The sequence below is a fragment of the Alteromonas sp. 5NW40-0090 genome (assembly GCF_057552975.1).
This window is the reverse complement of record NZ_BAAJLT010000010.1, coordinates 57,672-115,342: the sequence shown is the minus strand read 5'-3', so window position 1 is coordinate 115,342 and position 57,671 is coordinate 57,672. Positions and strand designations below refer to the sequence as shown.

The 57,671-nt window shown below is 44.3% G+C and carries 45 protein-coding genes (1 of these 45 only partly in view); 27 read left to right on the top strand and 18 right to left on the bottom strand.

Annotation, left to right across the window (positions count from 1 at the left end; translation table 11 throughout):
• Positions 1-144 carry the 5' end (the start) of a 2-isopropylmalate synthase gene (gene leuA / locus AC27KT_RS13755; RefSeq protein WP_487130836.1) on the bottom strand. The gene continues 1,416 nt to the left of window position 1, outside the view, so the window shows 144 of its 1,560 coding nt (coding positions 1-144); the start codon lies at positions 142-144; its stop codon lies off the left edge, out of view.
• A 451-nt stretch (positions 145-595) separates the two neighbouring features.
• Positions 596-1,318 (bottom strand): hypothetical protein, encoded by a 723-nt coding sequence (locus tag AC27KT_RS13750; RefSeq protein ID WP_487130834.1) that lies wholly within the window; start codon positions 1,316-1,318, stop codon positions 596-598.
• 492 nt (positions 1,319-1,810) lie between these two features.
• On the opposite strand from AC27KT_RS13750, the gene AC27KT_RS13745 reads away from it, so the two are divergent.
• From AC27KT_RS13745 to AC27KT_RS13705, 9 genes are all read left to right on the top strand, one after another.
• A complete protein-coding gene (locus AC27KT_RS13745) occupies positions 1,811-4,765 on the top strand; it encodes a TonB-dependent receptor (protein WP_487130832.1) in 2,955 nt (984 codons plus the stop codon).
• Positions 4,766-5,156: 391 nt separating this feature from the next.
• On the top strand, positions 5,157-6,035 hold the full coding sequence (locus AC27KT_RS13740; protein WP_039224712.1) for an NAD(P)-dependent oxidoreductase: 879 nt from the start codon (positions 5,157-5,159) through the stop codon (positions 6,033-6,035).
• A gap of 52 nt (positions 6,036-6,087) precedes the next feature.
• On the top strand, positions 6,088-8,376 hold the full coding sequence (locus AC27KT_RS13735) for a polysaccharide lyase 6 family protein (RefSeq protein ID WP_487130830.1): 2,289 nt from the start codon (positions 6,088-6,090) through the stop codon (positions 8,374-8,376).
• 6 nt (positions 8,377-8,382) lie between these two features.
• The gene (locus AC27KT_RS13730; protein WP_487130828.1) at positions 8,383-10,587 is read left to right on the top strand and encodes a heparinase II/III domain-containing protein; all 2,205 of its coding nucleotides are present in this window, start codon (positions 8,383-8,385) and stop codon (positions 10,585-10,587) included.
• 18 nt (positions 10,588-10,605) lie between these two features.
• Positions 10,606-10,950: a cupin domain-containing protein gene (locus tag AC27KT_RS13725; protein WP_014948493.1), complete on the top strand. Its 345-nt coding sequence runs from the start codon at positions 10,606-10,608 to the stop codon at positions 10,948-10,950.
• Positions 10,951-10,952: 2 nt separating this feature from the next.
• Positions 10,953-12,248, top strand: a complete 1,296-nt coding sequence (locus AC27KT_RS13720; RefSeq protein ID WP_487130825.1) for an MFS transporter — start codon at positions 10,953-10,955, stop codon at positions 12,246-12,248.
• 67 nt (positions 12,249-12,315) lie between these two features.
• Positions 12,316-13,251: a sugar kinase gene (locus AC27KT_RS13715; protein ID WP_487130823.1), complete on the top strand. Its 936-nt coding sequence runs from the start codon at positions 12,316-12,318 to the stop codon at positions 13,249-13,251.
• A 125-nt stretch (positions 13,252-13,376) separates the two neighbouring features.
• Complete coding sequence (gene eda, locus AC27KT_RS13710) at positions 13,377-13,994, top strand: bifunctional 4-hydroxy-2-oxoglutarate aldolase/2-dehydro-3-deoxy-phosphogluconate aldolase (RefSeq protein ID WP_487130821.1); 618 nt, start codon at positions 13,377-13,379, stop codon at positions 13,992-13,994.
• A 362-nt stretch (positions 13,995-14,356) separates the two neighbouring features.
• On the top strand, positions 14,357-15,097 hold the full coding sequence (locus AC27KT_RS13705) for a FadR/GntR family transcriptional regulator (protein WP_487130819.1): 741 nt from the start codon (positions 14,357-14,359) through the stop codon (positions 15,095-15,097).
• A gap of 66 nt (positions 15,098-15,163) precedes the next feature.
• Here the strand turns inward: AC27KT_RS13705 and AC27KT_RS13700 are convergent, their stop codons facing one another.
• Together AC27KT_RS13700 and AC27KT_RS13695 are read right to left on the bottom strand one after the other, a co-directional pair.
• Positions 15,164-16,597 (bottom strand): polysaccharide lyase family 7 protein, encoded by a 1,434-nt coding sequence (locus AC27KT_RS13700; protein ID WP_487130817.1) that lies wholly within the window; start codon positions 16,595-16,597, stop codon positions 15,164-15,166.
• A gap of 73 nt (positions 16,598-16,670) precedes the next feature.
• Entirely contained in the window at positions 16,671-19,775 is a 3,105-nt protein-coding gene (locus AC27KT_RS13695; protein WP_487130815.1) for a TonB-dependent receptor, read from the bottom strand.
• Between the two features lie 477 nt (positions 19,776-20,252).
• Between AC27KT_RS13695 and AC27KT_RS13690 the strand changes: the two genes are divergently transcribed.
• Positions 20,253-22,772 (top strand): poly(beta-D-mannuronate) lyase, encoded by a 2,520-nt coding sequence (locus tag AC27KT_RS13690; protein WP_487130813.1) that lies wholly within the window; start codon positions 20,253-20,255, stop codon positions 22,770-22,772.
• A gap of 175 nt (positions 22,773-22,947) precedes the next feature.
• Here AC27KT_RS13690 and AC27KT_RS13685 read toward each other — a convergent pair whose 3' ends face one another.
• The 4 genes from AC27KT_RS13685 to mutS form a co-directional block, all read right to left on the bottom strand.
• The gene (locus AC27KT_RS13685; RefSeq protein ID WP_487130811.1) at positions 22,948-24,039 is read right to left on the bottom strand and encodes a polysaccharide lyase family 7 protein; all 1,092 of its coding nucleotides are present in this window, start codon (positions 24,037-24,039) and stop codon (positions 22,948-22,950) included.
• A 304-nt stretch (positions 24,040-24,343) separates the two neighbouring features.
• Positions 24,344-25,636: a phosphopyruvate hydratase gene (eno, locus tag AC27KT_RS13680; protein ID WP_039230614.1), complete on the bottom strand. Its 1,293-nt coding sequence runs from the start codon at positions 25,634-25,636 to the stop codon at positions 24,344-24,346.
• Positions 25,637-25,694: 58 nt separating this feature from the next.
• On the bottom strand, positions 25,695-27,326 hold the full coding sequence (gene pyrG / locus AC27KT_RS13675; protein WP_014948503.1) for a CTP synthase: 1,632 nt from the start codon (positions 27,324-27,326) through the stop codon (positions 25,695-25,697).
• Between the two features lie 156 nt (positions 27,327-27,482).
• On the bottom strand, positions 27,483-30,104 hold the full coding sequence (mutS, locus tag AC27KT_RS13670) for a DNA mismatch repair protein MutS (RefSeq protein WP_487130996.1): 2,622 nt from the start codon (positions 30,102-30,104) through the stop codon (positions 27,483-27,485).
• A gap of 143 nt (positions 30,105-30,247) precedes the next feature.
• On the opposite strand from mutS, the gene AC27KT_RS13665 reads away from it, so the two are divergent.
• The 4 genes from AC27KT_RS13665 (at position 30,248) to AC27KT_RS13650 (ending at position 34,264) form a co-directional block, all read left to right on the top strand.
• Positions 30,248-30,787 carry a CinA family protein gene (locus AC27KT_RS13665; RefSeq protein ID WP_487130808.1) on the top strand — a complete coding sequence of 180 codons (540 nt, stop codon included), beginning with the start codon at positions 30,248-30,250 and terminating at the stop codon, positions 30,785-30,787.
• A 120-nt stretch (positions 30,788-30,907) separates the two neighbouring features.
• On the top strand, positions 30,908-31,954 hold the full coding sequence (gene recA, locus AC27KT_RS13660; RefSeq protein ID WP_014997517.1) for a recombinase RecA: 1,047 nt from the start codon (positions 30,908-30,910) through the stop codon (positions 31,952-31,954).
• A gap of 308 nt (positions 31,955-32,262) precedes the next feature.
• Positions 32,263-33,084 carry an ATP-binding cassette domain-containing protein gene (locus AC27KT_RS13655; protein WP_269349553.1) on the top strand — a complete coding sequence of 274 codons (822 nt, stop codon included), beginning with the start codon at positions 32,263-32,265 and terminating at the stop codon, positions 33,082-33,084.
• Entirely contained in the window at positions 33,068-34,264 is a 1,197-nt protein-coding gene (locus AC27KT_RS13650) for an ABC transporter permease (RefSeq protein WP_487130805.1), read from the top strand. The genes AC27KT_RS13655 and AC27KT_RS13650 overlap by 17 nt, the downstream gene beginning before the upstream one ends.
• 152 nt (positions 34,265-34,416) lie before the next feature.
• Here the strand turns inward: AC27KT_RS13650 and AC27KT_RS13645 are convergent, their stop codons facing one another.
• Both AC27KT_RS13645 and AC27KT_RS13640 read right to left on the bottom strand, forming a co-directional pair.
• Positions 34,417-34,734: an EscU/YscU/HrcU family type III secretion system export apparatus switch protein gene (locus AC27KT_RS13645; protein WP_014948509.1), complete on the bottom strand. Its 318-nt coding sequence runs from the start codon at positions 34,732-34,734 to the stop codon at positions 34,417-34,419.
• A gap of 11 nt (positions 34,735-34,745) precedes the next feature.
• Positions 34,746-37,322, bottom strand: coding sequence for a flagellar hook-length control protein FliK (locus AC27KT_RS13640; RefSeq protein WP_487130803.1), 2,577 nt, complete (start codon positions 37,320-37,322; stop codon positions 34,746-34,748).
• A gap of 323 nt (positions 37,323-37,645) precedes the next feature.
• Between AC27KT_RS13640 and ccmA the strand changes: the two genes are divergently transcribed.
• The 10 genes from ccmA to AC27KT_RS13590 all read left to right on the top strand — a co-directional run bounded on the left by ccmA (position 37,646) and on the right by AC27KT_RS13590 (position 46,020).
• A complete protein-coding gene (gene ccmA, locus AC27KT_RS13635) occupies positions 37,646-38,269 on the top strand; it encodes a cytochrome c biogenesis heme-transporting ATPase CcmA (protein ID WP_487130994.1) in 624 nt (207 codons plus the stop codon).
• Entirely contained in the window at positions 38,269-38,934 is a 666-nt protein-coding gene (ccmB, locus tag AC27KT_RS13630; protein ID WP_075176083.1) for a heme exporter protein CcmB, read from the top strand. The genes ccmA and ccmB overlap by 1 nt, the downstream gene beginning before the upstream one ends.
• The gene (locus AC27KT_RS13625; protein WP_487130801.1) at positions 38,934-39,725 is read left to right on the top strand and encodes a heme ABC transporter permease; all 792 of its coding nucleotides are present in this window, start codon (positions 38,934-38,936) and stop codon (positions 39,723-39,725) included. Before ccmB ends, AC27KT_RS13625 begins: the two co-directional genes overlap by 1 nt.
• A gap of 1 nt (position 39,726) precedes the next feature.
• Positions 39,727-39,936, top strand: coding sequence for a heme exporter protein CcmD (ccmD, locus tag AC27KT_RS13620; protein WP_487130799.1), 210 nt, complete (start codon positions 39,727-39,729; stop codon positions 39,934-39,936).
• Between the two features lie 73 nt (positions 39,937-40,009).
• Positions 40,010-40,504 (top strand): cytochrome c maturation protein CcmE, encoded by a 495-nt coding sequence (gene ccmE / locus AC27KT_RS13615; RefSeq protein ID WP_039223316.1) that lies wholly within the window; start codon positions 40,010-40,012, stop codon positions 40,502-40,504.
• Between the two features lie 3 nt (positions 40,505-40,507).
• Positions 40,508-42,565 carry a heme lyase CcmF/NrfE family subunit gene (locus AC27KT_RS13610; protein ID WP_487130797.1) on the top strand — a complete coding sequence of 686 codons (2,058 nt, stop codon included), beginning with the start codon at positions 40,508-40,510 and terminating at the stop codon, positions 42,563-42,565.
• On the top strand, positions 42,565-43,251 hold the full coding sequence (locus AC27KT_RS13605; protein WP_487130795.1) for a redoxin family protein: 687 nt from the start codon (positions 42,565-42,567) through the stop codon (positions 43,249-43,251). The genes AC27KT_RS13610 and AC27KT_RS13605 overlap by 1 nt, the downstream gene beginning before the upstream one ends.
• Before the next feature lie 2 nt (positions 43,252-43,253).
• Positions 43,254-43,745 (top strand): cytochrome c-type biogenesis protein, encoded by a 492-nt coding sequence (locus tag AC27KT_RS13600; protein ID WP_487130793.1) that lies wholly within the window; start codon positions 43,254-43,256, stop codon positions 43,743-43,745.
• Positions 43,742-45,073 carry a c-type cytochrome biogenesis protein CcmI gene (ccmI, locus tag AC27KT_RS13595; RefSeq protein WP_487130791.1) on the top strand — a complete coding sequence of 444 codons (1,332 nt, stop codon included), beginning with the start codon at positions 43,742-43,744 and terminating at the stop codon, positions 45,071-45,073. Before AC27KT_RS13600 ends, ccmI begins: the two co-directional genes overlap by 4 nt.
• Before the next feature lie 2 nt (positions 45,074-45,075).
• Positions 45,076-46,020, top strand: a complete 945-nt coding sequence (locus AC27KT_RS13590; protein ID WP_487130789.1) for an MlaA family lipoprotein — start codon at positions 45,076-45,078, stop codon at positions 46,018-46,020.
• A gap of 185 nt (positions 46,021-46,205) precedes the next feature.
• Here the strand turns inward: AC27KT_RS13590 and galE are convergent, their stop codons facing one another.
• The 8 genes from galE to AC27KT_RS13550 all read right to left on the bottom strand — a co-directional run bounded on the left by galE (position 46,206) and on the right by AC27KT_RS13550 (position 54,181).
• Positions 46,206-47,228 (bottom strand): UDP-glucose 4-epimerase GalE, encoded by a 1,023-nt coding sequence (galE, locus tag AC27KT_RS13585; protein ID WP_487130787.1) that lies wholly within the window; start codon positions 47,226-47,228, stop codon positions 46,206-46,208.
• Positions 47,225-47,527 (bottom strand): DUF6170 family protein, encoded by a 303-nt coding sequence (locus AC27KT_RS13580; RefSeq protein ID WP_014948522.1) that lies wholly within the window; start codon positions 47,525-47,527, stop codon positions 47,225-47,227. The genes galE and AC27KT_RS13580 overlap by 4 nt, the downstream gene beginning before the upstream one ends.
• Before the next feature lie 99 nt (positions 47,528-47,626).
• Positions 47,627-49,147: a peptide MFS transporter gene (locus AC27KT_RS13575; RefSeq protein ID WP_487130785.1), complete on the bottom strand. Its 1,521-nt coding sequence runs from the start codon at positions 49,145-49,147 to the stop codon at positions 47,627-47,629.
• Positions 49,148-49,364: 217 nt separating this feature from the next.
• Positions 49,365-50,483: a KpsE/RkpR family capsule polysaccharide export protein gene (locus AC27KT_RS13570; protein WP_487130783.1), complete on the bottom strand. Its 1,119-nt coding sequence runs from the start codon at positions 50,481-50,483 to the stop codon at positions 49,365-49,367.
• A 12-nt stretch (positions 50,484-50,495) separates the two neighbouring features.
• Positions 50,496-51,170: an ABC transporter ATP-binding protein gene (locus AC27KT_RS13565; protein WP_487130781.1), complete on the bottom strand. Its 675-nt coding sequence runs from the start codon at positions 51,168-51,170 to the stop codon at positions 50,496-50,498.
• A complete protein-coding gene (locus AC27KT_RS13560) occupies positions 51,167-51,946 on the bottom strand; it encodes an ABC transporter permease (protein ID WP_487130779.1) in 780 nt (259 codons plus the stop codon). The genes AC27KT_RS13565 and AC27KT_RS13560 overlap by 4 nt, the downstream gene beginning before the upstream one ends.
• Before the next feature lie 2 nt (positions 51,947-51,948).
• Positions 51,949-53,778 carry a polysaccharide biosynthesis/export family protein gene (locus AC27KT_RS13555; protein WP_487130777.1) on the bottom strand — a complete coding sequence of 610 codons (1,830 nt, stop codon included), beginning with the start codon at positions 53,776-53,778 and terminating at the stop codon, positions 51,949-51,951.
• Between the two features lie 4 nt (positions 53,779-53,782).
• Positions 53,783-54,181 (bottom strand): hypothetical protein, encoded by a 399-nt coding sequence (locus AC27KT_RS13550; RefSeq protein WP_487130775.1) that lies wholly within the window; start codon positions 54,179-54,181, stop codon positions 53,783-53,785.
• A 492-nt stretch (positions 54,182-54,673) separates the two neighbouring features.
• Between AC27KT_RS13550 and wecA the strand changes: the two genes are divergently transcribed.
• The 3 genes from wecA to AC27KT_RS13535 all read left to right on the top strand — a co-directional run bounded on the left by wecA (position 54,674) and on the right by AC27KT_RS13535 (position 57,606).
• On the top strand, positions 54,674-55,735 hold the full coding sequence (wecA, locus tag AC27KT_RS13545; RefSeq protein WP_487130773.1) for a UDP-N-acetylglucosamine--undecaprenyl-phosphate N-acetylglucosaminephosphotransferase: 1,062 nt from the start codon (positions 54,674-54,676) through the stop codon (positions 55,733-55,735).
• Positions 55,736-55,849: 114 nt separating this feature from the next.
• Positions 55,850-56,737, top strand: a complete 888-nt coding sequence (locus tag AC27KT_RS13540) for a glycosyltransferase (protein ID WP_487130771.1) — start codon at positions 55,850-55,852, stop codon at positions 56,735-56,737.
• Positions 56,734-57,606, top strand: a complete 873-nt coding sequence (locus tag AC27KT_RS13535; RefSeq protein WP_487130769.1) for a glycosyltransferase family 2 protein — start codon at positions 56,734-56,736, stop codon at positions 57,604-57,606. Before AC27KT_RS13540 ends, AC27KT_RS13535 begins: the two co-directional genes overlap by 4 nt.
• The last annotated feature ends 65 nt before the right edge of the window (positions 57,607-57,671 follow it).

Here is a 57,671-nt window from a genome sequence, read left to right as displayed (position 1 = left end):
GGGAAAGCCTGCCTCAATGATATCAACGCCTAACCGTTCGAGCGCCAGTGCAATCTGTAACTTCTCTTTGGCACTTAGGCTTGCAGGTAAGGCCTGCTCACCATCTCGCAATGTGGTATCAAAGATCTTCACTTGATTTGTCATGACGCTCTCTCAGTTGAATAGTTAAAAAAAAACCCGTGCTTGGCACGGGTTTTTGTGAAATTAAATCGCTGGTCGCAATCTACCCGTGCAGTCTGGCTGCCATAAGGAGTAGAGATAGAAGAATGAAACGAGTACGCATGTGCTATTGTTTCTTTGCTGACCAAGTTGATAGCGACAATGTACCCATGTGGCATGAAGAGGTCAACCATTGTTTACAATAATGAGTATATTTTTCGTGTATAAATGCTTCCTTTTAATTATTTAGGATATGTGTCCTAACCCTCTTGGCCTGAGAGCAACGTGATCAGTAACTACAGTCATTTATGAGGGGGTTAATTTACTATATATGATGTTGTTTAGGATGTTTGTACTAAATTTGGCGATGGGCGTGCAAAAGAGATTTTGGTTTTTTATGCGAATATGCTGGGTTTTTATTCTTTCTAAGGCTTTGTTACCTATTAAGCAGCGTAAAGTTCTTCCAGTTGATTTGAGTAGATAAGCGCATTTCGCGAAGGGATAAGGCACGTGGTGAACGCTTGGATTTAAAGCTCCATGCGTGACCACAGCATGCAGCAGTCATTATCGTTTTTGAAGGCCGCAGTAGTATTTTGTTTTGAACTGAGAGTGCCGTGGCCGCTTCCATTTCATCGCGTAGTGGAGTTGAAGAAATGCACTCCCCTGTATTAGCAAACCATCCATTTTTGTTCAGATGGAGCTGGGTATTGTCTTGATTTACCATATCAATGGAATCAAGCTCAATGTGAGAGCCTTCCATATTTAAAATTAAAACAGGTACAACAAGACCATACCTAGCGTTTTTTCTATACCACGCTTCTCGCTTTTCTACATCGTCTAAATGATTAATGCCGGGGCACTTTGCAGATTGCTTGGCATACCAACTTCCATTATGGGTATCTGTTTTTAGCGGGGATGGATTGTTTGCGATGCCATTACTAATCATATATCGAGCAATAGCTTTCACGTGATAAGGAAGCCCGCCCATTCGACGCTTTAGCAGCGATAGGTTTTTTATCTCGCTATGAGCTAGAGAGACGATTTCTCTTTCATACAGAGCAGTACATATTTCATTGAATTGAGGGTGGCTTCCGCCTAACTCTCCCGATTCGCTAAAAAAGCCTGCTTGAGATCGAGAAGAAGGTTTCTCTGCTGTCATCACTTATCTGCACAAATTTTTGATTATTGAATAACCGTATCAAGAAACGGTAATAAGTGCCATATAGGCGCTTTAAAAGCTGGTATTGCTTTTTGTTTAGCAAGTTTGAGGCTTTAGCGATTACTCATTTCATGATGATTTATATTACCAATTTTTTTATGCGCAAAGGTGAGGGTGAAAAATTTAAATTACCAATTTCCATATAAGTGATAAATAATTAAGTCATTGTTAAATAATGACTTACTTTATTTTTATGACCTTGACAATATCAAATTATTAAAAAATAATTTGATATTGGTAAGGTGTTGTTGTGATGATGTTAAGACCAATTGTTATTTTTGTTGTTGACCAATATGTGGAATTGATCTACTGTTTGTAACATCCTTGTAAAGTAGGTGTGAGGTAAATTTACAAGGCAGGTAAGTTGCAGATCAATTAAGCGGTAAGGAATGAGTGATTAGACATTCCTCAATCCTTAAGAGGAAAACACACATGGCACACAAATTATCTAAAATAACGCTTGCGGTACTTTCGGCTACGACACTAAGCCTTACCGCAACTACAAACGCGCAGGAATCTCAGCAAGAGTTAAATGAAGATGTAGAGGTAATTGAGGTATCTGGTATCCGAGCGTCACTCGCTAGCGCGATGAATGAAAAACGCTTCAAGAATAATCTTGTTGAAGTTATCGAAGCTGAAGATATTGGTAAGCTACCTGACCAAAACTTAGCGGAAGTATTGGAAAATATTACTGGTATCCAGATTACCCGTGAAGCTGGCGTGGGGACAGGCGTGCAGATTCGTGGTACTGATGCCAACCGCACCGAAATAAACGGGGTTTCAACTGTCGGTTCAGGCGCAGGTCGAAGCGGTATCGATTTTGAAGATGTTTCAGCGGCTATTATTGCTGGCTTAGAAGTGACTAAATCGCCAGACGCGAAAACGATTGAAGGCTCTGTAGGCGGTACGATTAACCTTAAAACTATTCGTCCTTTACAGCTTAATGAGCAGTTAGCAGCGTTTCGTGTGCAAGGCGAGAACAGTAGTTTAACCACTGATAGCAACTTTCAACCTCGTATCTCGGGTACGTTTGGTGATAACTGGGATACCGATCACGGCACCATTGGTATTGTTATAAGCGGAAGCTATGCTGAACAAGACGTAACCGCGTTTCGACCTCGTGCTGATAGAGATAATATCATTACGTCGGATAGTGGCGTAGCGAGCGCTCAGTCTTTTGACTTTTTGCCAATTCAGTTTTTTGTTCAAGACTACGACAACTTCGAGTACGAAACTAAAAATCTAGTGGGCACTATAGAGTGGGCCCCGAACGATAATACTAAGTTCTTTTTTGACGCAATCATTAACGACCAAGAGCGTTTACAAGAAAGTTCGCGGGTGCAAGCGTCTGGGGTGAGTGCGCTTAACGATGTGTCAGTGCCTGATGAATTTGAAACCATTAACTTTGGTTCATTGGGTGGTACAAACTTGGGCTCAATTCAAGCGGCGCTTCGCGGAGTTATTCCAGTTGATCTGGAAAATGACGATGACGATCCTAACTTACGCTTTTCTAGTGATACTAACTCTCGTGTAACGAAAAGCGAGATTTTCCGCTTAGGGGGAGAGTGGCAGGGCGAAAAGTGGAGCGTGTTTGCGGAGGTTGCCTCAACATCATCAGATACTACCACACCGAGTTTTAATACAACGCTTAACTTTATCAACCCAAATGCGCCTTTAGATGCTGGTGGCGCAAACGATAATGCAGTGCCTTTCGCATATGACTTATCTGGTGGTGCATTAACGTTCGGTATTGCTGATGGAGCAGAATACGCGCCAACGGCAGAGCAATTACTTGACCCAAACAACGTTGTGCTGCGTGATGTAAACATTGGTCGTGACACTACTGAAAACTTCGAAGATGCTTTCCGCGTCGATTTCACGTATTACGTCGACACTATGGTTACGTCCGTTGATTTTGGTTATCGCTACAACAAATCAGGTAGTAAGCGTGAAGAGATAGGAAATAATGTAAATCTTCGGTCTATGGAAGATAGCCCGAGAGGTAGTTTATTTAGCGAGCTTTTAGTCGCTGGTCCTGACAACTTTAACGATGCTGATGGGCGTGAGCTCTATGTGGCTGATTTTCTTCTTATAGATCCCGAACAAGTATCGTCTAATCCCGATGCTGTTTTAGCTGCACTTCAACAAGCGCTAGAAACTCATGGTTCTGGCGAAACATTAGATGAACCAACATCAAGTTCAACGGGCTTCTTTGATATTGAAGAGGAAACTCACGCTTTATACGCACAAGCAAATTTTGAATACGAAATGTTCCGCGGTAACTTCGGTGTTCGCTACTTACAAACAGACGTAACTTCTGTAGGCAACTCAGTAACGGTTGATGAAAATGGTGATGAGCTTGTTTCACGCGTTACTAACAACGGCGATTACGACTTTATCCTTCCTCGTTTCAATCTAGTTGCAGATGTTACGGATGACATTGTACTAAGGTTTGGTGCTGGCAAAGACATTCGTCGACCTAATTTTAACGACCTTTCGACATCGGTAACCTTCAGCACAAGTCCTAACCCAAATGTGGCTATTGGAAACCCTAACCTAACGCCTGAAGAAGTAATTTCTTATGACCTAGCAGCTGAGTGGTACTTTGCTGAAGCCAGCGTTATTAGTGTAGGGATTTTCCACAAAACTCGAAAAGATCTATTCGTAGATCAAATTGTGAGTGCAGCAGAAGATCCAGTAACAGGGTATCGAGACCTAACAGACCCTTGTGAAGGTGGTGGTATCTTCAATCCAATAGCAGATATCAACGTATTTGGTCCAAATCTTGGCACAGGCGTTTGTGTGGGCACAGAAACTAAAATTAACGATACAGGTGAAACAACCCAGAAAGGTATTGAATTTGCTGTTCAATATGACCTATCTGGTTTTGAAAGCGAGCTAGGTTGGGCTTCAGGTTTTGGCGTGCTTGCTAACTACACTATTCAGGAGTTCGACGGTGGTGAAGCTGAAAACATCGCGACAAGCCGAGCTGGCCAAGTTTTCGCAGCAACCACAGGAAACGATCAAGAGGTTAGTGCGGTTCAGGGTCTGTTAAATCTTTCTGAAAATGCCTACAACATTACGCTTTATTACGAGAAGTTTGGTCTATCTGCTCGCATGCGCTACACGTGGCGTGAAGCCTACCGTACAGATGACTTCGGAAGTACGTCTAGCTTCCCGTGGGGTTTCCCAGCTGTTCAGGCTGACCGTGGTCAGTTGAATGCAAGTGTGACTTACGATGTTAACGAAAACCTTAACGTTGGCGTTGAGGCTGTAAATATCACGGAGTCTGAGGTAGAGCAGTACTGTGTTAACGAAGGTGCGCTTCTGTGCTTCCAAGGTCTGACTGACAGAAGAATCACTCTTGGTGCGAACTATCGCTTCTAACATCGCAATATGGTGGTGTGGTGTCTGGACGTTAATTTTTCAGATGCCATCACTGCCAGTCAATTTGGTTTTGCCAGTCAAAATATTAAATCAAAACTAAAAGTTATTCAGGTAAACCACAATCGCTAAATATACCACATTCAGATCGCTTAAATTTTTACGCTATGTTTTCTGAATCTATTGCGGTTGAACTTTTATGCTTATTGGTATTACAGGTTTTCTTTTATTCTATTAATTGGTTGACAAATTGGTAAGTTAATAATAACGTGATGATAGGCTTGAATTGGCAAGATCTGAAAGCGAAATGCCATTACAAAGCACTATTCATTTTATTTTTAGTTCGAAAAGCAACTTCGGACAATGCAACGAATATCGTCATTAGGAGACAGTCATGTCCAAACCAACCATTGGTTTTATCGGTTTAGGCCTCATGGGCGGCAATATGGTAGAAAACCTTCAAAACAAAGGCTACGCCGTTACCGTAATGGACTTAAATAAAGCTGCTGTGGATAAATGTGTAGAACGCGGCGCAAAAACAGCGAAAACTGGTAAGGCACTTGCTGAAGCTTCAGACATCGTGATGTTGTGTCTCACCACCTCAGAAATAGTAGAAAAAGTTATCTATGCTGAAAATGGCGTGTTAGAAGGTTTGCAGGAGGGGTCTGTATTAGTAGATTTTGGGACATCAATCCCAGCATCTACTAAGAAAATTGGCGCAGACTTGGCGAAGAAGGGCGTAGGTATGATTGACGCGCCTCTTGGAAGAACACCTGCACACGCAAAAGATGGCCTGTTAAACATCATGGCGGCAGGTGATATCGATACCTTTAACAAGGTAAAAGGTGTGCTTGAAGACCAAGGTGAAAATGTCTTTTATTTAGGCGCTTTAGGTTCCGGCCACACAACTAAGCTAATTAACAACTTCATGGGTATGACCACAGTTTGTGCCATGTCACAAGCATTCGCTGTAGCAGAGAAGGCAGGCGTAGATAAGCAGCAGCTGTTCGACATTATGTCTACAGGGCCTTCAAGTTCCCCCTTCATGCAATTCTGTAAAAATTATGCGGTTGATAACGTTAGTGATCTAGGTTTTTCAATTGCTAACGCTAACAAAGACTTGGGCTACTTTTTGAAGATGGTTGAAGACCTAGGTACCGAATCTAAAATAGCGGAAGGCTCGTCTGCCAATTTGAACGCCGCGGTTGATGCGGGTTTAAGCCAAGGTAATGTACCTGAGATTTTCGAGTACTTTAAAACGCTGACTAAGTAACGTATCGACTACGTCGTCATCGCCCTTAAAGTGATCAAAAGGCAGGTATTTTATGCAAGTGCAATTTATTAAGTGGTTAGTTGTGTTTATTGTTATTAGCGCTATTTCGTCAAACGCGGGCGCTAAACAATATACCGTTAGCTCACCAGATGAATACAACGCAATAGCATCGTCTCTTAAGGCGGGTGACGACGTAATTTTACAAAACGGTGTTTATCAAGACTTTGAAATTTTACTAGTAGGGCAGGGTAGCGTTGAAAAGCCCATTACGCTGACTGCGCAAACTAAAGGTAAGGTTATTCTGTCTGGTCGTTCTAACTTAAAATTAGCTGGGCAGTATTTAGAAGTATCGGGTTTGGTATTCAAAGACGGATATACCCCTAGCAGCGCTGTTATCGCGTTTAGGAAAGATGCACAAACGCCAGCTAATTATTCACGAGTAAGTGAAGTAGTCATTGATGAGTACAGTAATCCGGACCGCCAAGAATCAGATTATTGGGTTGCACTTTATGGTAAGCACAACCGGTTCGACCATAATCATCTAACGGGTAAGCGCAACAAAGGGGTGACTGTTGCCGTTCGACTAAACGGCGAAGCACATCAAGAAAACTATCACAGTATTGATCATAACTACTTCGGTTATCGCCCTGTATTCGGTTCAAACGGTGGAGAGACGTTAAGGATAGGTACAAGTCATTACTCACTGAGTAATTCAAATACTCAGGTTATCAATAACATATTCGAACAAACTAATGGCGAAGTTGAAATTATTTCTGTTAAGTCTGGTGAGAACCTGCTGAAAGGAAACGTTTTCCTATCCGCCAAAGGCACCCTAACCCTCAGACACGGTAATAATAATCGCGTTGAAGATAATGTGTTTTTAGGCAATGGCGTGGACCATACCGGCGGAATTCGCGTTATCAATGAAGGCCAAGTGATAACCAATAACTACTTGGAGGGGCTAACGGGCTATCGCTTTGGTAGTGGTTTTACGGTTATGAATGGTGTGCCTGACTCGCCTATCAATCGTTATCATCAGGTTAATAACGCGCAAATCACAAATAACTCATTCATTAACGTGTCACATATCCAACTTGGTGCTGGAAGCGATGAAGAGAGAAGCGCGGCACCTATAAACTCATTGTTTGCCAATAACCTTATTTACAATGCTTCGCTAAACCAACCTTTTACATTATTTGATGATGTGAGCGGCATTACATTCGCTAACAATGTCGCTAATACCAAAATGATAAAAGAACTTAGCGAAGGTTTTACTACTGCATCGCTACCCCTTGTTAAGGGTGAGAATGGGCTTAACGTCGCTAAGTTAAACGAGCCTGAGGTAAAAGGCGCAGAAACAAAAGATGTTGGTGTTGTTTCTGACATGAACGTCGTATCAAAAAGTGACGTCGGCGTAAGCTGGTACCCCAAAATAGTACCTGAAGTGAACTTCGCTGCAGGTAAAACAATTAGCGTAAGTGCTGATGCTGCTGAATTTATGACAGCACTAGAAAATGCCAGTGACGGAGATGTTATTACAATCGCACCTGGCACAATCGTTGTGCCCAGTGTTCTTATTATCGATAAGACAATAATGGTAACTGCACAAGTCCCCAAAGCGACAACGCTGTCGTTCGAACGCTCCGCCTTGTTCGAAATACATGATAATGGAAATTTGAAGCTTGAAGGTTTAGTGCTTTCAGGGAAAGACAGCCCAGACGCTTTTGGCAATAGCGTTGTAAGAACGAAAAAATGGGGCATGCTCAACAATTATGTTTTGAACGTAGAAAACTGTGATATCGAGCGTCTCGATATCAACCATTCGTTTAACTTCTTTACGTCTGGCAAAGGCGCGTTTGCCGATGACATATCACTCTCGAAAAATAGTTTTAACGATATTACTGGCCATGTTTTAAGTCTTGATAAAGAGATAGAGGACTACGGTATTTATAACGCTGAATATGTCAGCATAACCAACAACACGTTTAGCAACATAAGTGGTAGCGTTGTAAATCTCTACCGAGGCGGTACCGATGAAAGTACCTTTGGACCGCACTTAGACATGCAGGACAACGTGTTAACTAAGGTAGGCAGTGGCAAACGCAATGAGCAAAGTGCCAGCGTTTATCTTCATGGCGTGCAAGTTTCAACGCTAAGTAATAATGACTTTAATGAGTCTGAGCCTGTTGTGGTTTATCACACCGTTGGTGAGCCAATTACCGCAATAACAAACAATACGTTCCTAAATACACCTATGCCAATGATTAAAGAGCTGTTTGCACCTGGTCCGCATACTGCGGTCTTGAATGACAATGTTTCCACGAAAGCGAACAAGAGGTAATGGGCAATGATTAAAAACCTCTGTTCCCTACAACAAAAATCTGCGCTTTTACTTTTCATTTTTTGTTCGCTTTCTTTTTCTTCTCTTGCTGCTCACCCTAACTTGGTGATCACGCAAGACGACGTTGTAAAAATGCGCAACGCCATTAAGCAAGATGGGCGTTTCCAAGATGCTTATTTGCAAGTTAAGCAAGAGGTAGATTTGCATCTAGCAATGCCAAATGTTGTTCCCGTGCCAAAAGACGGCGGTGGTGGCTACACTCACGAACGTCATAAAAAGAACTACCAGCTTATGTATAACGCTGGCGTGGTGTACCAAATTAGTGATAACGAAAAGTATGCGGATTATGTAAAAAGTCTCTTATTAGACTATGCCGCACTTTACCCTACATTAGGGTTGCACCCACAGCGTAAAGTGAACGCCCAAAACCCAGGTGTGTTCTTCTGGCAAAGCCTAAATGAAGCAGTATGGCTTGTGAATACTATTCAAGCTTACGATTTAATATATAACGCACTTAATGAAGAAGAGCGAAGCGTGATTGAGAGCCAACTGTTGAGGCCTGTAGCGTTGTTCTTATCTGAAGGGCAGCCATCTACTTTCAACAAAGTACATAACCACGGAACGTGGGCTACGGCTGGTGTGGGCATGGCGGGTTATGTTTTAGATGAACCTGAATGGGTGGAAAAAGCACTTTACGACCTTGAAAAGTCAGGCAAAGGTGGTTTTTTAAAACAGCTCGATACGCTATTTTCCCCTCAAGGCTACTATAACGAAGGGCCATACTACCAACGCTACGCGCTAATGCCGTTCGTTACGTTTGCTAAAGCGATTGAAAATAACGAACCTCAACGCAATATTTTCGACTACCGCGATAAGGTTTTGCTTAAAGCAATAAATACCACCATTCAGCTTAGCTACAATGGGTTATTCTTCCCAATCAATGACGCAATTAAAAGCAAAGGCATAGATACTATTGAGTTAGTGTATGGTGTTGCTGTGGCGTATCAGCAAACAAAAGATAAAGGCTTACTGGATATTGCTAAGCAGCAAGGGAGAATTGTACTCACTGGCGATGGTGTTGACGTAGCGAAGGCGCTGGATGAGAACAAAGCAACGCCTTATGTTTTCGAATCGATGGCCTTGGGTGACGGTAAAGATGGCGATGAAGGTGCATTAGTAATTATGCGCAGTGAAGAACCCCAGGGTGAAGCTGTGTTATTTAAACCTGCAGCCCAAGGTTTGGGACATGGGCATTTCGATAAACTAACGTGGCAGCTATACGATAAAGGCAGTGAGATTGTCACCGATTATGGTGCAGCACGGTTCTTAAATGTAGAAGCCAAGTTTGGCGGTCGTTACCTTCCAGAAAATAATAGCTATGCTAAACAAACTGTTGCGCACAACACGGTAGTGGTTGACGAGCAAAGTCATTTTTCTTTTAACTTAGACAAAGCGAATGCAAATGCGCCTACGCTACATTTCTTTGAAAGTAACGAGCATGGTACGGTTGCTCGCGCAAGCATCGACTCTGCCTATGACGATGTTGTACTTGATAGAACGATAGCGCTGCTTTCTTTACCTACCTTAAATAAGCGCATTGTTGTTGATGTGTTTGATGTATCTAGTGACAAGCCGCACACCTACGATTTACCACTGCATTATAGCGGCCATTTAATTAATACTAACTTTGAATATCAGGGTTACACAAATACGTTATCTGCACTAGGAAGTGTAAGTGGTTACCAGCACTTGTGGCTCAGGGCTAAGGGTATTCCGAAAGCTGATATGGCTAGAGTGACTTGGCTAAATAGTAACGGCCGTTTTTATTCACAACACAGCGTCGCACAAGGCAATGAAACCTTTCTATTTACACAGTTAGGCGCCAGTGACCCTAATTTCAATCTTCGCAACGAGAGCAGCGTGATACGCAGGGTAGAAGGTAAGTCGCATCACCAATTCGTTTCCGTTTTAGAGCCTCACGGTGAATACAACCCCAGCAAGGAGTATACCTTAGGCGCAGAAAGCATTATTACATCAGTTCAGACAGTAAAAAACGACACATTGCTTTTACTTGTAATAAAAGCAGCTGAACAGCAGTTTCTGATAGCCATAAATACCACAGCCGGTAGCGAGTCGACCGAGTCTGTTTCTTTTGATTTTGATGAAAACCGTTACACGCTTTCAAGCCGTTTCGCTGTGTATGCGCTGTAATTTTTTAGGATTTACGTTATGAATAAGCAAAGCGAACATTTTTTATTTGGCAACGAGACAGAGATTGAAGACTTAGGCAATGGCTTAAAGCGTCAAATGCTGGGGTTCAATCATGAACTTATGGCAGTAAAGGTATTTTTTGATAAAGGTGCAGAAGGGTATACCCATGCACATCGCCATTCTCAGGTGACGTATGTTGAAGAAGGTGAGTTTCATTTCAGCATTGGTGGTGAAATGAAGATTTTGAGGAAAGGGGATAGTTGTCTTATCCCACCTCACGTAGAGCATGGTGCAGTGTGCCCTACCGGCGGTATCTTAATAGATACATTTAGCCCTGCTCGCGAAGATTTTGTGGGAGAATAATAATGAAAATTAATGGCTTGCGATGGTGGGTGATTGCCCTTATCGCGCTAGCAACCATAATTAACTATATCGATAGACAGGCACTCAGCGTACTCTGGCCAGACATTGTTGAAGACCTTTTCCCCGATGAATCTGCAGTAGAGCGCAAACAAATTTATGCGAATATTTCGATCGTCTTTGTTTTCGCTTACGCCTTTGGGCAAGCTATTTTCGGAAAACTCTTCGATTGGATAGGTACCCGTATTGGGTTTGTATTATCAATAGGCGTATGGTCTCTTGCTACTGTGCTTCACGCCTTTGCACAAGGCTTTCTAAGTTTTGCTATCTTTCGCGCCGTTCTTGGGGTGGCAGAAGCGGGTAACTGGCCAGGTGCAGCGAAAGGCAATGCCGAGTGGTTTCCAACAAAAGAACGTGCGTTGGCACAGGGTATTTTTAACTCTGGCGCAGCGATAGGTGGAATTATTGCTATCCCAGCTATCGCTATGATGACCATTTACTTTAGCTGGCAGCTTATTTTTATTGTTGTTGGGGCTCTGGGGTTCTTGTGGCTGGTGCCGTGGCTTGTGCTTGTCAAAGCACCGCCAGGCTCACACCCGTGGATTACTGATGAGGAAAAGCAGTACATACTCACCGGCCAGCGCGTTGAGTCAAGTGATGATGCCTCTGATTGCGAGAACGAATACAACCCTTCTACAAAGGAGTTACTGTCGAAAAAGCAAAGCTGGGGCGTAATTATCGCTTCCGCTGCTATCGATCCTATTTGGTGGCTGTTCGTGTTTTGGATCCCAATTTACCTTAACGAAGTGTATGGCATGGATGTTAAGTCTATTGGCCTGTATGGATGGGTTCCGTATGTTGGCGCTATGCTTGGTGCTTGGTTTGGTGGCTTACTCGCGCAAAACCGCATTAAAGCGGGCTGGAATACAGATAAAACCCGAAAGCTCGTTATCACACTGGGTTGTGTGATTATGCTTCCTTCGCTACTGGCGATGGCAAATCCGGGGTCTGCAATTACAGCGGTGTTGATTATGGCTGTCATTTTATTTGGTTTTCAAACGGCTATCGGAAATGTTCAAACACTACCCAGCGACTTGTTGGGGAAAAAGTCGGTGGGAACCTTGTCTGGGTTTTCCGGAATGGCGGCGAAATTAGGTGCTGTGGGGTTAACGTCATTGGTACCCATGTTAACCGCCGATGGCAACTATACTCCTGCTTTTATTATTGGTGCATCGCTTGCGATTATTGCCGCTGCTGCGGTGTGGCTTCTCATTCCTAAAATCGAACCAATAAAGCAATAGTGTTTTTACTGTGGGCTCTATTTTATCAGCCCACAGTCTCTATGAATTACCAAATAAGGCGTACCAAATGAAAAAGCTAAGCTTTATGGGCGAATGCATGGTTGAACTGCGCTCAAATGAAGGCTCTGATACATCGCTACATCAATCGTTCGCAGGCGACGTGTACAATTCTGCCGTTTACTTAAAGCGATGTTTTTCTGATATACAGGTGGGGTTTGTTACTGTCGTCGGAAACGACACCTTTAGCTCTCGCATGAAGGGCAACTTTGAAGTTGAAGGGCTAGACACCTCATTCGTGTTTTCAAATGAAAATCGCTCTGCAGGTCTGTATTTAATTGATACTGACGCTTCGGGAGAGCGCAGCTTTACCTATTGGCGATCACAATCTGCCGCTAAAACCATCATGTCATTCCTTAAACCTGAGGCATTAAGTACATTGTCTGAAAACAATATGTTTATGTTCTCTGGCATTTCAATTGCGATCATTCCACGCGACGAACGGCCGTCGTTCTTCCGTTTTATTGAGGCGTTAAAAGAGAGTGGCGTAAAAATTGTGTTCGACCCTAACTATCGTGCACGACTTTGGGAAACACCTGATGAAGCAAGTAAGAACTTTAAGCAGGCACTTTCGCTTTGTGATGTAGCACTCGTTGGCGTGGAAGACATTACTGAGCTTTTTGATATTGAAAGTGCAAACGATGCCTTAGCCCTTTGCGAATCATTTGGCGTCAGTGAAATCGTTATCAAGAATGGACCTTTATCAGTGCTCACCGTGTTAGACGGTGAACGTTTGGAGCACGCTATTGTGCCAGTTTCCAACGTAATCGATACCACATCGGCCGGCGATGCATTTAACGGTGTGTATTTAGGCGGCAGGCTTAATGATGTGCCTATTTCTCGCTCGGTTGAACTTGCAGCAAAAGCAGCAGGCACTGTGATTCAACATCGCGGAGCCATCATCCCACGAGGAATCGTTGAAACGGCATTGGCTGAACAACGCTAAATAATTACTGAGCAATTGACACTTATTTTTTGTTAGATGTAAGCGGTGGCGCATCCATCACACTGTTTGCAGTACACTTTTCAGGTTAAGGCCTATTAACATTCAACAAATAGAGAGACTATTTTATGACACGCTTTTCTGAACTTATGTCAGGCCAAACCCTGTTGCCAATTATTCAGGCAGATTCCCCTGAACAAGGTGTGAATATTGCGAAAGCAATGTCGAAAGCAGGTTTAAACCTTGTGGAGGTTGTGCTTAGAACAGAGGCTTCACTTGAAGCGCTTAGCGCCATTAAGTCAGAAGTACCTTCACTCATTGTGGGGGCAGGCACAGTGATAAACGAAGAGATATTATCTGCCGCTATTGAGGTGGGCAGTGACTTTATCGTGACGCCTGCGGTATCTAATTCACTGTTAAATGCGTTAGAGACATGTCAGATACCTGTATTGCCTGGTGTGTCGAATACTGCAGACATACTTATGACCCTTGAAGCTGGTTTCACTGAACAAAAGCTTTTTCCAGCATCTTTATCAGGTGGTGCACCTTTTTTAAAAGCAGTGTCATCAGTATTTCGCGATGTTAAGTTTTGTCCTACAGGCGGCGTGAATCAATTGAACAAAACTGATTACCTTTCACTACCTAACGTATTTGCAGTTGGTGGAACGTGGGTCGCGAAAAAAGAGTGGGTAAGCGAAGAAAACTGGGAAGCAATAACGCAGTCTTGCCAAGAAGCAAACGCATAATTTGTTGCTTACAAGGGGCGTATATCTGCCCCTTCTTCTCATTAACTAACCTACTTGTATGACCAAATTGTAGTTTGATGCACTTTTTTTTCGATTTTTTGTTTTAATTTTGTGCAATCGCCAAAAGGTGATTATAATTAAGTTGTTGATAATAAATGCTAATGTTTTTATTTTGTTTGCTTTAGAGCTTGAATTGAAATATTACCAATTGCGTGTATATTGACGCTATATAAAGTTAAGAATAGCAATTTAGTTCGACGGGGAGTCTGCAACGGCAGAAAAATAAATATACCGCCAGAGCTAGAGAAAGTTGCACAGTGGGTGCGTAATGCGCACTACGTTTAATTGAAAAGGTTTCGAACATGAAAAGTCGTCGAATGTTCTGGCAAATTGCAGAAAAAATAAAGGCGTTAATTGCATCAGGTCTTTACCCACCAGGAACGCGTTTACCCGCCGAGCGTGAGTTAGCCGAGACATTTGATGTAAGCCGCCCGACGATCCGAGAGGCTATTATTGCCCTTGAAGTGCTTCAGCACGTTGAAGTGAAGACAGGGTCTGGCGTTTACGTACTCGATAAGCCAAAAGACAAAGAAGACGCTACCACAGAACAAATAAGTGCATTTGAGCTGACTCAAGCAAGAGCACTTGTGGAAGGTGAAGCGGCTGCTTTAGCTGCATTGTCGATTACTGATGAAGAGCTTGTTGCCCTTGAGAAGACATTAGAAGCAATGGAAACCGGGGTAAACGCGGAAGAAGCTGACCGTGATTTTCATATCATTATCTCGCGTGCCACGCGCAATAAAGCCATACTGTTGGCAGTAAATAAGTTTTGGTCGCTAAGAGATTCCCAGCCCCAAATTATTCAAGCCTATAATAGTGTTTGCAGCCAGTCTGACCAAGATAGATTAGAAGAACATTATGAAATTTTTAAAAGCTTAAAAGCCCGGAACTCACAGGCAGCAAGAGCCGCTATGCATGCTCACTTTAATCGTCTAATTGATGCACTGTTTGCGGCGAGTGAGGCGCAGGCGCTAGAAGAAGTGAGAAAGAAGAGCAGTCAAACTCGCGATCTTTACTCACTAAGCCATTTGCGTACTAACTAAGCCATTACCGTACAAAATATGCCATTTGGGAACGGACTTCTCCGTTCCACCTCATATCAGTAGTTGCTAGTTACCATGTTCATTCTCAATTGAATAAAAGCTGGCAACTGCACGTTCTGCTTCATTTGCAGAATTGTTTACGTGATACACACCCACCTTGAAATACAGATATTGATCATCTTCATCGTAACCACTATTTTCAATATTTAAAGAACGGGTGACGTCAGACTTTCCTTCTCTTGAAATCGTTGCGGTGAGCGTGTCACCTTCAACGTCAATTACGTAGGTGAAACGCTCATTAAGTGCTATGCCATCAGTGGGGTTGGTAGCATCACTGTCTCGCGATCCGATCATTTCTACCCATATTTCTTCTTTCTCACCATTCGCTGTTGCCACTGCTCTGCGTTCGTGAGCAAAGTAGATAGCGCCTAAGTTATTTTTAGGCAACTTACGGTAGTACAGGCGTATTGGCTCATCTTCGTTGGCATGTATTTGACCTATGATCACGCGGCCTATTTGGAAGTTCTCGCCTGTAGTGGTAACTTTGTTTACCGCCATATCAACCCGCAAACGACCATCTACGCCACCAGCAGCATCCTGATTGACCTGAGAGGCAGAGGAGAGTACCCAGTTGTTTTTATTAACGCCTTGGGTCTTAATAATGGTATCGCCGCGTCGCAACATTTCACGCAACTCAACGCGAACATAGTTAGTGTTTACAGAGGTTTTAAAGCCGCGAGTGGGTGAACGCATCACTAAGGCGCCATCGTTGCCAACATAAAAATATTCAGAATTGGTATATCCTTGCTGAAGCTTGGTTTCGCTTATGTTATCTGCTGTACCTGAGTCATCATTGTCTGTTGGAATACTTAAATACCAGTCTTGTAAATCGATTCCCGAAGTTGAAGTGAGTGCAGATGAAATTTCACCGTCGCCTTCAGTGCAATTGAATAACTGAACCTCAACTATTGCGTTATCGTCATTAACAGAGTTTCCAAATGGGGTAACACGTATATAGCGAGACGTTACAAGCGTTGGTAATGAATAAAGCTCAAAGCCCGCAAGCTGTGTATTTGAATTGATATTTGAGCCCTGTGTATCCCAACTTTCACCATCTATTGAGGTTTCAATAGAAAAGCGATAAGCGCGAATTTCGCTGTCATACCACTTAATTTGAAGAGCACCTAGTTGTTGTTCGCTATCAAATGAAAGCACGAGCGCAGAATTAGTGCCTGTTGATTGCCAACGAGAGGCGTTTGAGGTATCGCCGTCGATAGCTTTAGATGCAATAAAAGACTCGTTTTCTACATTCGCCGATGCGCTTATTCCTGTTAATGGTAATGCGCTACATGCTTCCGTCTCATTTGTTGGGGAAGTGGGAGATGGAGTTGGCGCAGAGCTATCGTCTGGTAAAGGCGTTTGCGAGGTAGTGGACGATGAAGAAGAGCCACACCCATTTAGCGAAGTAAGCGTTAGTAAAACAAGCAATAAGCGAAACATATGCATTCCTTACTGGCGTTGAAGAAAAAAAGGGCCCATGTTCGGGCCCCAATTACTCACAGTGAAACTGTGATTAATAGCGGAATTGCACGCCAGCGAAGACTCTTTGACCGTACACGTTAATTTCTGCAAAGTTGTCTTGGGTTGGGCGATACTGGCGTCTGGGCTCATCAAAGATATTGATAGCCTCTAGACTAAACTTCCAATTCTTATTCAGGCGATAAGACACACGCGCCTCAAATACTTCCGTATCGTCGATGAATCGAATAGCGCCAGGCGTATTAACAAACTGTTGGAAGTAGTTACTTCTGTACTTGTAGTTAATAGATGCGTTTAAGTCTTCCCATTGATAATAGAGCTGCGTAGAAATAACATGCTCTGAAAAGCCGAACAGATTAGCTGGTGCCACAATGCCCGTACGCGAAATTAAATCCCCCGAGCTAGGGTCGATTATTGTTGATTCGCCGAAGCTCTCATCTTGAAATTCAAAATTCGAGTCTGCGTAGTTGTAGCTAAGCTTTATACCAAAACCACTTAACCAGCTATCTAGGTATGAAAATGAGTGTGTAGCGGTAATTTCAGCACCATAAATAGTGCTGGTATCGTCGCTAGTTTGAGGCGCAGTAACGATGGTTTCTAATTCTTCACCATCAACTTCAAAAATTTCGGTTTGAGACGTGTTTGAGAAGCCACCCTCAAAGTTTTTGTAATACAAACCAAGCGCAAGAATAGTATCTTCGTTTGGATACCACTCAATAGCGGTGTCTATATTCCAAGATAGGAAAGGTTCAAGTACTGGGTTACCTACTGCCACAGCGCGCGCAAGCGCATCTGATATCTCGCCAGTGTCACTGTCTTCGTCTAGGCCTAAGAAGTTTCGGCCAAAGCCTAAGTCTGATGGATCTGGGCGTGACAGGCCGCGATAAATCGCGCCGCGAAACATAACATCATCCGAGAGGTCGACGATTAAATTGAAGCTTGGAAGTAACTCGGTGTAATCACCGCCGCCTTCTACTCGAATGAGTTCGTCAGTAATAGGGGCAATGCCTGTAATTAGGCCGTTTTCATCGCGTGTAGCCTGTAAGGGCCCTCGATATGACAGAGACGAAACTTCTGTTCTTACAATACGAAGTCCAAAGTTGCCGCGTACACCATAATCATTTATGAAAGTGTCGTAGTCGGCCTGTAGATAGGCCGCGATGGTTTTCTCTTCAACGTCAACAGCTGCAATATCTTGTCTATCTGAATCATCAACCGTTGGGAAGGCGTTAGCTATCGTTAGCACCTCTCCCGCATCATTAGTCACTGTGCCAAGCAATGTCTCTGCTAAACAGATTGGATCGAACGTAGCGAAAGAGTTACCTGTTCCTGCGCTTATTACGTTACCTTCGCTATCAACGTTGGTGAAAAGCGGCGCGCCTCCAGTCTCATCGTCAAAGAAGCCTGATTCAGGAAATGCGTTGTTCCGGCAAGCATCATTAGCCATAGCTGCCGCTTCATCACTGAACGTTACCTCTGTTCGGTTGTTGGTACCACTGCCACCAGGTACGCTGTCGTATTCTAACTTAGATAGCCTAACACCACCTTTTACACCAATGATAAATTCAGAGTCTGGTATGTAGTCGAAGTCAGCGCGTACCGCTGAAATCTTGTTATTTCTAAATTGGTTTAGATCTAGACGTGTTCTTGCTTCATCTGCAAAAGCACCGTGGTAGTTAACGTCGAAGTCTTGAAGTGTCCATGTAGGTACAAGAGAACCGTTGGCAAATATCTGTGCTGCCGTTCTTACTTCACCGTTTCCATCGGCTCCCAGTACATCATTACCGTAGATGTCTACATCTTCCGACTGCAGTCTGGTTTGAATGATATTTTCGCGTCGTTCAGTTTCAGAGGTAGATAGGTCAAGAGATATGCTTAGTCTATCGTTTACCGTATAGTCGAAACGTAAGCCTCCTCCAGTGTACTCTTCAAGGCGTTCTGCAAATTGGCTGTTTGTTTCAATATTTTGTGTAGCTGTGAATTGTCTAAGTGCACCATTAGAGGTGGCCACTAGGTCAAAGGGCAGTCTCTCTGACGCTGGCGTGGTAAAACCATCAACGTGGTTAACTTCGGCAAAGACGAGGTCGTTTCTTACTTCACTAAAGGTTCTGTCTGAAAGCTGTACGTCGGCATTTATCTCTAGCTTGTTATTAGGGCGCCACTGAATAGCACCGAAGAATGATTCTCTATCATCGTCGGTAACGTTTTGTCTAAACGAGTTTTGCGAACGAGAAAATATAAATGGCTCTGACGCATCAGGCGCTGCGCCGGTGCCATCAGTAATTAAGTTTAGCGCGCCGCCGTTATCTTCACAGTCTGTACGGCTGCTGTTAATTCCGTCACCAAATGCAGGTGAAACTCTGCATGCTTCCCAGCTCGTTCCTGTTCGAGCTTCCTGTTCGGGATTTGTTGTTACGTTCTTTTGATAGCCTACAGATACACCTATGTCGCCGAATCGTTCAGATTCAAATTGGTCCACAAAGCTACTGGTGATACGCTGACCAAAGTCGCGAATAGGGTCTTCTAAATCTGTATTATCTGGGTTCCAGTTACCTTTATATTCAAACTGAAAGCGGCGTTTACCGAAATCTAATGGTTTGATGGTATCTAAATGGATTTGACCTGAAACACCGCCTTCAATTAGCTCAGCAGACTGTGTTTTATAAATGGCAACTTTATTAAAAAGCTCTGATGGAAACTGAGAGAAGTTTACTGATCGGTCACCACTGCCGTTCGCTGCTTCACGACCGTTCATTACCGTACTACCTAGATAAGGGCCAAGGCCTCGAATTGAAATTTCCGTTGCACCGCCTTGCTCTCTGTGAGAAGACGCGCCAGTAAGGGTTTCTAATGCCTCACCAATAGACAAAGCAGGCAGGTCGCCAATGTCGTCGGCAGAGATACCATCAACAATTTCAGTCGATTCACGCTTTATCGAGATAGAGCTTTGAATAGTACCTCGAATACCCTTAACTTCGATAATTTCGGTTGTTTCTTCATCGGCGGCATCTGCTTCTTGCGCTGAAACTGGGGCGCTCATAAGCAGGCCTGCAGAGCACGCAGCATAAACCAGAGCTGGGCTAAAGTATTTGGCGCGAATGGCGTGTACGAACGGATTTGGTTTTCTCTTATTTATCATCGTGGCTTCCATAATGCTGTGTCTTTTGTTTTGTAGGGCTTTCAGCAATTTATCTGGCTATTAAAGCTAACCAAAAACCGTCACTGTTATTACCAATTTGCTGCATGATGTAAAGCCAATGCTAAGGGTTTGTTTACGTATTGGCAACAAATTTACAAGAAAATAATTAAAATTGTCATTATTTCGTACATTTATGGGCTGGATTTCCAAAATATATGAGCAGCGCTAACGTCTGATTTTGTTAAATAAACGTATTTTAAAACAGTGCTTTACTGTTATTTCTAATGAGTAATTAGCTTTTGGTGATGTCAAAAAAATGTTATCAGTTTGTTTTTCTGGTGGTAATAATAAATTCTTTGTGGTTACATACCAATAACTATTTTGGTTGTATCTATTGGTAAGGTTGATTTGCTCTATTGGTAAGTTTTGGGCGGTTGGGTTTATCAGCATCGAAGAAAATAAGCAGCGAGAGTAATAATGAAAAAAGTAAGTATTATAACGCTTAGCGCCTTAAGCCTAGGGCTTGCAGGGTGCGGTGGTGATGGTAGCGCTACAAACCAGCCTGGTGCCTTATCTCTTTCTGGAACGGCTAAGGAAGGAGAGACGTTAACTGCATCAGTCAGTGACCCTGACGGAATTGATCAAAACACAGTGGTGTTTACGTGGTTTGCAGACGGTACACCAATAGCAGATGCAACCGATGCTTCTTACACGCTTACGGTAAATGAAGCTGGTACACGTATTCGTGTAGCGGTTACGTACGTCGACCTGGGCAACACGCGTGAAGGTTTTACTACAGAAGAAACCGAGGTGGTAGAAGCGCTGCCTGTTAACTTTGAGGGTGTTATTACCGTTTCAGGCTCTACAACGGTAGGGCAAACGTTAACGGCAGACATAACAGACGATAATGGTTTGTCTGGCACCGTAACTTACAGCTGGGCCTCAGACGGCGCTGTTATCGAAGGAGCAGTATCTAATTCGCTTGAGCTTGTTGAGGTTTACGAAGGAACTGTTATTACGGCCATGGCTTCATATGTTGACGATAGTGGATTTGATGAATCAATCACCTCTGAGCCCACTGAAGCTATTGCACCAGTGCCGGCTGATAATGAAACGGGCTCGCTTGATGATCCAATTACTGGTGAGCTAACAGTAGGTGCCACACTGACGGCTCCCAGCCCTGTTGATGCTAATGGCGTTTCAGGTGAAATTAGTTACCAGTGGCAATCGCGTAATGTGGGCGAAGATTTATCTGCGGCGGTCAACATTGATGGGGCAACAGAAGCAACTTTAGTAGTTACAGACGCTGACTTAGGCAAAGTGCTCTCAGTTAACGTATCTTACACCGATGATGCGAACTATGAAGAAAACTTATCGAAAAGTGCAGATGACCAGATATTCACCTTTTATGTGCAAGGTGAAGTGTCACTTACTGCAGCGCTAGCTAACGCACAAGAAGGCGACTCAATTGGTATCGCGGATGTGCTAAATACCAGTGATACTGCAGATGATTATAGAGATATGGCTGAGCTCTCTATTGCTCAAAACGATCTTCTTATTAAACGTGTAGCCGAAACGAACGCAGTTATTTCAGGCACTACGTGTATTGCATTTAGTTCGTCAGTTAGCGGTGTGGTATTAGACGGTCTTGTGTTTGAAGAGTTAGTGATTCCGGTTGCGGGTAGCTGCGGCGAAGGTCGTGGTTCAATTGACCTAAACGGCTCTGGCAATACTATTAAAAACTCTAGTTTTTTAAGTGATTCAGGCGCTACGCGACCTAATTTAGGTTCAAGTGACGAGTCTCACTACATCACGGTTAGTGGTACAGACAATGTTATTGAACGTAACTTATTTACTGGTAAAAGCGTCAACGAAGCTGAAGAAGGCTCTGCTATTAGCATGTTCCTAGGTGTCGGTGACACGCCTAACTCATTGGGCGATCATCAGCGTAACATTGTTCAATACAATCTGTTCAAAGATTTCCTACCTACCACTATTGACGGTGATGGAGAATTTGATACTGACTCAGGTAGTCACGCTGTTCAGGTTGGTCGCTCGGGTAGTGGCGATGGAGCGGGTCGCGGTGAACACGTGGTTCAATATAACCGTTTCGATCGCGTACTGATGGATCGTGGTCTTATTATTGTTCAAGGTGGTGGTAATAGTATTCATGCCAACACAATTGTAAATTCCTGGGGTAATGTCGAGTTGCGAAATGGTTACGGCAATACCGTATCGCAAAACATTATCATCTCAAGCGGCGAGCCTTACACGGCAACTGTTGGTGGCGTAGAAGGTACAAATAACAAGGATGGGGGCATTGCTTTCACGCCGCTGGGGCATGCAATTACCGACAACTTTGTGGCTAACGTAATAACTAATTCTTCAGACCGCGCTGCGCTGCATATCGACTCTGATTATATCGACAGCGGTAATTCATCTACGCAAACACTGATTGATGCAGGCCTAGATTTAAATACGGTTATTGCACGTAATACGATATTAAATACGACTAATGCCATTCAGTTTGAGGATGATTCTTCTCGCGACGGCGCAGAAAACTGTACTAATCTTGATTACACACTGGACTTCGACAGTAACCTTATTGCTAATCAAAGCGCTGATAACAACATATTTGGCACGACTTCTGGTGCTGGTGCTACCGCTATTAAGCAAGATGAATATCCTGCCCATGGTTGTGCACTAGATAACGATTCTGACTATGATAATAACCATATTTATGCTCAAACCATTGCTGATTTAACACCGATTATGCCAAAGCGTGATAACACATCTTTGGTTGATGGTGTTGATGGCAACATATTGGCTGACAACTCAGAAGACGGTGCAAGCTTGAGTGAACCCACTGCGAATAACTTGGTGGAAGGTACGGGTAACGATGCCGGTATTGGTGCTGCGCTGGACGACCTTATCTTTATTGAAGAAAATATGGTTGGGCCTTATTCAACGTGGGAAGCACCGGCTCAGAGTAACTAAAAAATCAACTAAACAAATTAACTAGGCAAAGCAGTTTGGTATATCAATTAAGCGAGTATTGAAGCTGTAGCCTTTTCGCCAACAAGTATCTTTGTCGGTAAGATAAACAAAAATGCCCCAATAAATGGGGCATTTTTTTAGGTATTCACAATCGCAGTGAATAACAAAGGCTTTTCTAGTTCTCTTCTGGTGTACTTTCTGTCACCGTAAGTTCAGTAAAGGTTACTCGCGTGTAGTCACCATTCCTTTCATCTTCTTCCCAATTACCCGTGCCTAAACAGGCCGGGTACCAGAATGCGGGGTCGTCTTTTGTGCTGCATTGGTTATAGGCGCCAGCTTTGAAGTAGTTCCAATCAAGGGTATAACCGTAGGGATGATCGTATTTATCTAACTGTCCATACGCATCAACGGCATTGGCAAGGTTAATGGAATACTTAACGGTTTCATGATTTTCTGACTCGAACCGAAGGTGCATGATATCGCCATGAACATTCACGGTGTAGCTGAACGTCTCATCAAGCTTAATGCCTTGAGCGCCAGGGTCGGTACTATCGGTCCACAGGTTTCCCCAAACAGGGTAGGCAATGTCTTTACGATTTGGGTCGCTTTTAGGAAGGTTTCGCTCATAGGTCCAAAATACCGAGCCGGTTTCGTGATCAGGCCATTTTTTAAAATATATTTTTAGCGGTTCATTGCCCCAGCCAAAGCCTTTTACTTTCTTTTTCCATTTCGTTGCATGGATTTGCCCCACAACCACAGAATATGCTGGCGGCTTTTCAGGGTACTTAGCCCTTAGCGCTACGTGATTCACTTTCAATGTGGCCTGCATTTTTCCACCCACACGGGCAAAGCGTCGCGCTATGGGGTTACTGGCAACGGTAAAGCTATTTTCTGCTGACTGTGTTTTGACTGAATTATTGCTGCCACGCAGCATGTGGCGCAGTTCGCTTCGTGTATTTGTAGAGTTCTTTGTAGTTAATGCTTTGTTAGGACTGGTGAACACCAATCCACCTTCGTTATTCAAATAGAAAAACGAAGGATGCGCAAAAGACTGAAGGTCTTCAACAGAAATGTTGTCAGCTTTTCCATCGTTGTTACCGTCAGCAGGTAACGTTAAATACCACTCACTTAAATCGTACTTTTGTGCAGGCAGCGCGAGGTCTTCTGCCCATACTGGACTTGTAGTTGCTAATGCAGTGGCGAGTACAGTAGAGAATGTACTAGAGATAACAAGCCAGCGCTTTTGGGTTGGCAAAATTGCTTTCATGAACAGGCCTTATTATGTAATTAATGCTGTATACGTAGGGCTGCGGTCGCATAGCATAGGTTAATGTTTCCGCAATTTCATAGTAACAATATTGCCATTGGTTTACCAATGTGATCAATTTGGTTTTACATTTTTGGGTTTATTGGTAAGTTTTTGGTGGGTTTGTCGGTGAGTTTGCTAGAAGATTCAGATTAAGGGGAAATAAAAAAGCCAGATAGCAATGCTAACTGGCTTTAAAAAAAATGATGGTTAACATCAATGTGCTGTTAACTGTCTAAAATAAAGACTTTTCAATGAGCCTTTTTTATTGACCTTTGATTTCGCTACGGCCTTTGTAAGTTGCAGCGTCACCTAGTGCTTCTTCAATTCGAAGTAATTGGTTGTACTTAGCAACACGGTCAGAACGGCATAGTGAACCCGTTTTGATTTGGCCCGCTGCTGTGCCTACTGCTAGGTCGGCAATAGTGGCGTCTTCAGTCTCACCAGAACGGTGAGAGATAACTGCCGTAAAGCCTGCGTCTTTCGCCATTTTAATAGCGTTAAGGGTTTCAGTCAGTGAACCGATTTGGTTGAACTTGATAAGGATTGAGTTACCAATACCGTTATCAATACCGCGCTTAAGAATTTTAGTGTTAGTTACAAACAAGTCGTCACCAACTAGCTGTACTTTGTCACCAATCTTCTTAGTTAGGCTTGCCCAGCCGTCCCAGTCGCTTTCGTCCAGGCCGTCTTCAATAGATACAATTGGGTATTGTGAAGAAAGGTCAGCAAGGTAGTCGCCAAACGCTTCTGAATCGAAGCTCTTATCTTCGCCAGATAGTACGTATTTGCCATCTTTATAGAATTCAGACGCCGCGCAGTCTAGTGCAAGGGTAATGTCTTCATTCATTTTGTAGCCAGCGTTTTCAACGGCTTCTACGATTACTGCAAGCGCTTCAGCGTTTGAGCTAAGGTTAGGGGCAAAACCACCTTCATCACCAACCGCTGTGTTAAGGCCTTTAGCAGACAGTACTTTCTTAAGAGCGTGGAAGATTTCAGCACCCATACGTAGCGCTTCTTTGAAGCTCTTCGCGCCAACTGGCTGTACCATGAACTCTTGAATGTCTACGTTGTTATCAGCGTGCTCACCACCGTTGATGATGTTCATCATTGGTACTGGCATAGAGAATTGACCAGATGTACCGTTTAGGTCTGCAATGTGCTCGTAAAGTGCTACGCCTTTCTCTGCTGCCGCTGCTTTCGCTACTGCAAGTGAAACCGCTAGGATTGCGTTCGCGCCAAGGGTTTCTTTGTTTTCAGTGCCATCAAGGTCAATCATGATGCCGTCGATATCAGCTTGCGCTAGTGCATCTTTACCGATAAGTGCTGGCGCGATGGTATCGTTAACTGCTGCAACTGCCTTTGTTACACCTTTACCTAGGTAACGAGACTTGTCGCCGTCGCGTAGCTCTAGTGCTTCGCGGCTACCAGTAGATGCACCAGAAGGTGCTGCAGCTCGGCCCATTACGCCTGATTCTAAGTAAACATCTGCTTCTACGGTAGGGTTTCCGCGTGAATCTAAGATTTCGCGTCCGATAATGCGACTAATTTTCGCCATGTTTTTTCCTCAACAATTGAATGGGGCGCAACGGGAGAGAGCGCCCTTTTATTAGAAATTAGTGATTTTCTTTCTGGTATTTTCCTGCCGCAGCAACGAAACCAGTGAATAATGGGTGTCCATCCCGAGGAGTTGATGTGAACTCAGGGTGGAATTGGCCCGCAATGAACCAAGGATGATCAGGGATTTCTACTACTTCTACAAGTCGCTTGTCAGTGGACAAACCACTTACCTTTAATCCAGCTGCTTCGATTTGGTCACGCAGGTTATTGTTCACTTCATAACGGTGACGGTGACGCTCATAAATCTCTGTGCTGCCATACATCTCATGCACTTTTGTGCCGTCAATAAGGTGGCAAAGCTGGCTGCCTAAGCGCATAGTACCACCAAGATCTGAGTTTTCAGTGCGAGTTTCAGTTGTACCAGCTGCGTCTAACCACTCAGTGATTAGGCCCACAACAGGATAAGGCGTTTCAGGGTCGAACTCTGTGCTGTTCGCATTTTCCATACCTGCAACATTGCGCGCGTACTCGATAAGCGCTACCTGCATACCTAAGCAAATGCCAAGGTAAGGGACTTTGTTTTCACGGGCATAGCGGGCAGCAGCAATTTTACCTTCTATACCGCGTTCGCCAAAGCCGCCAGGCACCAAGATAGCATCTAGTTTTTCTAGAATTTGGGTACCTTTGCTTTCCACGTCTTGCGAGTCGATGTGGTGAATATTCACGGTCAGACGATTTTTAAGGCCAGCGTGCTTAAGCGCTTCGTTTACAGACTTATAAGCGTCAGGTAGCTCAACATACTTGCCTACCATACCAATATTAACTTCAGCAGTAGGGTTAGACTCAGCGTAAAGTACTTGTTCCCATTCAGATAAGTCGGCTTCTTCACACTCAAGACCGAAACGGTCAACTACCAGCTGATCCATGCCTTGTGCTTTAAGTGCAGCAGGAATGCGGTAAATGCTGTCTACGTCTTTCAAAGAAATAACGGCTTTGTCGGCAACGTTTGTGAATAGGGCGATTTTCGAGCGCTCACTGGCCGGCAGTGCACCTACCGAACGACAAACTAGAATATCTGGCTGAATACCAATCGAGCGAAGCTCTTTTACCGAATGCTGCGTAGGCTTAGTTTTTACTTCACCTGATGCTGGCATATAAGGTACAAGCGTTAGGTGCATGAACATAGCGCGTTCACGGCCTACTTCGGTACCAAGCTGACGAATAGCTTCTAAGAAAGGTTGTGACTCGATATCACCAACCGTTCCACCTACTTCAACAATAGCTACATCATGACCTTCAGCACCTTCAATTACGCGGCGCTTAATTTCATTGGTGATATGAGGAATAACCTGAATGGTTGCGCCAAGGTAATCACCGCGACGCTCGCGCTTTAACACTTCTTCATATACACGGCCGGTAGTGAAGTTGTTGCGCTTAGTCATGCGGGTGCGAATAAAACGCTCATAGTGACCAAGATCAAGGTCGGTCTCAGCGCCGTCATCGGTAACAAATACTTCACCATGCTGGATAGGGCTCATAGTGCCCGGGTCGACATTGATGTAAGGGTCGAGTTTTAACATGGTTACGGTGAGACCGCGAGCTTCCAGAATTGCGGCTAACGATGCTGCAGCAATACCTTTACCTAGCGATGAAACTACACCACCGGTGACGAAAATATAATTTGTCATGCGAAACCTAGAACGTTTGGGTTGTATGGTAAATATAGGCTGAGTTTAGAACAAAACCAGCTACACTTTGGACGGGGCGATAGTATACGCAAATTCATGTGGGCAGACAATCAATTTGCCCACATGATGCGCAATTTATACGCGCTTAAGCTTGGTTTAAGATTGGCTCAGGCGCTTAAGTGTGTAGATAAGGTCTAGCGCTTGGCGCGGTGATAACTCATCGGGTGATAAGTTTTCAAGGGCTTCTACAACCGGGTGCGGCTTATCAGGGAATAGCATTTCAGCTTGGCCTTTAGTATTTGATGTGACTTTAACTGATGCGCTTGTTTTATTTACACCTTTTACCGAGCTCTTCGCTACAAAAGACTCATCGTTGGCTTTCTCTGATCCGTCTTCCGTGCTGGTCATAAGGTGTGATGATTCCAACACCGCGAGTTTTTGTTGCGCTGCTTTTATTACCGCCTTCGGTACGCCTGCAAGTTGGGCGACTTGTAAACCAAAGCTTTTGCTCGCCGCACCTTCTGATACGGTATGCATGAAGCGTATGGTATCTTCAAACTCCATCGCGTCTAAGTGCACATTCACTACGCCGCTTTGCGTTTCTGGAAGTTCCGTAAGTTCGAAATAATGAGTGGCAAAAAGCGTATAAGCATTTAGCTGTTTTGCCAAATAACTCGCGCATGCCCACGCCAGAGACAATCCATCATAGGTACTGGTACCACGGCCTATTTCATCCATTAATACCAGAGAGTTTTCTGTGGCATTGTTTAGAATGTTCGCCGTTTCTGTCATCTCAACCATAAAGGTAGAACGACCTGAGGCTAAGTCGTCTGATGCGCCTATACGGGTAAAGATGCGATCAAGCTTTCCTATGTGGGCATTTTCTGCAGGTACAAAACTGCCAATACAGGCCAAAAGGGCAATCAGCGCAGTTTGGCGCATATAGGTCGACTTACCGCCCATGTTCGGACCGGTAATAATTAGCATGCGGCGCTCGGTATCTAGCTGAAGCGGGTTGGCAATGAAGGGGTCTTTCATCACGTTCTCAACCACAGGGTGGCGGCCGGCATCATAAGTAAGCGCACATTCTTGACTCAAATGAGGTCGATACCAATCAAGGGAGACTGCGCGTTCGGCAAAACAGCATAGCACGTCTAATTTGGCTAGCGCCGCAGCGGTTTCAATTAAGTTGTTTAAGTGCGGCGCAAAGTTGTCAAACAAGGCTTCATAAAGCTGCTTTTCAAGAGCAAGCGCAGCGCCCTGACTGCTTAGCACTTTATCTTCGTGCTCTTTAAGTTCTGGCGTTATATAACGTTCAGTGTTTTTAAGGGTTTGTCTTCGAATATATTCAGCAGGCGCTAATGCACTGTTCGCCCGGCTAATTTCAATAAAGAACCCGTGAACTTTGTTATAGCCCACTTTTAGCGTAGAAATGCCGGTGCGCTCGCGCTCACGTTGTTCCATAGCGTCTAAGTAGTCGGTAGCTCCTTGCGATAGCTTGCGCAATTCATCAAGTTCGGCGTTGTAGCCCTCGGCAATTACGCCGCCATCGCGTATTACCACTGGTGGGTTATCGATAATAGCATCATTTAACAGAGCTTGAAGCTCAGGGTAAGTGCCAATGGTTTCGCTAATACTTCGGATTTGCCCTGTGTCGAACCGAGCTAGAGCATCTTGTAAGTCAGGCAGGGCGTTAAAGGCATTTTTTAGGCGAGCGAAGTCACGTGGTCTCGCTGAACGAAGGGCTAATCGCGCCATAATACGTTCTATATCACCAATGTGCTTTAACGCGGTGCGAATATCTTCAGTGTCATCATTAATAAAAGTTTCAACAGCATCTAAGCGGCTGTGCAGTTCATGCTGATCGGTTAAAGGCGAGTGAATAACCCGCTGTAACATGCGGCTACCCATAGCTGTAGTGGTGGTGTCCATCACGCTAAACAGCGTATTTTCCTGGCCACCCGACAAATTATGAGTGAGTTCTAAGTTTCTGCGGGTGGCGGCATCAAGCTGAACGCGGCTGTCTTGCTGTTCGGTCTGAATGCGGCGAATGTGAGGCAGAGCAGTGCGCTGGGTATCCTTTACATATTGTAAAACGCAGCCCGCTGCGCCTAATCCTTTAGTGACGCCTTTTATTCCAAAGCCGTCTAATGTTTTGGTTTCAAACTGTGCGTTTAATTGCTCTGTGGCGGTATCAATGTCGAATTCCCATTCAGGACGGCGTCTAAGTCCTTTGCGGTTTTCAACCAATGCTAAGCTTTCAAATCCTTCGGGGTAGAGCAGTTCTGCCGGGTTAATGCGCTGAATTTCAGCAAGTAAGCTTTCATCGCTGTCACATTCAAACACAACAAAACGACCGCTTGTAACATCTAGGGTTGCCAGACCATAGTGCATACTGTGACCACAAACGGCGGCCAAGATATTATCGCGACGTTCTTCTAACAGCGCTTCGTCAGTGACTGTACCAGGCGTAACAATACGTTGTACCGCGCGTTCAACAGGGCCTTTACTGGTGGCTGGGTCGCCTACTTGTTCGCAAATGGCTACTGACTCACCCATTTTCACTAAGCGTGACAGGTAGCTTTCTACGGCGTGATAAGGCACACCTGCCATGGGAATGGGTTCACCACCAGATTTTCCTCTGGCTGTTAATGAAATATCCAGTAATTCAGCAGCTTTTTTGGCATCGTCGTAAAACAACTCATAAAAGTCGCCCATGCGATAAAACAGTAAAATATTCGGATGCTGCGCCTTAATAGTCAGGTATTGGCGCATCATAGGAGTATGTGATTCCAAAAAATGCCTCTGCGAATTTGTTGCTGGGTTTAATGCCTGTTGAGGGGAATAAATGATAAACTCACGCCCACTAAGATCAAGCGAAGATCTGATAAAGCACAACAGGTGTAATTAGGTATATCCAAATGAGCACAACATTTTCAACTGATTCGACAGCAAACGCCACCCCTTTAACACTTGATAGCGCATTATCTGCGCAAGTCCATGTGTTGGGTGACTCACTCAGGAGCAAAGGTTGGACCGTATCGAGCGCCGAGTCGTGTACGGGCGGAGGTGTCGCTTTTGCTTTTACCAGTGTGGCAGGTAGTTCTGATTGGTTTAACCAATCCTGGGTGACGTACTCTAATGACGCAAAGCGAAGCGTTCTGGGGGTAACAGAACAGACGTTAAAAGAGTACGGCGCGGTGTCGAAGCAAACGGTTAAAGAAATGGCTGAAGGCGTGCGCCGTAACAGCGGAGCGCAACTTGTTGTAACGGTTAGCGGCATTGCCGGCCCTGGCGGTGGCAGCGACGCAAAACCGGTGGGCACTGTGTGGTTTGGCTTTTTGTGTGGGGAGCACGAAATGCAAATCAAACAGGTTTTCAGCGGCGATCGCGACGAAGTTCGCCAACACGCTATTAGCTTTGCCATTACTCAGTTAATTAAAATGTTGAGTGAAAATTAAAAACACTGGTTGAAACTGTATGCTTGTACAGTATAGAATGTGATCATTATTTGGTAATTTCATAAAAGATATGGAAAACACCAATACAGAATTTAACCGCAAATCCTAGAGGATATTTACGTGGACGATAACAAATCAAAAGCTTTAACCGCCGCAGTTGGCCAAATTGAAAAGCAGTTTGGTAAAGGCGCTATCATGCGCTTAGGCGATAACCAAGCCATGGATATTGAAGCGATTTCTACTGGCTCACTTACCATTGATATCGCTCTAGGTATAGGCGGTTTGCCATGTGGACGTGTTGTTGAAATCTACGGACCTGAATCATCAGGTAAAACCACGCTAACACTTCAAGTTATTGCTGAAGCGCAAAAAAAAGGTAAGACCTGTGCCTTCGTTGATGCTGAACACGCCCTAGACCCGGTATATGCTGAAAAGCTAGGTGTAAACATCGACGAACTATTGGTATCTCAGCCTGACACTGGTGAGCAAGCGCTAGAAATTTGCGACATGCTAGTACGTTCAGGTGCGGTAGATGTTGTTATTGTTGACTCGGTAGCGGCGCTTACACCTAAAGCGGAAATTGAAGGTGACATGGGTGATTCTCACGTTGGTCTTCAGGCACGTCTAATGTCACAAGCACTGCGTAAGCTTACAGGTAATATCAAGCGCTCAAATACACTGTGTATCTTCATTAACCAGATTCGTATGAAGATTGGTGTTATGTTTGGTAACCCAGAAACTACAACCGGTGGTAACGCGCTTAAGTTCTATTCTTCTGTTCGTCTAGATATTCGCCGTATTGGTGCAGTTAAAGAAGGCGACGAGGTAGTAGGTAACGAAACTCGCGTTAAAGTAGTGAAGAACAAAGTTGCACCTCCGTTTAAGCAAGCTGAATTTATGATCCGCTACGGCGAAGGTATCAGCAAAGAAGCTGAGCTTATTGACCTTGGTGTTAAGCAAAAGCTAGTTGATAAAGCGGGTGCTTGGTACAGCTACAAGGGTGACCGCATTGGTCAAGGTAAAGCGAACGTGATGAAGTTCTTAAAAGAGAACCCTGAGATCGCAAATGAGATCGAAACTAAGATCCGCCAAGAGCTATTGCTTTCTAAGACAGTTAAAGCAGAAGAGGCGCTTCCTCAACACGAAGACGATGTGCTTCCTGAGTAAATCGAACGCCTAATCAAAATTTAAGAACCCACCGCTTGGTGGGTTTTTTTATGGCTTAGCTACAGAATAAATTGAGAAATATTTACTAACACTTAATGTCGGATTGAAACTTGTGCAACAAATAAAAACAAGGAATGCTGTAATAAATATCTTTATGTGCAGACTACTAGGTTGTGATGGCTATTACTGACGAACTTAGATAAGTACGCCACAACAATTAGAACGGCATAATTTGCGGCTACAGCAAAGCAAGCCTACAACAATAACGAACGATGTTGACTGTTAACACGTGAGAAGAGGGAAGGGAAATGATTGAAATATCAGGCCTTGCTAAGCGTTTTGAGGTGGAAAACCCGAAAAAGCTTAGTGAACAAGAAAAAAAGGACCCGCGATTAAAAGGGCGCTATTTCCAATCGGTAAGGGATGTGTCGTTTACTTGCGAAAAAGGACAAGTACTTGGTTTATTAGGACCAAATGGAGCAGGTAAAACAACTACACTTCGCATGCTTTCAACAGCACTCAAACCTGATAGCGGAAAAGTTATTATTGGTGGTGAGGATGTGCTTACTAACCCTAATATTGCCCGTAAAAAAATTGGCTTTTTATCTAGTTCCACAGGCCTTTACGGTCGTTTGAGTGGCAGGGAGAATATTAGCTACTTCGGTGAGTTGCACGGTATTTCAAAAAATGTGATTAACGCGCGTATTGAAGAATTAGCTGACTTACTCGATATGCAAACCTTTCTTGATAGACGAGCCGAGAATTTCTCGTCAGGGATGAAACAAAAAGTCTCTATTGCCCGCGCTGTTATACACGAGCCTGAACTAGTGGTACTTGATGAACCTACTACCGGCCTTGATATTATGGCTACCAGTACCGTGATGGAATTCATTCAACGCCTTAAAGATAAAGGTACCCCGGTTATTTTCTCTACTCACCATCTTGATGAGGTGCAAACCCTTTGCGATAAGGTGACCGTGATTAACCAAGGTGAAACAGTATTTAACGATTCGCTAGCTGCCTTTAGCGCTTTGTCTGGTAATGACGGGGCTGGCGGGCAAATGCATAAGAGCTTCCTAAAAACACTATCAATGGATTCTGAGGAGATGGGCAATGTGGTTAATCTTTAAAAAGGAATTCAAAGAGCTATTACGGGATAAGAAAACCATCATATTCATGATTGGTTTACCGCTTTTATTGTTCCCAGCGATTTTCGGTGTCGCGTTCTTTTTCATGAGTTCAGCGGCGGATAAAGCTGAAAATAAAGTACTGAAATACGCGATAGTTGGTGAAGCGTATGCACCAGCAATTGTTCAGTCTTTTAATGACGCATCAGATAAATTCGAATCAGTTGCGATTGGCGATGAGACTGACTACGCCAAACTCATCAAAAACGAAACATTAGATTTTGTGCTGGTTATTCCGGAAACCTTTGATAGTGACGTTTTGCGTTCAGGTCAGCATAAAATTGAGCTTTATCTCAACGATGCGGGTCTAAATAAGGTGATGGGGCGCGTATCCGATATCATTGATGAATATACCGATGCATTCCAACAAACCGCTTTTGCGCAGCTTAATCTAAATGAAACTCAGCAAGAGGCCTTGCTGAAGCCAATCAAGATAGAAAAGCAAAATGTCGCCGACGATCGCGAAGTGTGGGGTGAACGCTTAGGCGGTATGCTGCCATATTTCATCTTCATCTTGTGCCTTCAAGGCGCTATGGCCCCAGCGGCTGACTTAGGTGCCGGTGAGAAGGAGCGTGGTACATTAGAAACGCTACTTATATCGCCGATGGACCGTCATAAGCTGGTACTGGGTAAATTCTTTACTATCGCTACTGCGGGTATAATTACTGCGCTTATTACCGTTTCTTCCATGGCTATATGGGGGCTGGTGTTATCGCAAGGCATGGCCGTTGAGTTTGTGGTTAAGATCATGTCGATGATTGGTCTTGTAGACTTCTTACTGATCTTCCTAATGTTGGTGCCGGTGGTGGCAGTTTTCGCCGCTATTCTACTATCACTTTCAATTTATGCTCGCTCATTTAAAGAGGCGCAAAGCTACATGGGGTCACTGATTATGGTGGTTATTTTCCCTGTAATTATTGCCATGATGCCGGGTGTAGAGCTTAAAGGCGGCTGGGTTTGGGTACCGCTGACTAACGTTGCTTTGGCGATGAAAGAGCTGTTCAAAGGTACCATGGATTACTTTGCACTCTTTGGCATATTTACGTCTACCGCAGTGATAGCAACCGGGCTGATTTTCTTCTGTATCCATTGGTTTAACAAAGAAAAGGTCCTGTTTAGATAACAAAACTGCTTACCTAGCACCATGTGGATGTTTAGCATCTTTGTAATAAGCCCGCTAAAAGCGGGCTTATTCTTTATGGCAGAAAGGTTTTTTATAAGGTGGATAATTTAACACTCGAAGTGCAGGTTCAATACGCTCTAGTTTTGTGTTTACTACACTTCAAAGTCGATACGCTTGATAATTCCCTCCCAACCAGGAGGGATTTTTCCTTGAAGGACATAAGAATAGGCCAGCAACTCGGCAATTACATAATACAGCGATTCAGGGATATCTTGCCCCACATCAAGGGTAGCAAGGACTTCGCTTAAGTAAGGGTCTTCGTGAATTAATATCCCGGTTTCTTCAGCCATGGCTATAATGGCTTCCGCCAAATCTCCATAGCCTTTCGCAACCACTTTAGGTGCGTTTTTTTTATCGCCGCCGTCATATTTTAGGCCGATGGCGCGTTTTGTCTTTTGTGAATCAGTCATAAACGCTTTACCTAAACCCTAGTTTCAAAGATTTGATGAGGGCGCGAATTTAAAGTGTCCGGTATGTGACCTCGCTGGTAGCTGGTGTTTTCAACAACCAGACCGAGCGAAGTAAGACGTTTATGTAAATAGGGTAGGGTGTCTCCGATACGTTTAAGTACCTCATCGCTTGAGGCATACAAATCTAAAGTAATGGTGCTTTTATCAATTTTAGATTTTGCCAACACTTGTCCGCTGTCACCAATATCCAGTTTCATCGTAATATTCCAAAGAGAACGCTGACCTGCTTGTGCGTGCTTATTGTTCTGGCCACCCTGCTCTCGTTTTATCAATAGTTCTGGTGGACTTTGATGTTGTGAAAGTGATGGCAAAATATAATAGAAACTATCTTGCCCTTGAATACGGCTATCTACATTAGCAATTTTGTTTTGCTGGTGGCTACTTAGCAGCGTTTTAAGTTGAGAAAGCAGCTGTTGTCGGCCGTCTAGTTGGTTCATGTCATGGCTAACGCGACTTGGTTGAATCGTTACCCCCATATTCGCTAACGTTTTTGAAACGATAGAGTCAGGCGCATCTATTTGCGTTTTTAAGCCGGGCTGGCGCTGCATGGCACGCCCCGCTAGTGCTAATTGAACCAAAGCAACCAACCCTTGAACAAAGCTGGAAGCGTTTACGGGCGATGTTAAGTTTATTGGTGTGGTAACTAGCGCCTGTGAGGATATAAGCTGCTGCAAGCGCTGCGACAATCCTTGCTCGTTCATATCGATCGCTAGTTTTTTCGCGCCGTTTTTTAAATCGTCGACAGCGCCTACGTTCTCGCCAGCTACGCTCTCGCTTGATTTTGAACCCGCTATAGTGACGTGACTATCTGAAACCAATGGTGGTATCTTTGCGCCTTTACCTTGTGTAGCCGCAAGTTGAGCAGCGATGTTGCTCAGTAAGCTATTTGATAAGCCTTTGGCCTGTGAGCTTAACGCTTGTGCGAGAGAGGCAAGTGATACAAGAGAGGATTTACTCCCACCGTCTTTTCCTTGCATGCCAGTGGTCTCGGGTGACATGTTATCTTTTCCGTCAGTCAGAGACGCTTTTGCCGTTACTAGCAGTTGTTCACTGGAAGGCTTAGGCGGGCCGATAAACGCTCCATTAGATATTTTGAGTTGCGAAGGTTTCGCGTTGAGTGCATCAAGACCTTTTAGGTGCTGCAAAATTTTATCAAAATGCTGGGTTCCATGTGCTTGAGGAGCGCCGCTGCCTGGCGGTAACTTTCCATTCTCAACAATAGCAACGAGTTGGCTTAATGCTTGGCTGGTACTGCCTGTTTGGCTCAATAATACCCGAGAAAGTGTACTAATTGCGTTGTGTACATCCGTTCCTTTAAGCGATGTGGGAGCCGCTGCTTTTAGGTTTGTAATGGATGAAGAGGCTTCGAGCGAGCTATTTCCCGTAACGGCATCGAGCCCTTTCGCCGTTACTTTTGGTAATTGTGAAAGGTTAAGTTTACTTACCTGCTCCTGCGTCAAAGTTGGAGCCGAAAGGGAAGGGGCCTTGCTTTGAGGTACATCAATTTGTAATAACGCGCTTTGTTGCGCAGTGCGAATCGAGAGCTTGCTGTCCGTTAAGGTCAACGCAGAAAGCACTTTTAACGCGTTAGTGTCAGCACCAGAACCTTTTAACAGCGCGTTAAGTTGTGGCGGGTTACTCAAGTTATGCTCAACAGCAACGCCGCCCTGCTTAAGAGCGCTGGAAATAAGCTGTTGCTGTAAGTTGGTACTTACATTTTTATGGGTTATAGCGGCGAAATCATTGTGGTTGGCTCTTGGGGCAGCGCTTCCATTGGACAAACCTTGAGAGATTTGCAGTGCGATTCCACCGTTGCTAGCTCGGCTTAGCCCGATAACGACCTGCTGACCAACCAGCTTTTGAAGCGTTGCTTTAGCCGTGCTATCCAGCTTTTCAGTGTTTATGTCCGTAAGGGGAGCAGCCTCGTTTTTAGCCGTGGTGAGCAAGAGTTGCCCAAAGTTTTCACTCTTTGTAGAAATAGAAAGCTGACCTTTAAGCGTAACGGCGGCGTTATTTGCAGCTAGAGCTTGTGCCACAGCTTTCAGTAATTCGGCTTTATCGGGCGCTGACAATGACACGCCTTGTTGAGAAAAACTTGTAGAAAGGAGTATTGCAGATTGAGCGCTTAACTGACTTTGAGAAGCATTTTTCGATTCTGGGCCTGAGAATTGGCCGGGGGGGGCAGGTAAAAGTACAAGCTGTGCATTATTAATTGCTTGGTTAGAAAGCTTAGCGCTTACTTCTGCGGGTAAGACAACGTTAAGTACTTGAGCCGCTGACGATGCATTATTTGGTGTAACCGTTATCGATAGCACTCGTTCAGGCAAGCGTTCAACTATTACTTTTGCCGCATTATCTAATGTAGCAGCCTGCGACAGCGCAGCGTTGGCAATAGCAGGAGAAGTACTTTTACTTGTTCCTTGAGTCGCAGTACCAAGGTTTCCTGGTGACGATAAAGATGTTGGCGAAGTCGAGCCCGTTGACTGATCCAGAGCCGCTGCCAATAGTGATGATAATGGTATTGTCATAATTAAGATATCGGCACAGTCGCGCTTTTCCTTACTTATTTGAGTATAGCAAATTTGACTATAGCAAAGTGCTTTGAGGCTGATTCATCATTAATAAGTGCTCATCAATAAAGTACAGCGAAACCATTCGTTCTTAAGGCAGATGAACAATTTATTTTTGCGCAAAAAGACAACTCACCCTTGTTCTACGGGCTCTGTGGAAAAATGCCTTTGTCTTTGAAGTAAATCATATTTAATTGGAAATCGCGACTGCGAAAAAGCGTTCATGTGGTAGACTAGCGCCATTTTTCAAAACCTCTTTTTTAGGTTGGAGTGGCCAAGTAGTGTTAGAGGCGTGCGGATTAACGTGCAGCAAACGAGATAGAACCCTTTTTGAGGGGCTTTCACTGGTTGTGAATACTGGTGAGTTGTTGTACTTGCGCGGTCCTAACGGGGCAGGAAAAACCAGCTTACTTCGCATATTAACTGGGTTGAGTGCACCTGAGTCGGGCGCCGTGTTATATAACGGTGTAAACATTTCCAAAGACAAAACAGGCTATTATCGCGACCTTTTCTATTTGGGGCATAAGAGCGGTACAAACGGCAGCCTTTCAGCCTTGGATAACTTATCGTTTTGGTTAGCCCAGCATAGTATATCGATGCAAGAAAATACGCTGTATGACGTCTTAGCAAAAGTAGGGTTAGTTGGGCTTGAAGATGTGCCTGTTAGGTATTTGTCGGCTGGTCAACAGCGTCGTGTGGCGCTATCGAGACTATGGCTTAAGCCAGCAAAGGTGTGGATATTAGACGAACCGTTTACAGCGCTTGATGTAAATGGGGTTCACTTACTTGAGACAAGTATGAAAGAGCACATTGGTCGCGGCGGTCTCATTATTACCACTTCGCATCAACCACTGTCAGAAAATGCTGGGGAACACCGCGTATTTGACCTGGAGTACCGCTTTTAATGTCACTTTATCAAGGTATTTTTAAACGCGACATGCACATCGCGTTCAAGCAAAAAGCGGAATTGGTGCAACCACTGATGTTTTTACTAATGGTGGTGACCTTATTTCCTTTAGGTGTAAGCCCTTCTCCCGACACCCTTCAGCGCATTGGACCGGGGGTAATTTGGATTGCGGCGATTTTGTCATCGCTCATGGCGATGGAAAGGCTGTTTCGCGATGACTTCCAAGACGGGGCGCTAGAGCAGTACATGTTATCTGGTATGCCATTACCAGCGGTGAGTGCAGTAAAAGTGGCTGCCCATTGGCTGGTTAGCTTCGTGCCTTTATTATTGCTTTCTCCACTGCTAGCCATGTTTTTAAATTTAACGGTCGATATGTATATCGCGCTCGTTTTAACATTGTTGCTGGGAACACCATTACTTTCTTTGATTGGTGCTATCGCAGTAGGGCTTACCGTTGGATTGCAAAAAGGTGGGGTGCTGTTGGCATTGCTACTTATCCCTGTCTTTATTCCGTTACTGATATTTGCCACGTCGGCTGTGGATTCTGCCGCACTGCAATTACCTTATCATGCGCAACTTGCTATTATTGCCGCCATGCTTTTATTGGCTGCGGCATTGGCACCGTTTGCCATCGCGTATTCTTTAAAAGTGAGTCAAAACTAATGTGGAAGTGGTTACACCCCTACGCAAAGACAGAGCGCGCGTATCAGCTCTGCCTAACTTTACAGCCCTGGTTTTGGGTTGGTGCTTTAGTGTGTCTGAGCATTGGCACTGTATGGGGGCTGGCATTTGCGCCTCAAGATTATCAACAAGGTGATTCATTTAGAATTATCTATATCCATGTACCTAGCGCCATTTTGTCTATGGGCACTTATGTCGCCATGGCAATTGCAGCCTTGGTGGGTATGGTGTGGCAGTGGCGCACTGCCTATATGAGCATGATTGCTATGGCGCCTATCGGCGCAGTAATGACGTTTATCGCTCTATTCACGGGCGCCGCCTGGGGCAAGCCAATGTGGGGCGCTTGGTGGGTGTGGGATGCTCGTTTAACTTCAGAGCTTATTCTGCTTTTCTTGTACATGGGCGTGATTGCGCTTTACGGTGCGTTTGAAGATAAACAGCAGGCGGGTAAAGCCGCAGGCGTGATGGCGCTTGTAGGTGTTGTAAATATCCCCATTATTCACTACTCGGTAGAGTGGTGGAATACGTTGCATCAAGGCGCGACCATTAGTAAGTTCGACAACCCTTCGATCGCCCCTGAAATGCTGTGGCCGCTGTTAATTAACCTTCTGGGTTTCGCATTTTTTATTGGGGCTGTGACCACTGTACGATTACGTAATGAGATTGTGCTTAGAGAAATGCACCGACCTTGGGTACAAGCGCTAGCAATGAATAAAGCATTAAATCAACAATCTGGTGATGCGGCTACTGCTAGTTTAAAAGAGGGCAGTTAAGATGCAGTTTGAATCCTTTGCCGATTTTTTAAATATGGGCGGCTATGCATTTTATGTATGGCTTTCGTTTGGCGTTACCTTCTTAGCAATGGGCATTATCGCTATTCAGAGTTTTAGTAAACATCGTGACCTTTTAAAGCAGGTAGTGGTGGAAAAAGAACGCAAAGCGCGTATTAGAAAAGCGCGACAGCAACAGCAAGACAGCATGTAGTGTTAATGTGAAAAGTGAACTTAGTATTCATTTGCGTTTTATTGTTTATTAGTTTTTTCGAAGTGAGAGTTGCATGAACCCGAGACGAAAGCAGCGACTAGCCGTAGTGGGAATTATCGGTTTTTTAATAGTAAGTGCAATTGGACTGATGCTTTACGCGCTTAACGACAGTATTGACCTTTTCTATACGCCAAGCGAAATCATTGAAGGTAAAAATGGACAGAAACCGCAGGTTGGCCAGCGTCTTCGTATAGGCGGTATGGTGGTACCTGGCAGTGTGAAAAGGGATCAAGAAAGCTTAGCGGTGAGCTTTGACCTTATCGATACCGGCCCAACGGTTACCGTGACTTACACCGGCATCCTTCCTGATTTATTCCGCGAAGGTCAGGGCATTGTAGCGACGGGTGTACTCACTGGCGCGAGCAACATTAAAGCGCAGGAAGTGCTGGCGAAGCACGATGAAGAATACATGCCGCCTGAGCTAGCTGAAAAAATGAAGGGCATTAAGCACGTTAAACCTGAAAATATGCCATCCTACGAGTCGACTACCGGCAGCGGAGGCAAGTAAATAATGGTGCCAGAGATTGGAAATATTGCGCTGACGCTTGCGCTAGTGCTCTCTATATTATTGGCCGTTTATCCGCTATGGGGCGCTCACCGTCAGCACGAAGCGTTAATGGCAACGGCCAAACCGCTGGCGATAGGCTTATTTATCTTCACGCTTATTGCCTATGTATGCTTAACCTATGCCTTCGTTACCGACGACTTTAGTGTGGCCTATGTTGCCCAGCACTCAAATAGTCGACTTCCTATCTATTATAAAATTACCGCTGTGTGGGGCGGCCACGAAGGCTCATTTCTGCTGTGGGTGCTGATGCTCTCCATATGGACAGTAGCAGTGGCGATTTTCAGCAAGGGTATTCCTCTTGCTATGGTCGCACGGGTGTTGTCGGTATTGGGCATGGTGGGCATCGGTTTTTACTTATTCATGCTGCTTACCTCAAACCCGTTCAACAGCATGCTGCCGTTTTTCCCGGTAGATGGACGGGATCTTAACCCGCTGCTGCAGGATTTTGGCATGATCATTCACCCGCCTATGCTTTATATGGGCTATGTAGGCTTTTCTGTCGCTTTCGCGTTTGCTATCTCGGCGCTTATCTCGGGTCAGTTAGATTCAACCTGGGCGCGTTGGTCAAGGCCTTGGGTTATCTCAGCATGGGCGTTTTTGACGGTGGGTATTGCGCTGGGCAGCTGGTGGGCATACTACGAACTTGGCTGGGGCGGCTGGTGGTTCTGGGATCCCGTAGAGAACGCTTCTTTTATGCCTTGGCTGGTCGGTACTGCGCTAATGCACTCGCTAGCCGTAACCGAAAAGCGAAAGGCGTTTAAGTCGTGGACCGTACTGCTTGCTATTGCCGCATTTAGTTTGAGTTTACTTGGCACCTTCTTAGTGCGATCAGGCGTTATCGTTTCAGTGCACTCATTTGCAAGCGATCCTACCCGAGGCTTATTTATACTGGGCATATTGATTGTACTTAGTGGCTTTGGCCTACTGCTTTACGCTATGCGTGCTGCTTCACTTAAAAGCCCAGGCCGCTATCAAGCGTTTTCCCGTGAAGTGTTGTTAATGGGAAATAATGTCTTTTTATGCGCAGCTACACTGGTTGTGTTGTTGGGTACCCTATTGCCACTTGTACACAAAGAGTTAGGCCTAGGCAGTATTTCGGTAGGTGCTCCGTTCTTCAATCAAATGTTCACCTTATTGATTGTGCCCTTTGTATTAATGCTAGGTCTTGGGCCGCTTACGCGCTGGAAACAGCAAAAAGCCAGTGAATTACAAAAACAGCTATTTATCGCTGGCGGTATTGCGCTAAGTGCCGGTGTACTAGTGAACTTTGCCTATGATGAACCAACCTATATGGGTGTGTTGGGCATGGTGTTGGTGTTTTGGATTTTAGTCACTACAGTGCAAGAGGTGATGCAGCGTCTATCGGCAATGCCATCAAATAACAGTGACAATGCATCGGTGCTAACTAAACTTCGCAAGCTTACGCCAAGTCACTGGGGAATGGTGCTGGGCCATGTGGGTTTTGCTATCTGCATTATCGGTATTACCCTTGTTTCAAACTACGAAATGGAGCGCGATGTGCGCATGGACATTGGCGATACTGTTTCTCTTGGCGGTTATGACTTTAGCTTTAGGGATGTCGTCAAGGTTCAAGGTCCGAACTTTGAGGCGGACAAAGGCGTATTCGACGTTTATCAAGACGGTAAATTAATTGCGCATCTAGAGCCAGAAAAGCGTTTGTATATTGTACAGCGTATGCCGATGACTGAAGCCGCTATTCACTCAAATCTCGCAAGGGATTTGTTTATCGCTATGGGCGAGCCCTTAGACAATGGCGCATGGGCCATCCGAATTTATATTAAGCCATTTGTCATCTGGCTATGGGCGGGTGCAGTGGTTATGGCTATAGGCGGTATCTTTTCTATTAGCGACAAACGTTATCGTATGGCTAAAGTAAAAAAGATAAAACGTGTATTCGGTGGTAAAGGTGAAAATGACGCTGAGCAATCTCATGGTCAAGTATCCACTCCATCAAATACCTCAGTGAAAGGAGGCGCATAATGAAAAAAGCACCACTCGTTGCTATTCCATTAGTGTTATTCTCTTTACTGGTCATTTTCCTGTTTAAAGGACTTTTTTCTGACCCCAGAGAGTTAGATTCTCAGGTTCAGGATAAGACGTTACCTGCATTCTCACTGCCAGACCTGATGAAGCCAGAGGTGACCTATACGCCTGAAGATTTAAAGGGCAAGGTAACCATATTAAATGTATGGGGTGTATGGTGCGTGACCTGCGCTGTTGAGATGCCGTACCTAACTCAGCTAAAGAGCGAACAAAACGTTCACATTGTGGGTTTGTATTTTGATCAGGACTTAGACCCAGACTTTGGTACTAAAACACTAAGTCGTGTTCAGCAAGAAGTTACCGATATGCTCAGCCGTTACGGTAACCCTTACGCGTATAATATTTTTGATGTCTATCGCGATACGTCGCTCGACCTTGGAGTAACAGGAGCGCCTGAGCACTTTGTTATCGACGCCGAAGGCATTATTCGCATGCACCACATAGGCGATATTAACGAGCGTGTTTGGAACACCAAAGTTGGCCCGCTATACAACAAGCTGGTGGCAGAAGCGTCTGGCAAAAAGGTAGATGTAGATGCAGTTATGGCCTCAGAGCCTTCATTGTCGAACACGCTTAATGAAAAGAATAATCAGAGCTCCGCAAGTGCACAGGGAGGGGAATAATTATGTTATCGGACACTTCCTCCCACGGTCTCGCGTTCTTTAAAGCCACTATGCTAAGCGTTTTTACGCTGCTGTTTATGCTTAGCGCTTTTTCAGTAAGTGCGGTTGAAGATAAGTTTTCTTTCGACACGCCAGCTCAGCGTGAAAGCTTTTTAAAGCTTACCGCTGAATTACGATGTCCTATGTGTCAAAACCAGAATATTGCTGATAGCGACGCCATGATTGCCCATGACATGCGCCGAAAAGTGTACGCGTTACTAAAGCAAGGCAAAACAGAGCAAGAAGTGATTGATTTTATGAAGTCACGCTATGGCGATTTTGTACATTATCAACCGCCGGTTACGGCTGCGACCTTGTGGCTTTGGGCTGGCCCTGTTTTGTTTATTTTTATTGCCCTAATTTTGGTGATTCGACGCAAATCGGTAACACCACCAGAGGATATGGCCGCTAAGTTAGCTAAAGCAGATGAAATGTTGGAGCGAGAGAAAGAATGAGTTGGTCTGAGTTTTATATTATTGTTTCAGGCTTAATTACGCTTGTTCTACTAATTGTCGCTTTCCCATGGCTGCGTAATAAAAATCACGCAAAACAAGACAGTTTAAGCAATACGCAAATTGTTAAGCAGCGCCTTGCTGAACTTGATCGTGAAGTGCAAGAAGGGCTCATTAGTGAGCATGACAAACGACAAGCCGTTGACGAACTAAAACTAGCGCTGGTAGATGAAAGCGCATTTCAATCTCATAAAACGGGTAATGCAAAACTTCCGCTCGCGATTGGCGCCGTGCTTGCGATAGCCTGCGGAGTGATTGTATATGCGCAGGTAAACCAAATGGGTCGTGTTACCCAGGCGAGCCAAGCCATTGAAGCGTTGCCCGAATTGAGTCAACAGCTTGCCAGCGGTAATGCGAACAACCTGACCCAACAAGACATTGCTAGCCTTGCTCTTGCTATACGCCAGCGTTTGAGAGGAGAGCCCGAAGATGACACGGGATGGATGTATTTTGGCAGATTGATGCTGAGTATTGGTCAAGAAGTACAGGCCATTGAAGCTATTGATAAAGCGGTAAGTTTGGCGCCGTCTAATTCTGCTAATCGCATTACGCTCGCGCAAGCCTTGATGACCACAGGGGATGTAAACAACTTAGAACGAGCACAATCTATCTTATTGGGCTTGCTTAACGACAATCCAGAGAATGATAATCTTGCGCTGATGATGGCGGTGGTCTCTGCTCAACTTGGCGACCTTGAAAATACCCAGCGTTTTTATAAGCAAGTTGAAGGTAAGTTGCCAGCTGATAGCGATATGGCGCAACGTTTAGTGGCGCGTATAAAAGAGCTACAAGGGAATACCAGTGAAATGGCAGCGCTACAAAATACAGGTGCTGAAATTACTGATACACCAACAGCGCAAAATGCCAGTAGCGAAGCGAAAAATACTAGTAGCGAAGCTCAAAGTGATAGCAGCGAAGCACAAACCGGCTTTAATATTACGGTGAATTTATCTGACGACGCTTACATAAAAGCGCCTAAAGATGGTTTCTTGATAGTGTTCGCTCAAGACGCAAACTCTGACAACAAAATGCCCGCTGCTGTAGTTAAACTGCCCATAGATGACTTTCCCGTTTCCGTTACTCTAACCACAGAGAACGCAATGATGCCACAATTCACGCTAGCCACGCTTTCTGATGTGATGGTTACCGCAAGACTATCCAAAGATGGTAATGTGGCAGTTTCAAAAGGCGAATGGCAAGGTAGTGTGAGCGCAAGCGTTACTGCCAACGAAATATCTTCACTAAGCGTTATTATTGATAAGGAATTATAAGTATGGAACTGTCTAAATCACTCGCAGCCGGGTTGATTATTGCCGCAAGTCTTTTAGGTGGCTGTGCGAGTAACCATACTCAAGATCAGGCTCAAGCGTATTCTCAAGACGCTGGGTCGAACCAGGCTGTAGTGGATACTTCAGACCCCCGTGACCCATTAGAGCCAGTTAATCGTGAAATCTGGGATTTTAACTGGGATGTGTTGGATGCCTATATCTTGCGCCCAATAACGGTTACCTACGTGACGGTAATGCCTCAGCCTGCGCGAACTGGTTTGGTGAACATCACGGACAACCTACAAGAGCCTGCGAACTTTTTGAATAATATGTTTCAAGGCAAGGTTGATGATGGCTTAGATAGCTTGGCTCGTTTTTTAATTAACACCACAGTAGGGTTAGTTGGCACGTTTGATGTCGCGTCAAAAATTGGTATTGAGCGTAAACGCGAGCAGTTTGGTGAAACTCTGGCTGTGTGGGGCTTAGATACTGGGCCTTTCTTAATGCTGCCCTTTTTAGGCCCAAGCGATCCGCGAAGCTTCACCGGTGATTATGTTGACGGTTTTGCGTTTCCAATGTCGTTACTCGAAGGGTCTGTAAACTTAGCGCGTATTGGTATTTCGGTACTTGAAACAAGAGCCCAATTACTTGACCAAGAGGCGCAGCTAGAGCAGTCGGTGGACGATTATGCGTTCGTTAAAAATGCTTATTTTGAGAATCTAGAATTTCGCGTTACTGACGGTAAAAGCGGCGATAAAGCCATTGATGATGAGCAGCTAGATGACTTTGCTGATTTTGAAGCAATGTTGGAAGGCAATGACTTTGATAGCTATGAAGAAACGTCGGAAGAAAGTGTTGATGAGCCTACAGATTCAGAAGATACATCAGTTGATGGCAGTGAGAAAGCTAAGCTAAAAGAAAAAGACGCCAAGTCGAAAGACGGTAAATAGAAAAAGAGTAATAAATAAAACGACGTTGGATAAAGTTCGGGGGCAGGGTTTAGTTATTATTATCTAACCTCAACTTCAACGTCACTCTAGCTATAAATGCCCGCACAAAAAAAGCCATGCTCAACAGCATGGCTTTTTAGTTCTAGGTATGTGAACAAGCCTATTGGCAGCGTTCAAACGACAAGCTAATCCTTTGGATAGCCCATCGGGTTTTGTGACTGCCAGTTCCATGTGTCGGCACACATGTCTTCCAAGCCTTTTTCTGCATGCCAGTTAAGCTCTGTAGCAGCTTTTGTTGGGTCGGCATAACAGGCTGCCACATCGCCGCTTCTACGCGGTGCAATCTTATAGGATACGGTTTTACCCGAGCCTTTTTCGAAAGCTTTGATCATTTCGATGACTGAATAGCCCTGACCTGTACCCAGATTGTATTTGTCTAAGCCCATGTTAAGGTTTAAACGATCAAGTGCTTTCAAGTGACCATTGGCAAGGTCAACAACATGGATATAGTCGCGAACGCCTGTGCCATCAACGGTATCGTAGTCGTCACCGAACACGCTTAGCTGCTCTAGCTTACCGGTAGCAACCTGAGAGATATAAGGCATTAAGTTGTTCGGAATACCGTTCGGATCTTCACCGATCTGGCCAGATTCGTGTGCGCCAACGGGATTGAAGTAGCGAAGCAATACAATGTTCCACTCGTTGTCCGATACGTAAAGATCGCTAAGCATATGCTCAACCATAAGCTTCGACATACCATAAGGGTTTGTCGGGTGGCCTGTGGCCATATCTTCACGTAGCGGTAGCGATGCAGGATCGCCGTAAACCGTTGCAGATGAGCTAAACACAATATTCTTTACATCGTGCTTCTGCATAGCTTTACAAAGCGTCAGCGTGCCGTACACGTTGTTTTCATAGTATGAAAGGGGCTTTTGCACAGACTCGCCAACGGCTTTTAAACCCGCAAAGTGAATAACTGCATAAATGTTATGCTCGCTGAATATGTCATCTAACACGGCGGTATCGCGAATGTCGCCCTGCACAAACGTAACCGACTTGCCTGTTAACGCTTCTACACGACGAAGTGATTCAGCACTTGCATTTGCAAGGTTATCCAGCACTACAACACCGTAGTTTTGTTCAAGTAACTGTAAAACTGTGTGACTACCTATATAGCCTGCACCACCAGTGACTAAGATGGTCTTCATGCATTCTCCTTGCTAGACGGTTGCGCAATGTATTTAGCGCAGATGGAATATTGAATAGGTTTTATAACCAATGGATAAATTAAAAATACCACAAAAGCCCACAGTAACGAGGTCCAATTTGACGCGGTTTGAAGAATAAATGCGAATACCGGGACAATGACGAGTAACTTTAGCACATTCAGTAAAGTCTTCTCTGGGACAGATAGCCGCTTTGACGCTTGGTCAAGCAACTTAACGCGCTCTGTCAGTGGAAGACCTTTTAAGGCAGGAATGTCTCTGGTAGAAAAATAAAACTTCATAGGTTTATGAAAAGCCCTTAATAAAAAACCGCCGAAACGTTACGTTGCGGCGGTTATTGTAGGGTAATTGGTCAGCACTTAAAACATGCTAACAATAAATTACGCTTTTTCTTCAATACCCGCTTTTTCCCAGAAACGAGATTTAAAGCTCATTAAACCAATCACAATAGCAATGGCAATGCTAAATAGGGCAATTTGAAGATACAGGTCTGGCATTTGCTCTACGTTTTCAGGGTCGAAGTTGCCTGAAAGTAAGCCAGCAATGATGTTACCGATGGAGTAAGTCAGTACGAATACCCCCATCATTTGCCCTGCGAAACGCTTAGGCGATAGCTTACTTACCGCACTTAGTGCAACAGGGCTTAGGCAAAGCTCACCAACAGTGTGTAAGAAGTAAGTAGTAACAAGCCACATAGGCGCAACTTTAAGACCTTGTGCAGCATATTGAGACGCCATAAACATTACCAAGAAGCCAGACGCCATAATTACGATACCAATGGCACACTTAATGGTGTACGACGGGTCAATCATTCTCTTAGCAAGGTTAATCCAAAGTGCAGCGAAGAAGGGTGACAAAATAATGATAAATAGCGAGTTTGAAAGCTGGAACCATACTGTTGGAATTGCATCCATTCCGAATAGAGAAGTGATAAGCGAACCGCTTTCAAGTACGCGGTCTGTATAGTTCTGTGCGAATAGGTTTAACGAAGACCCCGCTTGCTCAAAACCAGACCAGAAACACGCTGAAGCAACACATACTAAGAACAGCGCCCACATGCGCTTCTTTTCGTTGTCGCTTAATTGACCTTTGAAATAAATAAAACCGAAGTAAAGGAAGAAGATGGCGGTAAATACAACAGCAACTTGTTGAGCAAGGGCAACTGGCTCAATAACAATAGTGCCCATGTGCGCAAGCACAATAACCACAACAGCAAGGGCAACCACAGCCCAAACGCCCATCCAAGCGCGCTGTTTAGCGACACCTTGATACGGGTTTGCAGGAGCAACAGAATCGGACGATAACGAACGGTTGCTAAAGTAATATTGAACTAGACCAATTGCCATACCAATGGCAGCTGCACCAAATGCGTAGTGCCAGCCCCAGTTTTCCTGTAAATAACCGGTAACTAGGTAGGCGATGAGTGAACCTATGTTAATGCCCATGTAATACAGCGCATAGCCACTGTCACGACGGCCGTCGTCGTCGCCATATTGCTGGCCAACCATTGCTGAGATGTTAGGTTTAAGTAAGCCAGTACCTGAAGCAACAAGAATAAGGCCAACAAAGAAGAGGTTTTGCAAGTCTATGGCCAGTACCACGTGGCCTGCGAAGATGATAATACCACCGTACCACACGGCGTTCTTACCACCAATTAGGCGGTCAGCCAACCATCCACCCGGTAGACCTAGAAAATATACCGCACCTGTATAAAGGCCGTAAATAGCGCCAGCGGTTGCAACAGTAAAACCTAACCCTTGGGTTTGTAAGCTTGCTGTCATGAAAAGAACAAGTAGTGCGCGCATACCGTAATAACTCATGCGCTCCCACATTTCTGTAAAGAATAGCGTTCTTAGGCCCCCTGGATGGCCAAAAAAGCTAGTATCGTTAGATGATTTCATAATTATATTTTAATTCCATATTGCTTATGGTTGTTATTGTAGAGCACTTATAAGATAGGCTCTTTGATAGTCGTCCGTAAGGCGGATAGCTTCTTATACTAGAGCTTGCTTAAAGACACAAGATTTGGGCGACAAACTTCATTAAAGCGGTGTCAATCGACTAAGTCTTGAACGACTTAGTCGATTGAATTGTTGGCTCGATGGGCTGAAAAAGGTACTAAAGTTCGCGGATAGTAGCTACTACAATTCTTACGATGCCGTATATAAGTAACAATGAGACACCGAAAAGAACAAGGTTGTAGATAACCGTGGGGTAAGCATTATCATCAGGAAGGGTAGGTGATTCTACGGTTACCAAGTGTTGCAGTTTTTGGTATGCCTCTACGCGCGCGTTTTCTAGTGTAATAAGCGATGACGAGTACGCTTGAATAGCTAATTGAAGCTGAACCTGAAGGTTACTGTATTGCGCCATAAGTTCACTCACTGACAGGGCTTCACTTTCTCCTTCAGCAGTACTAATGCGCTCCTTCTGCTTTTCTACTTCTTTCTGTAGTGCGGCTATTTCACGCTTAATGTTAATCACTTCTGGTGCGACGTTAGACATCATGGTAGACATGGTGCTTAGCTCAGCTTTTTTCTGGGCAAGGGTTGCCTCTAGTGAAAAAGCAATCTGCTGAAACGCTGCACCTTCAGCAGTAGGGTCTAGCACGTTGTATTTAGACTGAAACCCCAGAATTTCTGTTTTTGCTTGTTGAAGTTTTTGCTCAACAATCTCATGTTCACCTTTAGCAAAAGTGAGCTTCGATTTGGCCAAGTTATTGTTGATGTTATTAATAAACTCTTCCGCTTTATCAACAATAGCTTGGTTGATTATTTGGGCGTATTCAGCGTCGAAAGCGCGGGTTCGCAAACTAATTACAGAAGATGCTGAGTCAACGCTAACTTCAATATGGTTGAGGTAAAACTGATAAAAATCTTCTTGCTTATGTGAAGACGGCAAACCACTAAACATATCGGCTTTGTCTGACATGTAATGGTCTCGAAGGCCAATAGTTTCATCGAGATACTTAATCATATCTGCAGACTGAATATACGCTTCTACAAGCTGACTTTCCGTGCCGCCTGATGCACCAGAAACACCAGCTGCCATCAAGAGAGATGAGGGGTCGAAGCTACTGCCGCCATCGCTTGATTTTACAATAAGCTGGCTTTTACTTTCATATTGTGGCGCAGCCCATAAAACAAGGTATAGGGCGTAAAGCACCCATGGAAGAACAAGTAACAGCATTTTGTGTTTGCTGAGAAGGGCATTGAGCTGTGTAAGAGATTTTTCCACTGTGATTTGAACCTATTTAAGTGATTTCTTATTGTCTGCATCCTGCGTATAAACGTCGATGCCTTCTTCGAGATCGTGATAGTAAGTAAGCTTGCCTTCATCAATGATAACGGCAGACGTACAGAATTCGCGAATTTGGTCGAGTTCGTGACTAACCATAATAACGCCGGCCTGCTCACTTTTTTCCTTAAGTGATAAACGCGCTTTTTTTCTGAAAAGCGGATCGCCTACTGATGTCGCTTCATCGATAAGATAAATATCGAAATTAATATTCATGCAGCACGCAAACACCAGTTTGGCGCGCATACCTGAGGAATACGTGCGCACGGGAAGGTCGAAGCGTTTACCTAACTCGGCAAACTCTTGCACTTTTTCTTCGTATTCTGGGAGCGACTTGACGTTATTAATTCTTCCCACGAAACGCGTATTTTCACGGCCGGTCATTTGGGGGTGAACACCTGTTTGCAGAGCCACTGGCCAAGACATAGATTTGTTGGTTAAAACACGACCTCTGTCAGGGTATTCGCTTTTGGCTAGTATCCGAAATAGCGTGGACTTACCCGCCCCATTTTTTCCTAAAATCGCGACGTTATTCTCTGTGGGGAAATCAAAGTTTAGATTTTTAAAAATATACTGAGGTCCCATTTTGCTGGGATAGCTCTTGGTTAAATTTTCAATTTTAATCATCGAGAAAGCACCTTCTTCCACGTGATGTGGTACATCGCAAGGCTTAGAAATAAGAACGCAATAGTAATTTCAATGACAAAATTTAATGAAACGCCTTTTGTCCCGTAAGACTCGAAGCATGCATAGCGAGCGAGCTCATTGAAATGAACGAGCGGATTCCATGTCAGATACGGCCAATATTCTTCGGGTAAGTCTTGAAGGCTGAAAAAAACGCATGAAATAAACATCAGTGGGCGAGTAAGCATTGATTTTATCTTATCCACTTCCGGTACGAATGCGGCAGCGATAGCAAAAATCATCCCGATGGATATCGAAAATACCCATAAAAGTAGAAACAGGAATATTAGAAGTAGTGGGTCATTTACCGTAAACGTTTCGTTCATTAAATAAAGTGCGAGGCTCAGCAAAGCGACTACAACGACCTTAACAGAGAACTCGAGGAAGCCTGCGGTAAGGATTGCTGAAATAGGTTGAACTTGTCTGAACGCATAAAGCGGCTTATTTCTTCGCACAGATGTTGAGACTGATTGTAGGCACGTAGTTAAAGACTGCAGGCCGACCATACCAATCATCATAAACAGAAATAGAGGAATCGAGTGGATATCATCGCCACTGATCAGTCCGCGCAGGTATGAAAGCGCAAAAATAAACGCAAAAGGTTCGAGAAACGCCCAGCCCAAGCCAAATTTATCGTTAAATTTACTTTGAAGCTCACGCAGGAAAAGCGCGAATATCACGCCTCTCCATGCATAGAGCTGATCTTTAAAAGTTACCATGTTTAGTTAGTAGCGACGTTAGCTGCAATAGCAATTTGGTAAACGATTTGAGTAATGTCTTTAACAGCTTGCAGTACCTTGGTATCTATTGCAGGCAGAACGATAATCTGATCCCCTGGCTCAAGCTTGCTTTCGTCACTTGAAAGGAACGAGTCGTTCACGCTTGAAAAAGTAACGTTACCGTTTTTGCGAACAATAAGAATACGTTCGTCTTCAGCGCGTTCAGTGAAACCGCCAGCCCATGCAACGTAGTCCTCGGTAGTTGCATCTGGGTTAAACACTACAGACTGAGGCAGCAATACTTCTCCGCCAACGTGAATCAAGTCAGTCACTTCAGGAATGACGATAGTGTCGTTCGGTTCAAGCAAAATATTAGCTATGTCGCCATTTTCAGATACAACAACACGGCCTTGGGGCTCCACTCTCCTTGCACGAGCAATAAAGTCCGCAACGAGTTGCGCTTCTTGAGCACGGATAGCGCCTTCACCAGTTGAGCTTATCGGTGCGGTATACATGCTTCTCTCAAGACGCTGCAGGCCTTCTTCGATGATTTCCTTTTGTTTTACGGCCACACTTTCTCTAAGTAGATAAATATTTTGTGTATCAGAGAGCGTGGTATCAGCTTCGATATGGTCAAGCACGTCAAGCAAGCGCGCACCTTTATCAACCATAATTTGTGATGCGCCCGCGAAGGCTCCTGCAACATTGATGCGATATATTTGCGGTTCGTGATCTGCAATGTACTCTACCGTATCGCCCGCGCTTAGTTCTAAAGAAGCGAACGCTTTTAAATCTAAGTAACGTGCGAACTGTTTATTATTGCGAACACCCGATACTGAAGCATGAGAAGCGAATTCACCGGGGCGTGCAAAGTAGTTAACTACGCCGCCATTTAATTCTTCATTTAGAAATTCAAAGGTAAAGCTATTACGGGCTCCAGTTTCAACCACAATAGTGTTACCGATTGGGTGCACTAAAATAGTGTCGCCGTCTTTGAAGGATACAGCTGGAAGCTTTCCACTTCTAAAAAAAGCATACAAGTCTGCAGTGGCTACTGTCTTGCCGTTGCGAACGACATCTATTTGCCTAAAACTGCCGCGCTGGAAGTCGATACCGCCTGCACGTTTTAGATAATAAAGTACGCTATCTGAAGCAAGGCCGGCGTATTGACCGGGGCGCAAAACTGGTCCTGATACAAATACAGAGACTGGGGTCGATGTAAGAAGGTTTACGTAAACATTCACATCGTTGGTATACACCTGCCTAATTTTCGCTGTAACTGTTTGGTTTACCGTGCCTGCCGGTGTGTTTGCTACTCGAATAGGACCGATATTAGGAATAAAAATATTGCCTTGGTTGTCAACGGTTACTACGTCTGAAAAATTCACTGCGCCCCAAAGCCAAATACTTATTTTGTCGCCAGGTGCTACTAAGTAATTGTCGTTTAACCCTGAACTGCGTTCGGATTCGAAACCACCAATAAAGAGGTTTGCAGCAAATGGCGGGTTCTCCATAGGCGCTTGTGCTGGAAACACGGTGTCAATTGTGGGTTCACCAGGGAGGTTAACCCCATTTCTTGGTTGGGTTGAGAATTGCCCCATCGTGTTTGCCGAGCTTGATGCGCCTGGTAACGTTCGCTGTGTTGATACGCTCAAAGGAGATACCGACTGAGTCGAAATGCCGCTTTGAGATTGCTGAGCTCTTTCTCGTAGCTGCTGCAGTTGCTCCATGCTTTGAGCAAAAACCGATTGTAACATCATGCTGCCAATGACTGCTGTACATGCTATTTTTGACAGCGCTTTTGTTGTGTTTTTCATATCCATAAACTTCATTGGTTTATTCACCTAGCACGGTCGCTGAAACAACGAGAGGAGATACGACTCTCCACTGTCCATCCCGCTGGCAAGTTGTTAATTTGCGCTGTGCTCCATTTCGAACCGAGCCACTATCTTGTAAAGAAAAGCGGATACATTTATTGCCGGTAGCTGAAATATAGTGCTTAGATGCTTCGTAATCGTAACCATCAAAGCGTATCGTAAAAGATTCCTTTGTATCAAAATAGATATTGGCTTTTGGAATATTTATTGCAAGCTCTTTGTCCGGCGCTAAAGAATATGCAAGGGAAGAGTGCACCAAAGGGATGTCAGCTTCAGTAACTGTAGGTGAGTTAGTGCACCCTGTTGCGCCCACTATTAGTGCGAACGGCAGTATAAAACGTTTGAATTGTTTGAACATTAGCTTTCATATCCATATAGCAATTTGGCGCTAGGATAACATAAGTTTTAAAAAAAGCATGTTTGCTATCGCTTTAGCGCTAGGGTCTGGCGAAGCAAAAAGACCGCTTTTTTACTGGCAAGTTCAAAAGTGTTGAAAAATTTAACTATTCATCGGATTAAAGGGCGTTGCAGTTCGTTAAGTGAACATTAAGGATTATTCAAAATGCCAAAGGCAGTTTGGCGCGTTGAGACGGGTTCTAAATGCATTGTAAGAAATTTTTTTGAAACGTTATTTTTTTTGATTGGGGTGGTTACTTAAACAAATGTTTTATATCATATGGTGGTTTTCTACCCGCACCGTTATAACAAAAAGCCCTCACCGCGTTGGAAGAAATGGAAGTTGTATGTAAATGGAATCAACATTGAGTTTTATAAACAAATTTAAAAGTGCATTGGTTATGTTCGAAAATCCAAATGTTTCGCTGTCCGATGACGAGAGGTTGTGTGTTTTATGCTAGCGTACTTGCAGTTCGTCCCGCTTTTCACTGCATTTTTCGTAGCCCTAATTCTTTTAGTGGTGATGACGCCATTAGCGCATCAGTTCGGTTTAGTTGACCAACCTACCGCGCGTAAACGCCATGCAGGAATCGTCCCGTTAACCGGGGGGGTAGCGATATTCATGGCTGTTCTTGTAGCAAGTGTTGCTACAGATGTATGGATGAAGAATGATCCCCTTTTCTTTACTGCGTCCGCTTTTGTCGTCTTGCTTGGTATGCTTGACGACCGTTTCGATTTGAGTGCTAAAGGGCGCCTTATGTGCCAATTTGGTGTGGCTGCTATCATGGCATGGAGCGCACAAAATTATATTACTTCATTAGGCAACATCTTTGGCACCGGCGAAGTGCTGCTCGACCTCGGCGGGTATTTTTTCACCATCATTTGTGTCGTTGGTGTTATCAACGCATTTAACATGATCGACGGTATTGATGGTCTTGCAGGTGGTATGAGCTTGGTTATATTGCTTACCGTTGCAGGCTTTTTGATATTCACCGGTAATGGCGCGTCGATTATGGAGCCGCTTATTATCGTTGCCGCAATTGTTCCTTTCTTGGCGTTTAATTTGAGTTGGAAAGGTTTCAAAGGAAATAAAATATTCATGGGTGACGCGGGTAGCATGTTTGTTGGTCTTACGATAGTGTGGCTGCTTGTTGATCATACCCAGGGGGACACTGCTGCGTTTAGGCCTATAACGGCGGTGTGGCTGGTAGGGCTCCCTCTAATGGACATGGCGGCAATTATGTATCGCCGTGCTCGAAAGGGGCAATCAATGTTAAAGCCAGACAGGCAGCACCTTCACAATATATTTATGCGGGCCGGACTAAGTAGTAGGAAATCATTGGTCGCTATACTATGCCTTGGTGCGTGTTACTGCTTGATTGGTATTTTAGGTGAAGTATATCAAGTGCCAGAAGCTGTAATGTTTTATGGCTTTATTGGTCTTTTGATTATTTACAGTTTAGTAATCCAACATATATGGAGCGTCCTTCGCTTTATCAAGCGGTTCTCGACGTAAATTTGGTGAGCCCCATAGCAGGTTACGCGAAATAGTTGTAACATACCTTCCTAAATAAAGGCGCGTAAGAGCGCTTTTATTTTCTCTGTTTCTTTTAGGCTGGTAAAAATATTCTTGATAAATCAATTCTCTATTCTTCACAACGAAAATAAAAAAAAGCACGTTGAATCGATTGTCGCAATGGCGGTTTATCAAGCAGACAACGCTAGGTGGCTCAAAGAGGCTATCGAAAGTATAACTAGCCAAAGTTATACAGACTTTCTTTTTGTTATTGTTATTGATGGGTCTGTGCCAGACTCAATTATCAAAGTGCTTGAAGGTGCCGCTAGAAATGATGAGAGGGTTGTTCTAGGGCAAAATAGCCACAATATTGGGCTCGCAAGCAGTATGAATTCTGTCATCGATTTCGGTTTAGCGTTTAATCCGTCCTTTTTTGTTCGAATGGACGCAGACGATATCTCTGAAGAATACCGACTTTTGCGTCAAATCACTTATCTTAAAAAGCACAGTAATATTTCCGTATTAGGATCAGCGCTGACTGAAATCAACGAAAGCGGCAATAAGGTGGGAGCACGTGTAATGCCGGCATCTCACAAGCAGATCATACGCATATTACCAAGGCGTTGTTCTCTCAATCACCCTACCGTAGTTATTCGGTACAATGTGTTTCTTGATGGGCACAGATACAATGGTGACTTACTTAACACTCAAGACTATTTTTTCTGGATTACTCTTGCTTCACAAGGGTATATTTTCAGGAATTTAAAGGACCGTTTGTTAAAATTTAGGAGAGTGAATAACTTCTATAAGCGCCGGGGACTGAGCAAGTCTCTCAATGAATTCAAAGCGCGAATATACGCGATAACCAAGCTAAAGCAATATTCTCCTTATAATTTTTTCTATGCATGCGGTGTATTGTCGTTGCGTTTAATGCCCGGTAAAGTTGTTAAACTAGCGTATAAACTCGACCGTCACTTACTAGAGAGGTTTAGTAAGCATTGAAAACAGGCGTTGTCGTAATACTCTATAATCCGGATTTTAGTCACGTTGCTGAGATCATTAGGGCTTTCAGTGCGCCTGAGTGGGATTTAGTGTTCGTTGATAACACGCCAAGCGCTGACGACCGCCTTAGTGATCCTCGTTTCGAATACATTCATTGTGGTACCAATGTGGGCATTGCTAAAGCCCAAAATATTGGCCTGAAAACGCTTTTTGATAGAGGCGTTGAATATGCGTTTTTACTAGACCAAGATAGTCTATTTACGCCCACTATTGCCGTTGAGTTATTGCATCAGTATAGAACTTTGGAGGAAAGCTCTTCCATTGCTGCCATAGGTCCTTCTATTTACTGTCAATTTTCAGATTGCGTTGACCAAGGTGTTTTACAAAAAGGCAAAAAAATCTCTGAGAGCTTAAAAGAAGTAAAACAAATAATAGCTTCAGGCATGCTTCTTTCTCGCCACGCTTTTGACCGAGTAGGAGAAAAAGAGAATGGCCTATTTATTGACGGCGTCGATCACGAATGGTGCTGGCGTGCACGAGCCAAGGGCATGACTATTTATCAGTCGCTTAGCGCCTGTATGCCTCATCGACAGGGAGATGACAGAGTCAAGGTGTGTGGAATTACCTTTAAGCAAGGGGCACCCACTAGGCTCTACTACCAATTTCGGAATGTATTAATTCTAGCAAGACGTCGTTATGTTCCACTTTATTGGAAGCTTCGTCATGTTTGTGCAATACCAGTAAGGTACATTGTTAATCGATTTTGTTTTGGTCAGGGACATGAGAGAGGCAAATACATGCGTTTAGGGCTCAAAGATGGTCTCAAACATCGCAGTGGCTCGATCCAACCCGATAAATTCGTAAAATAGCGTCGGTATTTGGCAACGTGTCGCTAGTTAACGAGTAGATACAGTGAAAAATTTTCGCGTGACCC

Excerpts from the sequence above, each read along its gene's own strand:
- AC27KT_RS13750 (WP_487130834.1), bottom strand. The coding sequence starts at position 1,318 with ATGACAGCAGAGAAACCTTCTTCTCGATCTCAAGCAGGCTTTTTTAGC.
- AC27KT_RS13745 (WP_487130832.1), top strand. The coding sequence starts at position 1,811 with ATGGCACACAAATTATCTAAAATAACGCTTGCGGTACTTTCGGCTACG.
- AC27KT_RS13740 (WP_039224712.1), top strand. The coding sequence starts at position 5,157 with ATGTCCAAACCAACCATTGGTTTTATCGGTTTAGGCCTCATGGGCGGC.
- AC27KT_RS13735 (WP_487130830.1), top strand. The coding sequence starts at position 6,088 with ATGCAAGTGCAATTTATTAAGTGGTTAGTTGTGTTTATTGTTATTAGC.
- AC27KT_RS13730 (WP_487130828.1), top strand. The coding sequence starts at position 8,383 with ATGATTAAAAACCTCTGTTCCCTACAACAAAAATCTGCGCTTTTACTT.
- AC27KT_RS13725 (WP_014948493.1), top strand. The coding sequence starts at position 10,606 with ATGAATAAGCAAAGCGAACATTTTTTATTTGGCAACGAGACAGAGATT.
- AC27KT_RS13720 (WP_487130825.1), top strand. The coding sequence starts at position 10,953 with ATGAAAATTAATGGCTTGCGATGGTGGGTGATTGCCCTTATCGCGCTA.
- AC27KT_RS13715 (WP_487130823.1), top strand. The coding sequence starts at position 12,316 with ATGAAAAAGCTAAGCTTTATGGGCGAATGCATGGTTGAACTGCGCTCA.
- eda (WP_487130821.1), top strand. The coding sequence starts at position 13,377 with ATGACACGCTTTTCTGAACTTATGTCAGGCCAAACCCTGTTGCCAATT.
- AC27KT_RS13705 (WP_487130819.1), top strand. The coding sequence starts at position 14,357 with ATGAAAAGTCGTCGAATGTTCTGGCAAATTGCAGAAAAAATAAAGGCG.
- AC27KT_RS13700 (WP_487130817.1), bottom strand. The coding sequence starts at position 16,597 with ATGTTTCGCTTATTGCTTGTTTTACTAACGCTTACTTCGCTAAATGGG.
- AC27KT_RS13695 (WP_487130815.1), bottom strand. The coding sequence starts at position 19,775 with ATGATAAATAAGAGAAAACCAAATCCGTTCGTACACGCCATTCGCGCC.
- AC27KT_RS13690 (WP_487130813.1), top strand. The coding sequence starts at position 20,253 with ATGAAAAAAGTAAGTATTATAACGCTTAGCGCCTTAAGCCTAGGGCTT.
- AC27KT_RS13685 (WP_487130811.1), bottom strand. The coding sequence starts at position 24,039 with ATGAAAGCAATTTTGCCAACCCAAAAGCGCTGGCTTGTTATCTCTAGT.
- eno (WP_039230614.1), bottom strand. The coding sequence starts at position 25,636 with ATGGCGAAAATTAGTCGCATTATCGGACGCGAAATCTTAGATTCACGC.
- pyrG (WP_014948503.1), bottom strand. The coding sequence starts at position 27,326 with ATGACAAATTATATTTTCGTCACCGGTGGTGTAGTTTCATCGCTAGGT.
- mutS (WP_487130996.1), bottom strand. The coding sequence starts at position 30,104 with ATGATGCGCCAATACCTGACTATTAAGGCGCAGCATCCGAATATTTTA.
- AC27KT_RS13665 (WP_487130808.1), top strand. The coding sequence starts at position 30,248 with ATGAGCACAACATTTTCAACTGATTCGACAGCAAACGCCACCCCTTTA.
- AC27KT_RS13655 (WP_269349553.1), top strand. The coding sequence starts at position 32,263 with ATGATTGAAATATCAGGCCTTGCTAAGCGTTTTGAGGTGGAAAACCCG.
- AC27KT_RS13650 (WP_487130805.1), top strand. The coding sequence starts at position 33,068 with ATGTGGTTAATCTTTAAAAAGGAATTCAAAGAGCTATTACGGGATAAG.
- AC27KT_RS13645 (WP_014948509.1), bottom strand. The coding sequence starts at position 34,734 with ATGACTGATTCACAAAAGACAAAACGCGCCATCGGCCTAAAATATGAC.
- AC27KT_RS13640 (WP_487130803.1), bottom strand. The coding sequence starts at position 37,322 with ATGACAATACCATTATCATCACTATTGGCAGCGGCTCTGGATCAGTCA.
- ccmB (WP_075176083.1), top strand. The coding sequence starts at position 38,269 with ATGTCACTTTATCAAGGTATTTTTAAACGCGACATGCACATCGCGTTC.
- AC27KT_RS13625 (WP_487130801.1), top strand. The coding sequence starts at position 38,934 with ATGTGGAAGTGGTTACACCCCTACGCAAAGACAGAGCGCGCGTATCAG.
- ccmD (WP_487130799.1), top strand. The coding sequence starts at position 39,727 with ATGCAGTTTGAATCCTTTGCCGATTTTTTAAATATGGGCGGCTATGCA.
- ccmE (WP_039223316.1), top strand. The coding sequence starts at position 40,010 with ATGAACCCGAGACGAAAGCAGCGACTAGCCGTAGTGGGAATTATCGGT.
- AC27KT_RS13610 (WP_487130797.1), top strand. The coding sequence starts at position 40,508 with ATGGTGCCAGAGATTGGAAATATTGCGCTGACGCTTGCGCTAGTGCTC.
- AC27KT_RS13605 (WP_487130795.1), top strand. The coding sequence starts at position 42,565 with ATGAAAAAAGCACCACTCGTTGCTATTCCATTAGTGTTATTCTCTTTA.
- AC27KT_RS13600 (WP_487130793.1), top strand. The coding sequence starts at position 43,254 with ATGTTATCGGACACTTCCTCCCACGGTCTCGCGTTCTTTAAAGCCACT.
- ccmI (WP_487130791.1), top strand. The coding sequence starts at position 43,742 with ATGAGTTGGTCTGAGTTTTATATTATTGTTTCAGGCTTAATTACGCTT.
- AC27KT_RS13590 (WP_487130789.1), top strand. The coding sequence starts at position 45,076 with ATGGAACTGTCTAAATCACTCGCAGCCGGGTTGATTATTGCCGCAAGT.
- galE (WP_487130787.1), bottom strand. The coding sequence starts at position 47,228 with ATGAAGACCATCTTAGTCACTGGTGGTGCAGGCTATATAGGTAGTCAC.
- AC27KT_RS13580 (WP_014948522.1), bottom strand. The coding sequence starts at position 47,527 with ATGAAGTTTTATTTTTCTACCAGAGACATTCCTGCCTTAAAAGGTCTT.
- AC27KT_RS13575 (WP_487130785.1), bottom strand. The coding sequence starts at position 49,147 with ATGAAATCATCTAACGATACTAGCTTTTTTGGCCATCCAGGGGGCCTA.
- AC27KT_RS13565 (WP_487130781.1), bottom strand. The coding sequence starts at position 51,170 with ATGATTAAAATTGAAAATTTAACCAAGAGCTATCCCAGCAAAATGGGA.
- AC27KT_RS13560 (WP_487130779.1), bottom strand. The coding sequence starts at position 51,946 with ATGGTAACTTTTAAAGATCAGCTCTATGCATGGAGAGGCGTGATATTC.
- AC27KT_RS13555 (WP_487130777.1), bottom strand. The coding sequence starts at position 53,778 with ATGAAGTTTATGGATATGAAAAACACAACAAAAGCGCTGTCAAAAATA.
- AC27KT_RS13550 (WP_487130775.1), bottom strand. The coding sequence starts at position 54,181 with ATGTTCAAACAATTCAAACGTTTTATACTGCCGTTCGCACTAATAGTG.
- wecA (WP_487130773.1), top strand. The coding sequence starts at position 54,674 with ATGCTAGCGTACTTGCAGTTCGTCCCGCTTTTCACTGCATTTTTCGTA.